Source organism: Amycolatopsis taiwanensis DSM 45107 (assembly GCF_000519205.1).
Taxonomy (GTDB): Bacteria; Actinomycetota; Actinomycetes; order Mycobacteriales; family Pseudonocardiaceae; genus Amycolatopsis_E; species Amycolatopsis_E taiwanensis.
Window position 1 is genome coordinate 158,380 of the sequence record NZ_KI912602.1, and the last position, 56,419, is coordinate 214,798.

General features: G+C 68.5%; 54 protein-coding genes and 1 pseudogene (1 of these 55 cut by a window edge). 34 read left to right on the forward strand and 21 right to left on the reverse strand.

Annotation, left to right across the window (positions count from 1 at the left end; all coding sequences use genetic code 11):
- Positions 1-206: 206 nt before the first annotated feature.
- From A3CU_RS0142255 to A3CU_RS0142280, 6 genes are all read left to right on the forward strand, one after another.
- Entirely contained in the window at positions 207-422 is a 216-nt protein-coding gene (locus A3CU_RS0142255; RefSeq protein WP_027947322.1) for a ribbon-helix-helix domain-containing protein, read from the forward strand.
- On the forward strand, positions 419-826 hold the full coding sequence (locus A3CU_RS0142260; RefSeq protein ID WP_027947323.1) for a PIN domain-containing protein: 408 nt from the start codon (positions 419-421) through the stop codon (positions 824-826). The genes A3CU_RS0142255 and A3CU_RS0142260 overlap by 4 nt, the downstream gene beginning before the upstream one ends.
- Before the next feature lie 286 nt (positions 827-1,112).
- A complete protein-coding gene (locus A3CU_RS0142265) occupies positions 1,113-2,000 on the forward strand; it encodes an aminoglycoside phosphotransferase family protein (protein WP_425388326.1) in 888 nt (295 codons plus the stop codon).
- Between the two features lie 370 nt (positions 2,001-2,370).
- Entirely contained in the window at positions 2,371-3,201 is an 831-nt protein-coding gene (locus A3CU_RS0142270) for an ABC transporter ATP-binding protein (RefSeq protein WP_084144254.1), read from the forward strand.
- The gene (locus tag A3CU_RS0142275; RefSeq protein WP_027947326.1) at positions 3,198-4,049 is read left to right on the forward strand and encodes an ABC transporter permease; all 852 of its coding nucleotides are present in this window, start codon (positions 3,198-3,200) and stop codon (positions 4,047-4,049) included. The genes A3CU_RS0142270 and A3CU_RS0142275 overlap by 4 nt, the downstream gene beginning before the upstream one ends.
- Positions 4,050-4,225: 176 nt before the next feature.
- Positions 4,226-4,459: a helix-turn-helix transcriptional regulator gene (locus A3CU_RS0142280; RefSeq protein WP_027947327.1), complete on the forward strand. Its 234-nt coding sequence runs from the start codon at positions 4,226-4,228 to the stop codon at positions 4,457-4,459.
- An 18-nt stretch (positions 4,460-4,477) separates the two neighbouring features.
- Here the strand turns inward: A3CU_RS0142280 and A3CU_RS0142285 are convergent, their stop codons facing one another.
- Positions 4,478-5,137 (reverse strand): YoaK family protein, encoded by a 660-nt coding sequence (locus tag A3CU_RS0142285; protein WP_211246649.1) that lies wholly within the window; start codon positions 5,135-5,137, stop codon positions 4,478-4,480.
- A gap of 177 nt (positions 5,138-5,314) precedes the next feature.
- Here A3CU_RS0142285 and A3CU_RS0142290 point away from each other — a divergent pair, with 177 nt between their 5' ends.
- The 7 genes from A3CU_RS0142290 to A3CU_RS0142320 all read left to right on the forward strand — a co-directional run bounded on the left by A3CU_RS0142290 (position 5,315) and on the right by A3CU_RS0142320 (position 10,953).
- Positions 5,315-7,648, forward strand: coding sequence for a Tex family protein (locus A3CU_RS0142290; RefSeq protein WP_027947329.1), 2,334 nt, complete (start codon positions 5,315-5,317; stop codon positions 7,646-7,648).
- Between the two features lie 152 nt (positions 7,649-7,800).
- Entirely contained in the window at positions 7,801-8,433 is a 633-nt protein-coding gene (locus A3CU_RS50505) for an NAD(P)H-binding protein (protein WP_052373163.1), read from the forward strand.
- Positions 8,434-8,746: 313 nt separating this feature from the next.
- Positions 8,747-8,977, forward strand: a complete 231-nt coding sequence (locus A3CU_RS0142300; protein ID WP_027947330.1) for a hypothetical protein — start codon at positions 8,747-8,749, stop codon at positions 8,975-8,977.
- Between the two features lie 196 nt (positions 8,978-9,173).
- Complete coding sequence (locus tag A3CU_RS0142305) at positions 9,174-9,359, forward strand: hypothetical protein (protein WP_027947331.1); 186 nt, start codon at positions 9,174-9,176, stop codon at positions 9,357-9,359.
- A gap of 330 nt (positions 9,360-9,689) precedes the next feature.
- A complete protein-coding gene (locus A3CU_RS0142310; protein WP_027947332.1) occupies positions 9,690-9,899 on the forward strand; it encodes a hypothetical protein in 210 nt (69 codons plus the stop codon).
- A gap of 316 nt (positions 9,900-10,215) precedes the next feature.
- Positions 10,216-10,452, forward strand: coding sequence for a hypothetical protein (locus A3CU_RS0142315; protein ID WP_027947333.1), 237 nt, complete (start codon positions 10,216-10,218; stop codon positions 10,450-10,452).
- A 276-nt stretch (positions 10,453-10,728) separates the two neighbouring features.
- Complete coding sequence (locus tag A3CU_RS0142320) at positions 10,729-10,953, forward strand: hypothetical protein (protein ID WP_027947334.1); 225 nt, start codon at positions 10,729-10,731, stop codon at positions 10,951-10,953.
- 177 nt (positions 10,954-11,130) lie between these two features.
- Here the strand turns inward: A3CU_RS0142320 and A3CU_RS0142325 are convergent, their stop codons facing one another.
- The 3 genes from A3CU_RS0142325 to A3CU_RS0142335 all read right to left on the reverse strand — a co-directional run bounded on the left by A3CU_RS0142325 (position 11,131) and on the right by A3CU_RS0142335 (position 14,926).
- On the reverse strand, positions 11,131-12,513 hold the full coding sequence (locus A3CU_RS0142325; RefSeq protein ID WP_052373164.1) for an FAD-binding oxidoreductase: 1,383 nt from the start codon (positions 12,511-12,513) through the stop codon (positions 11,131-11,133).
- Positions 12,514-12,654: 141 nt separating this feature from the next.
- On the reverse strand, positions 12,655-13,644 hold the full coding sequence (locus A3CU_RS49470; RefSeq protein ID WP_052373166.1) for a coiled-coil domain-containing protein: 990 nt from the start codon (positions 13,642-13,644) through the stop codon (positions 12,655-12,657).
- Positions 13,645-13,714: 70 nt separating this feature from the next.
- The gene (locus A3CU_RS0142335; RefSeq protein WP_027947336.1) at positions 13,715-14,926 is read right to left on the reverse strand and encodes an FAD-dependent monooxygenase; all 1,212 of its coding nucleotides are present in this window, start codon (positions 14,924-14,926) and stop codon (positions 13,715-13,717) included.
- A 154-nt stretch (positions 14,927-15,080) separates the two neighbouring features.
- Here A3CU_RS0142335 and A3CU_RS0142340 point away from each other — a divergent pair, with 154 nt between their 5' ends.
- The 3 genes from A3CU_RS0142340 (at position 15,081) to A3CU_RS0142350 (ending at position 18,948) form a co-directional block, all read left to right on the forward strand.
- Positions 15,081-15,965, forward strand: coding sequence for a GntR family transcriptional regulator (locus A3CU_RS0142340; protein WP_027947337.1), 885 nt, complete (start codon positions 15,081-15,083; stop codon positions 15,963-15,965).
- Positions 15,966-16,195: 230 nt separating this feature from the next.
- The gene (locus A3CU_RS49475; protein WP_245617565.1) at positions 16,196-17,917 is read left to right on the forward strand and encodes a serine/threonine-protein kinase; all 1,722 of its coding nucleotides are present in this window, start codon (positions 16,196-16,198) and stop codon (positions 17,915-17,917) included.
- 137 nt (positions 17,918-18,054) lie between these two features.
- Complete coding sequence (locus A3CU_RS0142350; protein ID WP_027947338.1) at positions 18,055-18,948, forward strand: DUF4352 domain-containing protein; 894 nt, start codon at positions 18,055-18,057, stop codon at positions 18,946-18,948.
- A 164-nt stretch (positions 18,949-19,112) separates the two neighbouring features.
- Here the strand turns inward: A3CU_RS0142350 and A3CU_RS0142355 are convergent, their stop codons facing one another.
- The 4 genes from A3CU_RS0142355 to A3CU_RS0142370 form a co-directional block, all read right to left on the reverse strand.
- The gene (locus A3CU_RS0142355) at positions 19,113-20,273 is read right to left on the reverse strand and encodes a THUMP-like domain-containing protein (protein ID WP_027947339.1); all 1,161 of its coding nucleotides are present in this window, start codon (positions 20,271-20,273) and stop codon (positions 19,113-19,115) included.
- A gap of 13 nt (positions 20,274-20,286) precedes the next feature.
- Positions 20,287-21,243 carry a class I SAM-dependent methyltransferase gene (locus tag A3CU_RS0142360; protein WP_027947340.1) on the reverse strand — a complete coding sequence of 319 codons (957 nt, stop codon included), beginning with the start codon at positions 21,241-21,243 and terminating at the stop codon, positions 20,287-20,289.
- Positions 21,240-22,019 carry an enoyl-CoA hydratase/isomerase family protein gene (locus tag A3CU_RS0142365; protein WP_027947341.1) on the reverse strand — a complete coding sequence of 260 codons (780 nt, stop codon included), beginning with the start codon at positions 22,017-22,019 and terminating at the stop codon, positions 21,240-21,242. Before A3CU_RS0142365 ends, A3CU_RS0142360 begins: the two co-directional genes overlap by 4 nt.
- A gap of 133 nt (positions 22,020-22,152) precedes the next feature.
- The gene (locus A3CU_RS0142370; protein ID WP_027947342.1) at positions 22,153-22,956 is read right to left on the reverse strand and encodes an ABC transporter ATP-binding protein; all 804 of its coding nucleotides are present in this window, start codon (positions 22,954-22,956) and stop codon (positions 22,153-22,155) included.
- Between the two features lie 384 nt (positions 22,957-23,340).
- Here A3CU_RS0142370 and A3CU_RS49480 point away from each other — a divergent pair, with 384 nt between their 5' ends.
- Positions 23,341-23,832, forward strand: a complete 492-nt coding sequence (locus A3CU_RS49480) for a hypothetical protein (RefSeq protein ID WP_052373168.1) — start codon at positions 23,341-23,343, stop codon at positions 23,830-23,832.
- Between the two features lie 284 nt (positions 23,833-24,116).
- Here the strand turns inward: A3CU_RS49480 and glgP are convergent, their stop codons facing one another.
- Positions 24,117-26,675 carry an alpha-glucan family phosphorylase gene (gene glgP, locus A3CU_RS0142380; RefSeq protein WP_027947343.1) on the reverse strand — a complete coding sequence of 853 codons (2,559 nt, stop codon included), beginning with the start codon at positions 26,673-26,675 and terminating at the stop codon, positions 24,117-24,119.
- A 173-nt stretch (positions 26,676-26,848) separates the two neighbouring features.
- Here glgP and A3CU_RS0142385 point away from each other — a divergent pair, with 173 nt between their 5' ends.
- A complete protein-coding gene (locus A3CU_RS0142385; RefSeq protein WP_043844459.1) occupies positions 26,849-28,288 on the forward strand; it encodes a neutral zinc metallopeptidase in 1,440 nt (479 codons plus the stop codon).
- Positions 28,289-28,521: 233 nt separating this feature from the next.
- Here the strand turns inward: A3CU_RS0142385 and A3CU_RS0142390 are convergent, their stop codons facing one another.
- Positions 28,522-29,478 carry a tetratricopeptide repeat protein gene (locus tag A3CU_RS0142390; protein ID WP_027947345.1) on the reverse strand — a complete coding sequence of 319 codons (957 nt, stop codon included), beginning with the start codon at positions 29,476-29,478 and terminating at the stop codon, positions 28,522-28,524.
- Between the two features lie 73 nt (positions 29,479-29,551).
- Complete coding sequence (locus A3CU_RS0142400; RefSeq protein ID WP_027947346.1) at positions 29,552-29,854, reverse strand: thiamine-binding protein; 303 nt, start codon at positions 29,852-29,854, stop codon at positions 29,552-29,554.
- A 115-nt stretch (positions 29,855-29,969) separates the two neighbouring features.
- Here A3CU_RS0142400 and A3CU_RS0142405 point away from each other — a divergent pair, with 115 nt between their 5' ends.
- Positions 29,970-30,470, forward strand: a complete 501-nt coding sequence (locus A3CU_RS0142405; protein ID WP_027947347.1) for a MarR family winged helix-turn-helix transcriptional regulator — start codon at positions 29,970-29,972, stop codon at positions 30,468-30,470.
- Positions 30,471-30,709: 239 nt separating this feature from the next.
- Here the strand turns inward: A3CU_RS0142405 and A3CU_RS0142410 are convergent, their stop codons facing one another.
- Both A3CU_RS0142410 and A3CU_RS0142415 read right to left on the reverse strand, forming a co-directional pair.
- Entirely contained in the window at positions 30,710-31,072 is a 363-nt protein-coding gene (locus tag A3CU_RS0142410) for a DUF3817 domain-containing protein (RefSeq protein ID WP_027947348.1), read from the reverse strand.
- A 194-nt stretch (positions 31,073-31,266) separates the two neighbouring features.
- Complete coding sequence (locus A3CU_RS0142415; RefSeq protein WP_084144243.1) at positions 31,267-34,410, reverse strand: GH92 family glycosyl hydrolase; 3,144 nt, start codon at positions 34,408-34,410, stop codon at positions 31,267-31,269.
- Positions 34,411-34,688: 278 nt separating this feature from the next.
- Between A3CU_RS0142415 and A3CU_RS0142420 the strand changes: the two genes are divergently transcribed.
- The 5 genes from A3CU_RS0142420 to A3CU_RS0142440 all read left to right on the forward strand — a co-directional run bounded on the left by A3CU_RS0142420 (position 34,689) and on the right by A3CU_RS0142440 (position 39,852).
- Positions 34,689-35,663 (forward strand): LacI family DNA-binding transcriptional regulator, encoded by a 975-nt coding sequence (locus A3CU_RS0142420; RefSeq protein ID WP_027947350.1) that lies wholly within the window; start codon positions 34,689-34,691, stop codon positions 35,661-35,663.
- On the forward strand, positions 35,660-36,682 hold the full coding sequence (locus A3CU_RS0142425; protein ID WP_027947351.1) for a class I mannose-6-phosphate isomerase: 1,023 nt from the start codon (positions 35,660-35,662) through the stop codon (positions 36,680-36,682). The genes A3CU_RS0142420 and A3CU_RS0142425 overlap by 4 nt, the downstream gene beginning before the upstream one ends.
- Positions 36,683-36,800: 118 nt before the next feature.
- Positions 36,801-37,568: an ATP-binding cassette domain-containing protein gene (locus A3CU_RS0142430; protein WP_027947352.1), complete on the forward strand. Its 768-nt coding sequence runs from the start codon at positions 36,801-36,803 to the stop codon at positions 37,566-37,568.
- Positions 37,569-37,641: 73 nt separating this feature from the next.
- A complete protein-coding gene (locus A3CU_RS0142435; protein ID WP_027947353.1) occupies positions 37,642-38,682 on the forward strand; it encodes an ABC transporter permease in 1,041 nt (346 codons plus the stop codon).
- 186 nt (positions 38,683-38,868) lie between these two features.
- A complete protein-coding gene (locus A3CU_RS0142440; protein WP_027947354.1) occupies positions 38,869-39,852 on the forward strand; it encodes an ABC transporter substrate-binding protein in 984 nt (327 codons plus the stop codon).
- Between the two features lie 224 nt (positions 39,853-40,076).
- Here A3CU_RS0142440 and A3CU_RS0142445 read toward each other — a convergent pair whose 3' ends face one another.
- Genes A3CU_RS0142445 through A3CU_RS0142455 form a run of 3 tightly spaced genes read right to left on the reverse strand, consistent with a single transcriptional unit; the run spans position 40,077 to position 41,784 of the window.
- Complete coding sequence (locus A3CU_RS0142445) at positions 40,077-40,856, reverse strand: isocitrate lyase/PEP mutase family protein (RefSeq protein ID WP_027947355.1); 780 nt, start codon at positions 40,854-40,856, stop codon at positions 40,077-40,079.
- The gene (locus tag A3CU_RS0142450) at positions 40,853-41,326 is read right to left on the reverse strand and encodes a carboxymuconolactone decarboxylase family protein (protein WP_027947356.1); all 474 of its coding nucleotides are present in this window, start codon (positions 41,324-41,326) and stop codon (positions 40,853-40,855) included. Before A3CU_RS0142450 ends, A3CU_RS0142445 begins: the two co-directional genes overlap by 4 nt.
- Positions 41,323-41,784, reverse strand: coding sequence for a carboxymuconolactone decarboxylase family protein (locus tag A3CU_RS0142455; protein ID WP_027947357.1), 462 nt, complete (start codon positions 41,782-41,784; stop codon positions 41,323-41,325). Before A3CU_RS0142455 ends, A3CU_RS0142450 begins: the two co-directional genes overlap by 4 nt.
- A gap of 46 nt (positions 41,785-41,830) precedes the next feature.
- Between A3CU_RS0142455 and pdxR the strand changes: the two genes are divergently transcribed.
- Positions 41,831-43,213 (forward strand): MocR-like pyridoxine biosynthesis transcription factor PdxR, encoded by a 1,383-nt coding sequence (gene pdxR, locus A3CU_RS0142460; RefSeq protein WP_027947358.1) that lies wholly within the window; start codon positions 41,831-41,833, stop codon positions 43,211-43,213.
- Positions 43,214-43,258: 45 nt separating this feature from the next.
- Positions 43,259-43,945, forward strand: a complete 687-nt coding sequence (locus A3CU_RS0142465) for an MBL fold metallo-hydrolase (protein ID WP_027947359.1) — start codon at positions 43,259-43,261, stop codon at positions 43,943-43,945.
- On the opposite strand, the gene meaB is transcribed toward A3CU_RS0142465, so the two are convergent.
- Both meaB and A3CU_RS0142475 read right to left on the reverse strand, forming a co-directional pair.
- Positions 43,946-44,914 carry a methylmalonyl Co-A mutase-associated GTPase MeaB gene (meaB, locus tag A3CU_RS0142470; RefSeq protein WP_043844371.1) on the reverse strand — a complete coding sequence of 323 codons (969 nt, stop codon included), beginning with the start codon at positions 44,912-44,914 and terminating at the stop codon, positions 43,946-43,948. It abuts the gene before it with no gap.
- Between the two features lie 331 nt (positions 44,915-45,245).
- On the reverse strand, positions 45,246-45,665 hold the full coding sequence (locus A3CU_RS0142475; RefSeq protein ID WP_027947361.1) for an MFS transporter: 420 nt from the start codon (positions 45,663-45,665) through the stop codon (positions 45,246-45,248).
- Between A3CU_RS0142475 and A3CU_RS55935 the strand changes: the two are divergent.
- Positions 45,642-45,947 (forward strand): annotated as a pseudogene (locus tag A3CU_RS55935) (MmyB family transcriptional regulator); the annotation flags it as partial. The gene A3CU_RS0142475 and the pseudogene A3CU_RS55935 sit on opposite strands and share 24 nt — an antisense overlap.
- 123 nt (positions 45,948-46,070) lie before the next feature.
- Here the strand turns inward: A3CU_RS55935 and A3CU_RS0142480 are convergent.
- Complete coding sequence (locus A3CU_RS0142480; RefSeq protein WP_027947362.1) at positions 46,071-47,255, reverse strand: acetyl-CoA C-acetyltransferase; 1,185 nt, start codon at positions 47,253-47,255, stop codon at positions 46,071-46,073.
- A gap of 116 nt (positions 47,256-47,371) precedes the next feature.
- Between A3CU_RS0142480 and mce the strand changes: the two genes are divergently transcribed.
- From mce to A3CU_RS0142515, 7 genes are all read left to right on the forward strand, one after another.
- The gene (mce, locus tag A3CU_RS0142485; RefSeq protein ID WP_027947363.1) at positions 47,372-47,809 is read left to right on the forward strand and encodes a methylmalonyl-CoA epimerase; all 438 of its coding nucleotides are present in this window, start codon (positions 47,372-47,374) and stop codon (positions 47,807-47,809) included.
- A gap of 180 nt (positions 47,810-47,989) precedes the next feature.
- On the forward strand, positions 47,990-49,339 hold the full coding sequence (gene ccrA, locus A3CU_RS0142490) for a crotonyl-CoA carboxylase/reductase (protein ID WP_027947364.1): 1,350 nt from the start codon (positions 47,990-47,992) through the stop codon (positions 49,337-49,339).
- 301 nt (positions 49,340-49,640) lie between these two features.
- Positions 49,641-50,708, forward strand: coding sequence for a coiled-coil domain-containing protein (locus A3CU_RS49485; RefSeq protein WP_052373171.1), 1,068 nt, complete (start codon positions 49,641-49,643; stop codon positions 50,706-50,708).
- Positions 50,709-50,937: 229 nt separating this feature from the next.
- Positions 50,938-51,942, forward strand: coding sequence for a hypothetical protein (locus A3CU_RS0142500; protein ID WP_027947365.1), 1,005 nt, complete (start codon positions 50,938-50,940; stop codon positions 51,940-51,942).
- A gap of 1 nt (position 51,943) precedes the next feature.
- Complete coding sequence (locus A3CU_RS0142505; protein WP_027947366.1) at positions 51,944-52,573, forward strand: hypothetical protein; 630 nt, start codon at positions 51,944-51,946, stop codon at positions 52,571-52,573.
- Between the two features lie 79 nt (positions 52,574-52,652).
- The gene (locus A3CU_RS0142510) at positions 52,653-53,339 is read left to right on the forward strand and encodes an HD domain-containing protein (protein ID WP_211246650.1); all 687 of its coding nucleotides are present in this window, start codon (positions 52,653-52,655) and stop codon (positions 53,337-53,339) included.
- A 90-nt stretch (positions 53,340-53,429) separates the two neighbouring features.
- On the forward strand, positions 53,430-53,783 hold the full coding sequence (locus tag A3CU_RS0142515; protein ID WP_156960839.1) for a hypothetical protein: 354 nt from the start codon (positions 53,430-53,432) through the stop codon (positions 53,781-53,783).
- A gap of 968 nt (positions 53,784-54,751) precedes the next feature.
- On the opposite strand, the gene A3CU_RS0142520 is transcribed toward A3CU_RS0142515, so the two are convergent.
- Complete coding sequence (locus tag A3CU_RS0142520) at positions 54,752-55,993, reverse strand: aldehyde dehydrogenase family protein (protein ID WP_027947369.1); 1,242 nt, start codon at positions 55,991-55,993, stop codon at positions 54,752-54,754.
- A 95-nt stretch (positions 55,994-56,088) separates the two neighbouring features.
- Positions 56,089-56,419, reverse strand: partial view of a M50 family metallopeptidase gene (locus tag A3CU_RS0142525; protein ID WP_084144244.1) — the 3' portion only. It continues 392 nt past the right edge of the window; the window shows 331 of its 723 coding nt (coding positions 393-723); its start codon lies beyond the right edge, outside the window; the stop codon is at positions 56,089-56,091.

The window sequence follows — 56,419 nt, forward strand, 5'->3', positions numbered from 1 at the left end:
GCGCGAGTCCCACGTTCCCGACGCGCGAGTCCCACGTTCCCGACGCGCGAGTCCCACGTTCCCGACGCGCGAGTCCCACGTTCCCGTAGACGGGAACGTGGGACTCCGCGGCTAAAAGCCATGGCCGACGATGTAGCAAGCCTGCTACATCCCAGTACCATCCCAACGCGGCCATGCGCTGGCACCAGCGGTGGTACCATACGTTGATGGAGAAGACGACGATTTACCTGCCAGAAGATCTCAAGGCAGCGGTCAAGCGCGCTTCCCAGCAACGCGGGATCTCTGAGGCCGAGGTCATCCGAGAATCCATCCGGGCGGCGGTCGGTAAGGTCCGGCCACAGCCCCGGGGAGGCCTCTTCACCGGTACGGAACCGATCGCCCGGCACGCCGACGAACTCCTGGTCGGCTTCGGTGACCGGTGATCGTCGATACGAGCGCCCTACTAGCTTTTTTCGACCGCGCCGAACCCGACCACGAGCCCGTTTCCGAGGCCGTGGAGCAGACGAATGAGCCGCTCGTCGTCTCGCCGTTCGTCATCGCAGAACTCGACTATCTGGTCGCCACCCGCGTCGGGGTTGATGCCGAACTCGCCGTCCTGCGTGAAATGGCAGGCGGCGCATGGGAACTTCCCTTCTTCGGTCCACCCGAACTGGAACAGGCTGCCAGGATCGTGGAAAAGTATCGCGATCAAAACATTGGCGTAGCAGACGCGTCGAATGTGGTGCTCGCCGATCGTTACCACACCAGAACCATTCTGACCTTGGATCGCCGGCACTTCGACGTGTTGCAACCGGTCGGCGGCGGGCGGTTCGCAGTACTGCCGTGAACCCGCTGATCCGAAATCGTAGGTGAAGGAAGTAGCACCCGGCGAAACGGAACGGCATCGGATTCGTGGTGGTCGGTTGTGGTCAGGCGGCGATTCGAGGGCGACGCGGTAGCCCGGTGGTGCGAGTCGGCGGGTGTGGTTGTGTTTCTTGCGGTCGGTGGAGCCTGGGTGACGGGCGGGACGGGATGGTGTGTCGGCTGACAAAGGTTTGGCCGGTACCTTCGGATTTCTGAGAAATGATTTGACGTACCGGATGAACGGGTGATCCTCTGCGTGGGTGGTCAAGATGCACGCAGACGAAGCGGACATCAACTCGGATCTCCTGCGCCGGTTGCTGCGTGGCCAGTTCCCTCAGTGGGCGGACTTACCGATCGAGCGCCTCGCCTCCGGCGGGACCGTCAACGCCGTCTACCGACTCGGGGACACGTTGACGGTCCGGCTTCCCCTCACCTCGGCAGGCGCCCGCGCTCTGGGACCCGAGTGTCGGTGGCTCCCGAAACTCGCACCCGCACTGCCCGTCACGATCCCCACCGTGGTCGCCACCGGCGACCCTGCCGAGGGATACCCCTGGGCGTGGGCAGTGCACGAGTGGATCGACGGCGACACTCCGGTGGAAGGCCGCCTCGCGCGGCCGGATCAGTTGGCCAACGACCTGGCGGAGTTCGTCACGGCGATGCGTAAGGTCGGCCTGGACGGTGGCCCGAGCGCCTACCGCGGCGCCCCGCTGGACACCGTCGACCGGTATACCCGAACCGCAATCGAAGACCTGCGCCACACCGACGAGCCGTTTGATGCCGACGCGGCCACCGCGGCCTGGGAAGAAGCACTTGCCGCCCCAGCCTGGTCCTCGACCCCCTGCTGGGTTCACGCCGATCTGATGCCCAGCAACCTGCTCATCACCAAAAACAGGCTGACCGGAGTCCTCGACTTCGCCACCGTCGGGGTCGGCGACCCCGCCTGCGACCTCATCCCCGCCTGGAACCTGCTGCCGCCCGCTGCCCGAGAGATTTTCCACGACGCCGTGGACGTCGACGACGCCACCTGGATGCGTGGGCGCGGCTGGGCACTGTCGATGGCCGTCATCCAACTCCCGTACTACCGGACCACCAATCCGATCATCTCCGCCAATGCCCGCCACACCATCGACGAAATCCTCACCGCTCAAGACCGCTGATCCCACGCTCCAGTAGCGCATGTCCCGCCTTCCGATAGACCGGAACGTGGGACTCACACGACGGGAACGTGGAACTCACACGACCGGAACGCGGGACACGCGCGACCGGAACGCGGGACACGCGCGACCGGAACGCGGGACACGCGCGACCGGAACGCGGGACACGCGCGACCGGAACGGGGGACACGCGCGACGGGAACGTGGGACTCGCGTGGCGAGAGGCCGTGGCCGAAGATGTAGTAGGTCTGCTACATTCCATCGCAGGATCTCTACATTGGGGAGAAGGCCTATGACAACGCTGACCGGACCGCGGGGAGTGGCTCGGCAGGGGGAGCCGGTCGACGCCGTACTCGACGTACGGGACCTGCGCATGCGTTATGGCAGCAACGACGTGCTGGCCGGCGTCACGTTCACGGCCGGCCGCGGAGAGGTGCTGGCGCTGCTGGGGCCGAACGGGGCGGGCAAGACGACCACGATCGAAATCCTGGAAGGGTTCCGGATGCGTTCCGCCGGACAGGTGAGCGTGCTCGGCACCGACCCGGCGCGCGGCGACGAGGCGTGGCGGGCCAGGCTCGGCGTGGTCCTGCAGTCCTGGCGCGACCACGCGAAATGGCGCGTTGCGGAACTGATCGAGCATATCGGCACCTACTACCGGGACTACCGCGAGCCGTGGGACACCGGCGAGCTCATCGCGGCGGTCGGGCTGACCGAGCACGCGCGCAAGCGGGTCGGGCGGCTCTCCGGCGGGCAGCGGCGGCGGCTCGACGTGGCGATCGGCATCGTCGGGCGGCCCGACCTGCTCTTCCTCGACGAGCCGACCGTCGGGTTCGACCCGGAGGCGCGCCGCGAGTTCCACGACCTCGTACACCGGCTGTCCGACGACGAGGACACCACGATCCTGCTCACCACCCACGACCTCGACGAGGCCGAGAAGCTCAGCGACCGCATCCTCATCCTGGCCGGCGGCTCGATCATCGCCGACGGTTCTCCCGACCAGCTGTCGCGGGAAATGGCCAGCGAAGCGGAGGTCAAATGGACCCGCGACGGCCAGCGGTTCATCCACACCACGACCGAGGCGACCAAGTTCGTGCACGACCTGTTCCGCCAGTACGGCGACGAGATCGCCGATCTGGAGGTACGCCGCGGCGGCTTGGAGGACACGTACATGGCGCTGGTGCGCCGTTTCGAGGAGGCCCGATGAGCACCCTGCTGAACGTCGGCAAGGCCGGCCTGGCCCGCGGCCGGATCGAGTTGCGGCAGACCTTCACCAACGCGCAGGACCTGTGGGCGTACCTGTTCCCGGCCATAATCCTCACCGTCGTGATGGTGTTCATGCGGAACGCGACCGTGCCGGGGATGAACTTCTCGCTCAGCTCACGGACCTTGCCGAGTGTGCTGGGCATGAACATCGCCTTCGCCGGGCTGGTGAACGTGATGCAGACGTTGACCTCCGAGCGTGAGGACGGGACGCTGCTGAGGGCGAAGGCGATCCCGAACGGGATGGTCGGCTACCTCGTCGGGAAGATCGTGCAGGTTTCGGGGATGTCGCTGATCAGCTGCGCGCTGGTGCTGATTCCGGGGCTGTTCGTGACGAAGGAGCTCGATCTGGGCCCGGGCGCCTGGCTGACCCTGATCTGGGTGATCCTGCTCGGATTCCTGGCGACCATGCCGATCGGCGCGATCGCCGGTGCGCTGATCTCCAACCCCCGCGCGATCGGGTTGATCATGATGCCGGTCATGGGACTGGTCGCGATCTCGGGGATCTTCTACCCGAGCAGTGCCCTGCCGTCCTGGCTGCAGGTGATCGGGCAGGTGTTCCCGATCTACTGGCTCGGCCTGGGCATGCGGTCGGCGCTGCTGCCGGACGCCATGGCCGCGGCGGAGTTCGGGAATTCCTGGCGGCAGTTGGAGACGGTGGCGGTGCTGGGCATCTGGGCGGTCATCGGCCTGGCGGTGGCACCGATGCTGTTGCGTAGGATGGCCCGGCGCGAGTCCGGCTCGGCGGTGGCCGCGCGCCGCGAGAAGGCGATACAGCGAGTGCCGCGATGAGCGGCCCGGTGTCGGCAGGCGCTCCGTCACAATCAAGAGGGTCTCGGGGCTTGCCCCAAGTCGGGACGTGGGGGCCGAGCCTCCACCTGAAAGGGGGTCCGGGGGCTTGCCCCAGTCGGGGGCGTGGGGGCGGAGCCTCCACATAGCACGGTTGCGCGCAGACTCGCGGAGGGGCAGTGAGCGAAACGATCTACAACCGCATCGCGATGCTGCGGGCCGAACGCGGAATCTCGCGCCGACAGCTCGCCGAGGCGCTCGGGGTGCACTACCAGACCATCGGGTATCTGGAACGCGGTGAGTACAGCCCGAGCCTGCACCTCGCCTTGCGGATAGCGCAGTACTTCGAGGTCAACGTGGAGGTGGTCTTTTCCACCGCCCCCTTCCCGCGCCTGGGAGAACGCTCGGCTTAGGGGTATCTGGACCAGTCTTCAAGACCGGTGTACGAGCCATTCGCCGCCGCGACGGGTCAACAGGTACGCGATGGCGCCGACCGCCGCGAGCAGCAGCACCGCGAGGCCGAGGGTGTAGGCCAGTCCGGTGTAGGTGACGAGCACGCCGCCGATGAGCGCACCCACGAACAGCGCCGCGACCGAGGTGGCCCGCCGCCCGGCCCGGCCCTGGCCACCGAGAAGGGGCTCGCTCAGCAGGCCGGTCAGCGTCGAGGTGATCACCGTCGTGTTCAGATCGGGCACGGCGAGCCGGCGCACCAGCGCGTTCTGCAGGCCCATGGCGAGTCCCAACGGAACAATCGGGGCGTACACATTGGACAAATAGAGGACGAGGACCAGAGCCACCGCGGCGAGCGTGCCCTCGATGGCCGCGCCCAGCGTGAGCAACCGGCCGCGGTCGCCCCGCAGCCACCGGCCGAGGATTGCGCCCACGGCGAAGGACACGAGCCCGATCAGTGGACTCAATACCGGCAACGCCGCCGCGCCGCCGAGGGCGAACCCGAGCAGCACCACGTTCCCGGTCTGGTTGGCGACGAACACGGTGCCCAGCCCGAGGAAGCTCGTCGCGTCCACCAGGCCCGTGACGAGCGTCAGCACCACCAGCAGGTGCGGCAGTGGCCCGTGGCGTCTCTGGTTCACGACCTCCCAGCATAGAAGCAGAGCGTGACCTCGCGAGATGCCTTACGCGATTGTCGAATGTGGACGAAGCGGACCAGACCGCCCAGAACAGGCGACCAGTCGTTCCCGGACCCCTTTTGGTTACTCACCCCGTTCACATGGAGAATGCACAGGCGGACCTTGAGCAGGGAGTGATCAGTGACAGGCGTTCAGCCGATCGAGCGAAGGATCGCCGAGGAACTCGGCGTACGCGAGGGGCAGGTCAAGGCGGCCGTGGACCTCCTCGACGGCGGGTCGACGGTTCCCTTCATCGCGCGCTACCGCAAAGAAGTCACCGGCATGCTCGACGACGCGCAGTTGCGCACGCTCGAGGATCGCCTGCGCTACTTGCGCGAACTCGACGAACGCCGCGGGGCGATCCTCGAGTCGATCTCCGGCCAGGGCAAGCTCACCGATGAGCTGAAGGCCCAGATCATGGCGGCGGAGACCAAGTCCCGCCTGGAAGACATCTACCTGCCTTACAAGCCGAAGCGCCGCACCAAGGCGCAGATCGCGCGCGAAGCGGGTCTGGAGCCGCTCGCCGACGGCCTGCTCGGCGATCCGGGCACCGAACCGCTGGCCGCCGCGGCGGTGTTCGTCGATCCGGAGAAGGGCGTGGCCGACGCGCAGGCCGCGCTCGACGGAGCGCGGGCCATTCTCGTCGAGCGCTTCGGTGAGGACGCCGACCTGATCGGCGAGCTGCGCGAGAAGATGTGGTCACAGGGCCGCCTGAGCTCGAAGGTCCGCAGCGGCAAGGAGACCGAGGGCGCGAAGTTCGCCGACTACTTCGACTTCTCCGAGCCGTTGACGAAGATGCCCTCGCACCGGGTGCTCGCGTTGTTCCGTGGTGAGAAGGAGGAAGTCCTCGACCTCACCATCGAGGCGGAGGAGCCCGGTGACGAGCCCCGCGTCGGCCCCGGCGAGTACGAGCAGCGGATCGCGCAGCAGTTCGGCATCGCCGACCAGGGCCGCCCGGCCGACAAGTGGCTGCTCGACACGGTCCGCTGGGCCTGGCGCACCAAGATCCTGCTGCACCTGGGCATCGACCTGCGGTTGCGGCTGCGGCAGGCGGCCGAGGACGACGCGGTGGCCGTGTTCGCCGCCAACCTGCGTGACCTGCTGCTGGCCGCCCCCGCCGGCACCCGCGCCACGATGGGGCTCGACCCGGGTTACCGCACCGGCGTCAAGGTCGCCGTGGTGGACGCGACCGGCAAGGTGGTGGCCACGCACACGATCTACCCGCACCAGCCGCAGAACCGCTGGGACGCCTCGATCGCCGAGCTCGCGAAGCTGGCCGCCGAGCATCGGGTCGAGCTGATCGCGATCGGCAACGGCACCGCGTCCCGCGAGACCGACAAGCTGGCCGTCGAACTGATCAAGAAGCATCCCGAGCTGAAGCTGACCAAGGCGATGGTGTCCGAGGCCGGGGCGTCGGTGTATTCGGCTTCGGCCTTCGCCTCCCAGGAGCTGCCCGAACTGGACGTGTCGCTGCGCGGTGCGGTGTCGATCGCCCGCCGGCTGCAGGACCCGCTGGCGGAACTGGTGAAGATCGACCCGAAGTCGATCGGGGTCGGGCAGTACCAGCACGACGTGTCCGAGGTGTCACTGTCCCGCTCGCTCGACGCCGTGGTCGAGGACTGTGTGAACGCCGTCGGGGTCGACGTCAACACCGCGTCCGCCCCGCTGCTGACCCGGGTTTCCGGCATCACCGCCGGGCTGGCGGAGAACATCGTCAGCCACCGCGACCAGCACGGCCCGTTCTCCTCCCGCGAGGTCCTCAAGCAGGTGCCCCGTCTCGGCCCGAAGGCGTTCGAACAGTGCGCGGGCTTCTTGCGTATTCGTGGCGGGGACGACCCGCTCGACTCCTCCAGCGTGCACCCCGAGGCATATCCGGTGGTGCGGCGCATCTCCTCGGCCACGGGCAAGGACCTGCGCGAGCTGATCGGCAACTCCCCCGTGCTCAAGACCGTCCGGCCGCAGGAGTTCGTGGACGACACCTTCGGTCTGCCTACGGTCACCGACATCCTTGCCGAGTTGGAGAAGCCGGGCCGTGACCCACGCCCGGCGTTCAAGACCGCGACCTTCGCCGAAGGGGTCGAGAAGCTCGCGGACCTGAAGCCGGGGATGCGGCTGGAGGGCGTGGTCACCAACGTCGCCGCGTTCGGCGCGTTCGTCGATGTCGGCGTGCACCAGGACGGGCTCGTGCACGTTTCGGCGATGTCGAAGAACTTCGTCAAGGACCCGCGTGACGTGGTCAAGCCGGGCGACATCGTCAAGGTCAAGGTGCTCGAGGTGGACATCCCGCGCAAACGGATCTCGCTGACGCTGCGCCTGGACGACGAGGCCACCCCCGGCAAGCCACCAGCCTCCTCCGGCGGGGGACGCCAGCAGGGCCAGCGCAAGGGCGGTGGCCAGGGACGCCGGCGCGACTCCGCCTCCACTGGTGGCGGCGCACTCGCCGACGCCCTGCGGCGCGCGGGTTACGGTCGCTGAAGCGCCCGGAGTGGACAGGTGAGCCCGGTGGCGTGGCGGAAGTGGTACGGCCCATCATCGCCGGGGTGCTACCGCCGGTCTTCCGGCGGCCAGTTTGACCATGATCGGGGTCGGAGGCCATCCTGGTTTCCATCAGTCGCGGGGAGGAATCGATGAGTACCTTCGTCGTGGTCGGCGGTGCCGGTCGGACCGGTCGCCGGATCACCGATCGGCTCGCCAAGGGCGGCCACCGCGTCATCGTGGCCAGCCGCCGCCCCGAGGGTGACGAGACCGCCGAACTCGATCTGGCCGGCAGCGTGGATGCGGCCGTGTTCACCGGTGCGGACGGCATCGTGGTCGCCATCGAGCCGCCCCGGGACCCGGCCGAAGCCGAAACGGTGATGCACCACGGCATCGCCCGGATCGCGGCCATCGCGGCCCGGGAGGACATCCCGGTGGTGCTCGTTTCGCAGATCTACCTGACCCGCCCGGCGGAGCATCCGGAAATGGCCGAGCGCATCGAGGCTCGTGCCCGCGGCGAGCAGGCGTTGCGGGCCAGCGGCGCGCAGTACACGATCGTCCGGCCGAGCTGGTTGCACGACCTGCCCGCCGACGGCGTGCGGGTCGAGCAGGGCGACACCGGGGAGGGCCGGATCAGCCGTGACGCGGTCGCCGACGCGGTGGTGGCCGCGCTGTTCGATCCGTCGGCCTCGGGTAAGACCTTCGAGCTCTACGACGACGCCGAGTCGACCGAGCCGGACTGGTCGACCTTGTTCGCGGCGCTGTCCCCCGACCCCGAGGCCTGACCACCACGCGGCGCGCGCCAGCTTGCGCGCCTTGTCCTGATCAGACGTTTCGCCCCTGGTCCGGCGACCGAAAGATCGCCGGACCAAGATCCGCCCACCCTCATGTCCGGCGTAGACAAATTCGCCGCCGGAGTACGGCGACGTAATTGCGATTGTGCCGTCGGAAGCGTCTCAAAAACGTCTAATATCGGTTCGGGTGACAGCTGATCAGAAATGCGCCCGAGTGATGCCTTCGTGACGCCAACTGCCGACCATGTTCACGTCCGGACAACGGTATCTGGACGCGAACCGAGCAAACCTTACGGAGGTTCGTATGAACCGTGCGCTTGCGGATCTGAGTGCCCAGGAAACCGACCTGCTGCCGGCGCGTCTCACGCTGGGCGGCTTTTTCCCGGGTTGGGGCGACATGACCAATGTCTTCGCGAACAATTTTGCAGTCGGGTCGGCTCAGCCGGACTGGGACGGCTTGGGTGATTGGGACACCGGGTCAGCCGCGAGCGCCGTCGCCGTCCAGAGAATCAACGTGGTGGGCCCAGTCCGCTGATAACCGATATCGCTTGCGGGCAGCGTTCAGTTTCCCGCAAGCGGCTCCGTCTATTTGGCCCGCATCCATCTCTGCCTGACTGTAGGACTTTTTCCTACGCTTTACGTGATGCGTGTGTGACGCGACGTTCCGATGATGTTTCAGGTCCGGACAACCATATCCGAACCCAAACCGAGAAAACCTTACGGAGATTCATATGAACCACATTCTCGCGGAGTTGGCGACCCAAGACGCCGACCTGCTGCCGACGCGTCTTACCCTGGGCACTTTCGACGGCGGCGTTTTCCCCGGGTTCGGTGAAATGATCAATGTCCACGCAACGAACCTTGCCATCGGGACGGCCGGGCCGGCCATCGCCATCCAGAACATCAACGTGGGCTAGGCTTTTGTTCCATTCCGTCCGTTCCGGTAACTGGCAGCCGTTCGCGGGCAGCGTTGGGCTGGCCGCGAACGGCTGCGCCACCTTTCACCAGGTTGACCGGCTTTGCCTCATCGTAGGCCGGTGACCTGCTCGTTCCGAAACTCGCTCGCGGGCAGGGTTCGACTGCCCACGAGCGGCTGCTGTACGCCCTAAAACTTCCAATATCGTGTCGAGCGACCAGCAACCGGAAAATGCGACCGAGTGATGCCTTCGTAACGCAGGCTGTCGACCATTGACTTAGCACCCGGATAACAGTATCCAGATTGACGAAAAAGACTTACGGAGATTCATATGGACCGCACCCTCGCCGATCTGGCGGCCCAGGAAGCCGAACTGCTGCCGACGCGTATTACGCTGTGGAGTTACGGGAATCAGCCCTATTACGGCCCGTTCGGTGTCGTTCTCTTTCCCCTTCCCCACTGCAGCAATGTCCACACGCTTGACCTTGGGATCGGGTCGGGCGGGCCGGAGCCTGCCATCCAGAGCATCCACGTGCGCTGACAATTTCCGCTGCAGTCACCCACACCCGCGCGGGCAGTCCTCGGCTGCCCGCGCGCCGCTGTCTGCGCGAGCCGCGCCGCGCCGAGCCCGGTGAGCCTGGCGCTGTTCGAGGGTCTGCCCTGCGCCGGTCACGGTCGGTGACCGGGTGCGCGCCGAGTGAGCCGAGTCAGATATGCGTCTCAGAACAGCGGACCTTGTTCGCTAGTGGAAGCGGTCGGACTACGTCAGCGTGATGATTTTGTGACGCAACGTGCCGACCATGCTGTACGGCCGGATAACAATATCCGGTAACCGGACAAATCCTTACGGAGGTTCAATGAACCACGCCCTCGCGGAGCTGACGGCCCAGGAAGCCGACCTGCTGCCGGCGCGCCTTACGCTGTGCCCTTTCATGCGTCCGATGGACACTTTTTTGACCCAGCCCGTCACTGAAACGAGCACTGAAACGAGCGCTGAAACGAGTACAAGTACTGTCGACGCAACCAACCTTGCGATGGGGAACGGGGCCGCCGCCACTCAGACCATCGACGTGCAGCAACTTCCAATGCGATAACCCGAGCGCGCTCGCGGGCAGCGCCTGCGCTGCCCGCGAGCGGGGACGCACCGTCCGAACCCACAACGAAATTGATGGTCGAATCGGCCGGGCGTGCCGTTACCATGCAGAATATCAACCTGCGCTGACAATTTCCACCGCGGTAACCCGCATTCGCTCGCTGGCGGCATTCACCTGCTACGCTCGCGTGACGCACTGGTGACGCGGCCTGCGGACCATCTTTGACGCCCGGATAACGATATCCGGGGTAAACGAACAAAACCTTATGGAGCTCATATGGACCACGTCCTCGCGGACCTGGCGATCCAGGAAGCCGACCTGCTGCCGGCGCGCCTTACGCTGGCCACTATCAATGACAGCTTTTTCTCCGAGCTTAATAACATGGTCAATGTCCACGCGACCAACATGGCGATCGGGCAGACCCAGCAGCCTAGCGGATTCCCGTTGGAATTCGAGCATCCCGGGCAGACAATCGCGGTGCAGAATATCAGGGTGCACTAACAGTTTCCACTGCGGTAACCCGAACCCGCTCGCGGGCAGCCCTCAACTGTCCGCGAGCGGCCGCGCACCGCCCGAACCCGGAACTCACCCGCTCCAAGCCAGAAGTCGCGCGCTCTAACCCGGAACTCACCCGCTCCAAGCCGGAAGTCATCCGCCCGAAGCCGGAACTCACGCGCCCTAACCCGGGACACGCCCGGGCGCGGACCGGATCACCTTGCCGGGGTTGAGGATTCCTCGGGGGTCGAATGCCTGCTTCACCGCCTGGTGCACGGACACCCCGACCTCGCCCAGTTCGGTCTCCAGCCAGGACCGTTTGAGCGTGCCGACGCCGTGCTCCCCGCTGATCGTTCCACCCAGCCGTAGCCCGAGCGCCATGACCGCGCTGAACGCGGCCTGCCCACGCCGGACCGAGTCCGGATCAGCGGCGTCGAAGACGACGTTGGGATGGATGTTGCCGTCGCCGGCATGCCCGCAACACGGGATCAGCACTTCGTGTTCGGCCGCGATCGCCGCGATGCCCTCGATGAGTTCGGCAAGGCGCGAGCGCGGCACGCACACGTCGTCGACGAGCCGGGAGCCGAGCCGTTCCATCGCGACACCGACCAGGCGCCGGGCCTCGATCAGCAGGTCGGCCTCGGCCTGGTCGGAGGCGACGATGACCTCCGTCGCGCCGCACTCGCGCGCGGCGTCGGCAAACGCTTGCAGGTCCTCAGGCGCGGCCGCGCCACGGTCCGACTGGGCGATCAGCACGGCCCCGACGTCCTCCGGGAAGCCCAGGTCACGATAGGCGGAAACGGCATCCACGCTGGGTTTGTCCATGAATTCCAGCACCGAGGGCCGGCGCCCGCCACGCAGGTACTCGGTGACCGCCGTGCATGCCGCCGCGGACGTGGTGAAGAAGGCGATGGCGGTCAGCGGCTTCTCGGCGAGTGGACGCAGCGCGACGGTCACTTCGGTGATCACCCCGAGCGTGCCCTCCGAGCCGGTGAACAAGCGCGCCAGGTCGTAGCCCGCGACGCCCTTGACCGTGCGGTGGCCGGTGCGCAGCACCCGCCCGTCGGCGAGCACGACTTCGAGCGCGCGCACGAAATCGCTGGTGACCCCGTACTTCACGCAGCACAGCCCGCCCGCGTTGGTGGCCACGTTTCCGCCGATGGTCGACGACTCCCACGACCCGGGGTCGGGCGGGTAGAACAGGCCCTGGTCGGCCACGGCCCGGGACAGCACCGAGTTGATCACGCCGGGTTGCACGGTGGCGGTCTGGTTGATCTCGTCGACGTCGAGGATCTGGTCCATCCGCTCCAGTGAGAGCAGGATCGCGCCGTCGACCGCGTTCGCGCCACCGGCCAGGCCGGTGCGCGCACCCTGCGGTACCACCGGAATCCGGTGCTCGTGAGCGAACCGGAGCACCTTCACGACATCGTCGGTGTGCCGGGGCCGGGCGAGCGCGGCGGGCTTTCCGGCCTCGCAGAAGCCCGCCTGGTCGTACCGGTACGCCGCCAGGACGTCCGGCTCGGTCGTGATGAACTCCCCGTCGAGCTCGTCGATCTTTGACTCCACGACCTCACCGTAGCCGAGCAGCAGGGCGAAAAGCCCTGCACGTGGGCGGGGAAACAGGCCGCGCCGTGATCAACCGGCAGCCGAGGAGCGGATACCCGGACACGTTCTGAACACACTGCCGCTACGGCGGCGCCGGACTTGCTAGCCGGCGACGGGTTCGCTACTCGTCTCTCGCCCGTTTCCCGACGTGCCGGCCTCGGATACGTTCTCGTTGCGCGGTTCCGGGACCTGGAAGGGTTCGGACAGCAGCGGGGCCGCCTCGCTCAGCAGTTTGAAGGTGGCCTGCAACCCCTCGGCGGTGCGCCGTCGCAGCTCGTCCATGACGTCGGCCTTGGCCTGTGCCTCATCCATCAACTGCTTCGCCGCGTCGGTCGCTTCCGCGATCAGCCGGTCGGCCTCCTGCTTGGCGTGGCGCTCGCGCTCGGCGATGTCCTGGAGTGCCTTGGCCCGGCGGGCGGCCATGACCTGGGCGAAGTCGTTCTCGATCTGCTCGCGCCGGCGGGCCGCCTGCTCCTCCTGCTTGCGGCGGTTCTGCGCGGCCTGCTTGGCCATCACGTCGACCTCGGCGCGAGTGCGAGCCATCAGCTGGTCGTGCTCGGCGGCCAGCTCCCGGCGCCGCTCGTCCAGCTCGGTGACCATCCGCTCGTGCCGTTCCCGCAGGCGGCGGCCCGCCTGCTCGGCCGCGGCCCAGCTGCGCTCGGCGGCGGCCCTGGCCCGCTCGGTGATCTCGGCGGCCTCGTCCTCGGCGAGTTCGACCATCCGGAGCAGCCGCTCGCTCAGCCCGTCCGGCTCGATCGGAGTGCGGGAGACGCGGTCGACCTTCTCGCGCAGCCGGTCGTTCTCGCTGCGCAGTTCCTCCAACTGGCGGGCGAGGTCCTCGGCGTTGGCGGCGGCGGCGTCCCGATCGGAGATCAGCAGGCGCAGCTCGGACTCGATGCCGAGCACGTACTCGCGAACCTGGCGGGTGTCGTAGCCGCGCCAGGCCCGGTCGAAGTCGGTCCGGAGCGGAACGAGGTCTTCACGAGCATCCACCGCCACCATCCTCAGCACCTCCGTATGGTTTCCGGCGGCCTGCGCATCAACCGGAGCACCGGCGGGCCCCGGCACCCGGCCGTCACCCGACTCGCGCATGCGCCTCTCCACGAGACAGTCCTATGTGGACCTTCTTGCGAAAGTCCGCTCACGGCAAGCATCCTCTACTTCACCGCTCGCCGTCTACCAGCATCGCCTGTTGCACGTAATTTCTCAGTGTGACATTGCTGGCGGCGTCCTGCAGTCCACCTGTCAGCATCCCCCGCCACGGCCCGGCGAGCATCACCCTCGTCAGGCCATTCCCGAGCCGGATCCCCATTACGGACTTCGGCAGGAACCCCCGGGTGCCGAACGGCATCGGTTTCTGGTTGCGGTTCACATAATCCCGCAGCACCGTCTCGTAACCGGCGAACGCCCGGCGATGATCACCGTCCGCGATGGCCAGTTCACCCGCGAGCACATAGGCGGCGACTATCGCCATGCTCGTTCCCATGCCGACGGAACCGCCGAAGACGGAGTCGCCGAGCAGCACCACCCGCCCCCGCGTCCAGCCCGGTACCCGCACCATGCCGCCGCGGTCGAAGAAGAAGTCCGGGGTGGACCACATGGCGTCGAGCATCCGGGGCACCTCCCAGCCTTCGCCCGCGAAGGTGTCGGCGACGAAACGCTTCTGCCATCCGATGTCATGGCGGTCGTAGTCCACGCGCGGCCCGCCGAAGAACAGCATTCCCCGCGCGTCACCCTCTCGTACCGGGTACAGACCCGCCCGCTTGCGTCCGGGCATGACGTACATGCGCTGCCAGCCATCGCCGTAGGGCACGCCGGGTACCGGGAAGATGACCTTGTACATGCCGTCGTCGCGGACGAACTCGTCTTCCGGGCCGAACGCCAGCCGCCGCACCCGCGAGTGCACGCCGTCGGCGCCCACCACCAGGTCGAACCGGCGGGACGTGCCGCTTTCGAAACGGACCTCGACACCGTCGTCGTGCTGGGTCAGTTCGGCGATGGAGTCGCCCCACAGGTACTCGACGCCGTCGCTCGCGGCCTCGTAGAGGAGGCGTGCCAGATCTCCGCGCAGGATCTCGAGCTCGGCGATGATGCCGCCCGAGTCCCCGGACAGTTCCTGGCCCCAGCTGTACAGGCGACGGTTCGACTCGTCCACGCCCGCCAGGCCCACCACGCCGGTGTGCCGCACGCGGACGGCGTCGGCCAGGCCCATCCACTCGATCACGTCACGGGCCGATCCCCGCAGGTCGACGGCCTGACCGCCGGGCCGGAGCGCGGGCGCGCGCTCCACGACGGTCGGGGTGAATCCGTAGCGCCGAAGCCAGTACGCGAGAGCCGGTCCGGCGATGCCGGCACCGGAGATCAAAATGTCCATGCTGCTTCCTCCACGAGGGCGCGCTCCCCGGCCACCCTGCTTGCCGCGACTCGATACAACAACTGTCACGCGTACAACGTACATACACTGAAATAGCAGGTAAAGTTTCCTAGTGCACTGGCTAAGTGCACTAGAGCGCTGGAGAGGACGGGCAATGGAACACCCCTACGCCGCGATCGTGACGGAGATCCGGCGGCGCATCACCTCGGGCGAACTGCGGCCCGGCGACCGCGTACCGTCGACCCGGCAGATCACCCGGGACTGGGGTGTGGCGATGGCGACCGCCACCAAGGTCCTCACCACGCTGCGACAGCAGGGCCTGGTCGAGTCGGTGCGGGGCGTGGGAACCGTGGTCGCCGCGAGCGTGCCCGCGGGGAAACGCCGCGAGCCGCAGGGTGAACTGACCCGCGAGCGGATAGCGCGGGCCGCCATCGAGATCGCCGACGTCGAAGGACTGGACGCGGTGTCGATGCGCCGGATCGCCACCGAACTCGGCACCGCGACCATGTCGCTCTACCGGCATGTGCCGGGCAAGGACGACCTCGTGGTGCTCATGGCGGACACCGCGCTGAGCGAGGAACTCCTGCCGGAAGATCCGCCGTCCGGCTGGCGGGCACAGCTCGAACTCTCGTCACGGTTGCAGTGGCGGCTCTACCGCAAGCACCCCTGGGCCGCCGGGGTCGTGTCCCTGACCCGGCCGCAGCGGCTGAGCAAGGCCGTTGCCCACACCGAATGGTCGCTGCGCGCGCTGGCCGGGCTCGAACCTCGGCTGCGGATCGTGGCCTACCTCGCGGTGTTCGGCTTCGTCCGGGGCATGGCGGAAAACCTCGAAGCCGAGGCCGCGGCCCAGCGAGACACCGGGCTGTCGCCCGACGAATGGATCCGGTCCCAGGAACAGTGGATGCGGTCCATCGTGGACAGCGGCGACTTCCCCGCCCTGGTCGAGGCCTTCGACCACGACGTCGACGTCGACCTCGACACGCTTTTCGAATTCGGACTGGGCCGTCTGCTGGACGGCCTTGCCGTGCTGCTGGACTAGAGCGAGTCTCAAAGTCCGTGTTTCCGCCCGAGGTGACCACGGGCGCGCGCCGGAGGCCTCGGATTCGGGGAGGCAGGCCGCCAACCCGAAGAAAGCAAGGGCCACGCGGGAGTCACGGTCTGGCTACCCAAATCCGATCGCGGTTAGAAAACACTGCCCAACGCGGTTCGCCGGACGATGGTTCGGACAGCCCGGTGACCGCGGAGTTGATCAACACGTAACCTTGACGGGTGACCGGGGAAAGAGCTGCCGACGAAACACCGGAAGACCGCGAGACGCCCGCTCCGGACGAGCAGTCGAACGCGCCTGCCGAAAAAAAACCGTTCCAGGACAGCACTTCGGCGACCGATGCCGACCCGGCGACGCCGGAAACCAGTGAACCGGTAACAAATGTGCCCGCGGACAACGATGCAGTGACCGACGGCGCCGCAACGGACACATCACCGGTCGAGCCGTCGCTTACCGACGAGTCAATCGCCGAGAAGGAGCCCCCTGCAAATGCTGCCGCGACGGAGCCATCGGTGACCGCGCCACCGGCCACGGACGCTCCGGCACCCACCACCGAGCAGGACCGGCTGATCGCCGACCGGTACCGGATCGTGCGACGGATCGGCGCCGGCGCGATGGGCGTGGTGTACCTCGGACACGACCAGGTGCTGGACCGAACCGTTGCGCTGAAAGAACTCCTGCTGTCGCCCACGTTCAGCAAGGACGAGGCCGAGCACGCGCGGAAACGCTCGTTCCGTGAGGCCCGCCTCTCCGCCCGGCTGCAACACCGGCACGCCATTACGGTCTTCAACGTCGTCGAGGACGACGGCAAACCCGTGCTGGTGATGGAATATCTCGCCTCGAAGAGCCTCGCCGAGACGCTGGCCGAGCAGCGCAGCCTGCCGCCGGAGCAGGTCGCGCGAATCGGCGCGGAAGCCGCCTCCGCCCTCGCCGCGGCGCACGAGGCCGGCATCGTGCACCGCGACGTGAAACCGGGCAACATCCTGATCGGTGAGAACGGGTGCACGAAGATCACCGACTTCGGGATTTCCCGCGCGACCGACGACGGAACCCTCACCGGCAGTGGCCACTTCGCCGGCACTCCCGCGTTCCTGGCCCCCGAGGCCGCCCGCGGCGAACAGCCGAGCCAGGCCGCCGACGTCTTCTCTCTCGGCGCCACCTTGTACACGGCGGTCGAAGGCCGTTTCCCTTATGGGCAAATCGAAAACCAGATGGCCCTGCTGTACGCGGCGGCCGCGGGCCGGTACACGCCACCGAGCCAGGCCGGGCCGCTGACCGGTGTGCTGACCCGCATGATGGCCCTCGACCCTGCCGAGCGGCCGACCATGGCCGAAGCCGCGCGCGAACTGGCCGGCGTGCTGACCCCGGAACCGCCACCGCGGCGGTCGCGGCGGAAGCTGTTCGCCGGACTCTCGCTGGTCGTCGTGGTCGCGGCCGCCGTGACGGCGGCGCTGATCCTGCTGCCGGGCACGAAGAATCAGAACGCCGCTCCCCCGGCGGACTCCCCGTCCATGACCGCGACGGCGCCGCCCAGCGAACTCAGCGTCTCGCCATCCGCCCCACCGACGTCCACCCACACGACAGTCACGACCACGACCGTCACCACGGCTCCCCCGGCCAGTTCATCGGCAGGCTCGCTCGTCGACGCGGTGGCCGAGTACTACCCGCTGCTGAACGGCAACCTGGACGCCGCCTGGGCCAGGCTCGGCCCCGACCTGCAAAAAGTCGGCAGGAGCGGGTACGCGAGATACTGGAGTGACAAGACCGCCGTGGCAGTGGTCGGCACGCCCGAGCAGATCGGGCAGAACACCGTCAAGGTGACCATCCAGTACAACTGGAACGGCTCGCGCGTGCAGGAGACCCACACCCTCGGCATGATCGTCGTCGACGGGAAGCCGCTGATCAACACAGACCCGGGCGTGCCGCACACCACAGTCGGCTGAGAGCCGGCGGCAGTGATCGTGTTCGTTCCGTGTGGTGGTCGTCCCTACCATGCCGGTCTGGCTCACTCGAAGCCGGCATTTCGACCTAATGTGAACGGAATCACGTCTTGCGTATTGTTGTTGGCATTGCATCACTCGTGACGGTCGCGGCACTGACCGCGGGTTGCGGCGGGTCGAGCAGCGGCGGTAGCGACGCCGGCGGCCCCGCGCGGCAGCTCAACCAGTCACTCACGCTCGACCAGGGCGAGGGAACGGCACTCGTCACGCTCGTCTCGGTCACCGAGTCCTACAAGGGCGACGGGGTCACCGCGAAAAGCGGAAACTTCGTCGGCGCCCAGCTGAAAATCGAAGGCAAGTCCGGGACTTTCAACGCTAACCCGTTGTACGTGTTGCTGAAGAAGGCGAACGGCGAAACTGTCAAATATGACGCCTTGGCCGTGCCGTCGGCCGAGAAGTTCGCCTCGGGGAGTGGCCCCGACGAAATCTCCGCGGGCCAGACCATGCAGGGGACCCTGGCCTTCGATGCCCCCTACGAACCTCAGTCGTCGATCGTGGTCACCGACACACTGAGCCGGGTTCTCGGTGTTTGGCCCCTTTCCGGCGACAAGCCGACCCAGGGTGACGGCAGCGACAAGCGGGAGATCAACCAGACGAAGACGAGCAAGCAGAGCGACGCCTCCGCTGATGTCACCCTCGTCTCGGTCAGCGAGTCCACGGGCAGCCTCGACGAAGTTACCAAGCCGGAGAGCGGTCACCTCGTCATCGCCGAGCTGACCTTCAAGGGAAACAGCGGCGAATACCACGTCAGCTCCCTCTACGTGAAGCTGAAGAAGCCGGACGGCACGATGATCGACGAGACTGACGGCAACGGATCCTATGGAGTGGCCAAGGCGGAGGAGCTCCCTCTCGACGATCTGGCGGCCGGCAAGACCGTGACCGGAAAGGTCGCGTTCGACGCACCGCTCGAGCCGGGCAGCCACATCGTGATCACCGACACGTCCGACAACGTCACCGCGGACTTCTCGCTGTAGCACGCCCCCGCCCGGCGAGTCCCACCTTCCCGTCGTGTGAGTCCCACGTTCCCGTTCGCCGGAACGTGGGACTCGCGCTACCGGAACGTGGGACACGCGCGACGGGAGTGTGGGACTCGCGGTTTGGTGTTGGCACGGGCGCATGAGCTGCACCGGGGGACCCTTCACCCGGTGCGTTCGGCTAGGCAGAGGAAGGCGTGCGGGGACCGGCCGATGCGGGTCAGCACGACGGTGGCCTCGGACGGGCCGCGTGGCTTGAGGCGGCGCCGCAACGCGTCCGGATCGACGTCCAGACCGCGCACCAGGATCTCCAGGCGCCCGACCTCGTGCCGCCGCAGCAGCGCACGCAGCGACTTTTCCTGGTACGAACCGTGTTCGAGGACCCGGAACGCGCGAATTCCCGGCGGCGGCCGGTCCCCGGTGAGGTAGGCGATCCGCTCGTCGAGCTGCCACAGGCCGTGGCGCGCGCCGTAGTGCCGGACCAGCCCGGCCCGCACGACGGCGCCGTCCGGGTCGATGATCCACTCGCCGGGCCCGGCCACGCCGGCGTCGTCCGGCTCCCGCTCCGTGATCGTCCACTGTTTACCGTCGGCGCGCAGGACGGTCGCCCGGCGTGCGGCGGTCGCCACCGAACCGGCCCACAGGCATGCCTCACGCACCTGGCCGTCCAGCGACACCACCTCGACCTCGCCGGCCCAGCCGAGCGCGGTGTAGTCGATGCCGGGCGCGCACTTGATCGCAAGATCCCGGCCCGCGTACACGCCGGCCAGGTCGTCCAACGGCGGCTGGTAGTCCTCCGGCCGCCACCTGCGGCGGCCCCCGGCGTCCCGCCTGGCCGGGTCCGCGATCACCACCGTGTCCCGGGTGACCGGCCGTAACGCGTCCGCCCGCACCAGCGCCACACCCGGGCAGTTGTGCCGCGCCATGGCCAGGCGCACCTCGTCGAGGTCGGAGCCGACGCACCGGCGCGCCACCCGGGCGAGTTCGGCCAGGTCCGCACCGATCGAGCACGTCACGTCGTGCACGTCCCGCCCGGCCAGCCGCTGCGCCCGGTGCCGTGCCACCAGCGACGGGCTCGCCTGCTGGAGCGCGTCACCGGTGAGCAGCCACCGCTGGGCGCCATCCAGTTTGGACCCCGACCTGCGGCGCAACAGCACGGTTTCCAGCACCGCCGACGACTTCTCGCCGACCAGCCGGCGTGCGGCCGCGACGTCGGCGACGCGGGTGGCGTCGGTCAGCGGTAGCGTGGCGCATTCGGCCAGCGCTTGCTCACCTTCGGCCGAACGTAGGAAGGCGACGTCAGCAAGCGCGAACGGATAGGACATCGTTCAAAACGCGTCAGCGTTTCTGACCCGTGATCATGACGTTGTAGAACAGCTCGCGGGGTAGCACCCGAGACAGCAGCTTCTTGTCCAACGCGGACAGACGCAACCACAGGTGGTACGCGAACAGCCGCCAGCGCAGCGTCAGCTTCTCCTGCGGCACCGCGGCCTCGAAGGTGCGGATCGGCCAGCCGGCCAGCGCCGCGGCGAACTCCTCGGTGACCGCACGCACGCCGATCGCGCCCGCTCCCTGCGCCATCCGCTCCAGTTCGGCGGGGTCGAAGGTGTGCAGGTCGACCACGGCCTCCAGCGCCGCCGCCCGCGACGACGAGTCGAGTTCCGCCTGTGGGCGTCGCCACGACGACAACGGCGGTAGCCGGGTGATGTTCGTGGTCAGCCACCAGGTGAGCTGGCCGAGCCGGCGCGCGTACCAGTCGCCGATCTTGGTGGGCTCGCCCGCGAACACGAACCGCCCTCCGGGCTTGAGCACCCGCAGCACCTCGGCGAAGGCCGCCCGCACGTCCGGGATGTGGTGCAGCACCGCGTGGCCGACGACCAGGTCGAAACTGTTGTCCGGGTAGGGAATGCGCTCCGCGTCGGCCACCCGGCCGTCCACGTCCAGCCCCAGCGCCGCCGCGTTGCGCAGCGCCACCTTGACCATCCCCGGAGACAGATCGGTGACCGAACCCTTCTTGATCACCCCGCCCTGCATGAGGTTGAGCAGGAAGAACCCGGTGCCAGAACCCAGTTCCATGGCCGTCGGGTAGGGCTGGCCCGCTTCCCCCGCGACCGCGTTGAACACGCCGGTGGCGTAGGAGATGCAGCGCTCGTCGTAGGAGATCGACCACTTCTCGTCGTAGGTGTCGGCCTCCCAGTCGTGATAGAGCACGTTGGCCAGCTTCGGGTCGGCGTAGGCCGCCTCGACCTCGGCCTCGGTCGCGTGTGGGTTCGGCGCGGGATCGGTCACCGTCATTTCCCTTCGAAGGTGGCCTTGCCCGGCCCGTTCTCGACGAAGGACCGCATGCCGTTCTTCTGGTCTTCGGTGGCCCACAGCGCGGTGAACAGGTGGGTCTCCAGAGCGAGCCCGCTGGCCAGGTCGACGTCCAGCCCACCGTCGATCGCAGCCTTGGCATTGGCCAGCGCGACCGCCGGGCCGCCGGCGAACTGGGCGGCCCAGGCCAGCGCGGTGGAGTACACGTCGTCCGGCGCGACGACCTGGTCCACGATGCCCAGAGAAAGCGCTTCCTCGGCCTTGGCGAACCGGCCCGTGAAAACGAGGTCCTTCGCCTTGCTCGGCCCGATCAGCCGGGCGAGGCGCTGCGTGCCCCCGGCACCCGGGATGATGCCCAGCAGGATCTCCGGCTGGCCCACCTTGACGTTGTCGCCGGCCACCCGCCGGTCGGCCGCGAGCGCGAGTTCGAGCCCGCCGCCCAGCGCGTAACCGGTGATCGCGGCGACCGTCGGCTTCGGGATCGCCGCCACGGCGGCCACCGTGGCCTGCAGACGCGTGCCGAAGGTGCGCATCTCCACGTAGGTACGGGTGGACATCTCCTTGACGTCCGCGCCACCGCAGAAGGTCTTCTCGCCGCCGTAGAGGATCACCGCGCGCACGTCGGCCCGCTCGGCGGCCTCACTTGCGGCCTCGGCCAACTCCGCGGTGACCTGGCCGTTGATCGCGTTGACCGGCGGCCGGTCCAGCCGGATGGTGCCCACCCCGCCGTCGACCTCGAGCCGTACGAACTCGCCCACGTTCTCCTCCTTACCGACCGGTAGCTCGTCGCAACCCTACTCTGTGTTATTCACCACGCGCGATCGACGAACGCGGACCGTTGAATGGCCGTCACCGTTCCCCGGGCCCCTGACCCGGCTACCGGCCGAGGAGTCATCGGCGGCGGGCGAAGAACCGGTAACCGGACCGTTCCAGCAGCAGATCCTGGTCGAAGGTCTTGGACAGGTTCTCGGCGGTGATCACGTCGTCGACCAGGCCGGCCGCGACCGGCCGGCCCTCCCGCAGCAGCAGGGCGTGCGTGAAGCCCGGCGGAATCTCCTCCACGTGGTGGGTCACCAGCACGATCGCGGGCGCGTCGGGGTCGGCCGCCAGCGCGGACAGCCTGGCGACCAGGTCCTCCCGGCCGCCCAGGTCCAGACCGGCGGCCGGCTCGTCGAGCAGCAGCAGCTCCGGGTCGGTCATCAGCGCGCGGGCGATCAGGACCCGCTTGCGCTCCCCTTCGGACAGCGTGCCGAAGGTGCGCTCCGCCAACTGCTCCACGCCCATCGCGCCGAGCAGTTCCATGGCCCGGTCGATGTCGATCTTGTCGTATTCCTCGCGCCAGCGGCCCACCACCGCGTACCCGGCGCTGACCACGACGTCGCGCACCAACTCGTCGCCAGGCACACGCGCGGCGAACGCGCCGCTGGAGAAGCCGATCCTGGGCCGCAGCTCAAAGATGTTGACCTTGCCCAGCCGCTCGTCCAGGAGGTCCACCGTCCCGCTGGTGGGAAACAGTTCCGCTGCGGCCAGCCGGAGCAGGGTCGTCTTGCCGGCGCCGTTGGGCCCGAGCACCACCCACCGCTCGTCCAGCTCGACATTCCAGTCCACGTCGGCGAGCAACTCGTTGCGGCCGCGGCGGACCGTAACACCCGACATCCGCACCACGAGGTCGTCAAGGTCAGTCACGGCACCCATTGTGGCCAGCGGCCCGGGTCCGTGTCGCGCCGCCCCCGCGGCGACATGCGTCACGTCTTCGGCGCGAGTCCCCCTTTCCCGTCGCGCGAGTCCCCCTTTCCCGTCGCGCGAGTCCCACCTTCCCGACGCGCGAGTCCCACCTTCCCGACGCGCGAGTCCCACCTTCCCGACGCGCGAGTCCCACCTTCCCGACGCGCGAGTCCCACGTTCGGCGTCTACCGCAGTGTCGGACTCGCGCCAGTCCAGCCTGCCGGTCGAGGGGCCCCGAGTTCGGTCGCTGCGATACTCCCGTAGTGCCCGGAGCGCTCGCCCGGTGCTCCGAGCGTTCCGCCGCTAGGCTGGGAGGAGTAGCAGAACACGAGATGATCTACTCGGGAGTTCGCTATGCGGTGGAAGACCAAGGTGCGTGACCTACCCGGCCGAATCGCGGTCGGCGCCTTCATCCTCAATTCGGGGTTGGACAAGCGCGACGCCGACGCCGCGCGCCAGCTGCACGGTTTTGCCAGCGGCACATACCCATTTCTTGGCAAGATCGATGCAAAGACGTTCGCCAAGTCGCTGTCCGCGAGCGAGATCGCCCTCGGGACGACGTTGTTGGTTCCGGTCGTACCCACTGTCGTCGCGGGGGCCTGCCTGACGGTGTTCGCCTGCGGGTTGGTCGGGCTTTACCTGCGCACTCCGGGCATGCGCCAGTCGGGCAGCCTACGCCCCACCGAACAGGGCGTCCCGCTGGCCAAGGACTTCTGGCTGCTCGGGGTGGGTCTCGGCTACGTCCTCGATGGGCTCACCTCCGACCACGAGGAGGCTCGAAGCACCTTCAACACCAGGCGCCGAAGGAGGGCCCTGTGCCGCGCCGCCATGCGATTCATGGCGTGACCGTGGTATTCACCACGTTTGACCGTTGAGCCACCCACGGGCCTCGCCGCGCGCTTGCGAACCCGTGGTCGTCTGGTTTCCGCCGAGAGGCCGCCGGGCGGCGGCTCTTGCCCCAGCCCGGCCGCAGTGTGGAACTCGCGCTACAGGAGCGCGGGTCCCACACTCGGTACGGGAGCGTGGGACTCGCGCTACGGGAACGGGGGACTCGCGCTACGGGAACGGGGGACTCGCGCTACGGGAACGGGGGACTCGCGCTACGGGAATGGGGGACTCGCGACGAGGCGTCAGGGGTGCACGACACGGGCCAACTCGGCCGGCGTGGCCAGCAGCGGGTGACGCGGCAGGACCCGGACGGTGTAGCCGAGGGAACCCGCGTGCGGCAGCCGCAGTGACGCGCCGAACTCGCCGTCGCCCGTGCAGGACATCGTCACCGACATCGGGTCGTCCAGGTCGTCGGTGTCCCCGACCCGGCCGACCACCGCCTGAATCTCCACATCGGATGGTCGCAGCCCGGCCAGGTCGATCCGCGCCCGCACCCGGACCTCGTTGCCCACCACGAGCGCGTGCGGGGGCTCGACGGTCAGTTCGGAGTCCAGGACCCGCACCCTGGTCCACACCATGTCGATCCGCTTGCGGTACTCGGCCAGGGACTTCGCCCCCGCATACCCGTCCCGGGAGGCCGCGGCCACCATGCGTGCCGCCGGCTGGTAGCAGGTCTCGACGTACTCGCGCACCATCCGCGACGCCTGCACGCGCGGGCCGAGCGTGTCCAGCGTGTGCCACACCCGCGACATCCAGCCGCGGGGCACTCCGCCGGCGTCACGGTCGTAGAACAGCGGTACGACCTGCTGCGCCAGCAGGTCGTACAGCGCGGCCGCCTCCAGTTCGTCACGGCGCAGCGGGTCTGTGACGCCGTCCGCGGTCGGAATCGCCCAGCCGTTGCTGCCGTCGTAGCACTCGTCCCACCAACCGTCCCGAATGGACAGATTGAGCCCGCCGTTGAGCGCGGACTTCATGCCCGACGTGCCGCAGGCCTCCAGCGGGCGGGTCGGGTTGTTCAGCCACACGTCGCAGCCGCGGTACAGGTAGCGGGCCATCGACATGTCGTAGTCGGGCAGGAACACGATCCGCCGCCGCACCGCCGGATCGTCCACGAACCGGACGATCTGCTGGATCAGCGCCTTGCCGCCTTCGTCCGCGGGATGCGACTTGCCGGCCACCACGATCTGGATGGGCCGCCGCTCGTCCAGCAGCAACTCCCGCAACCGGGCCGGGTCGCGCAGCATCAGCGTCAGCCGCTTGTACGTCGGAACCCGGCGGGCGAACCCGACGGTCAGCACGTCCGGATCGAAAACCCCGTCCACCCAGCTCAGCTCGAGGGCCGAGGCGCCGCGCTGCAACCACGCGTCCCGCACGCGGCGGCGCACCTCGGCGACGAGCTTCTGCCGCAGGTCGCGCCGCAGCGCCCACAACTGCTCGTCGGTGACCCCCTGGCGGCTCGGCACCATGCTGCTGTCGTCGTTCGCGGTCCACGCCGCGCCCTTGACGTGGTTTCGGGCCAGCAGGGCGGTCAGTTCACGCGCCACCCAGGTCGGCCCGTGCACCCCGTTGGTCACCGACGTGATCGGCACCTCGGCCTCGTCGAAACCGGGCCACAGGCGGGAAAACATGCGCCGCGTGACGCGCCCGTGCAGCGCGGACACGCCGTTGGCGCGTTGCGCCAGCCGCAGGCCCATGTGCGCCATGTTGAACATGCCCGGGTTGTCCTCGGCGCCGAGGGCGAGAATCCGGTTCACCTCGAGCCCGGGCAACAGCCGCTGGTCGAAGAAGTAGTGCCGGACCAGATCAACCGGAAACCGGTCTATCCCGGCCGAAACCGGCGTGTGCGTGGTGAACACGGTGCCCGCCCGCACCGCGGAGAGCACCTCGTCGAAGCCGAGACCGTTCTCGCCGATGATCTCCCGCGCGCGTTCCAGGCCAAGGAAGCCCGCGTGCCCTTCGTTGGTGTGGAACACCTCCGGCTGCGGGTGGCCGGTCAGCTCGCAGTAGCGCCGCACCGCCCGCATCCCCCCGATTCCGGCGAGGATCTCCTGGCGGATGCGGTGATCGGCATCGCCGCCGTAAAGCCGGTCGGTGACCCGCCGCAGGTCGTCGTCGTTGGCGTCGAGGTCGGTGTCCAGCAAGAGCAACGGCACCCGCCCGACCTGGGCCTGCCAGATCTGCGCCAGCAGTTCGCGACCGCCGGGCATGGCCACGCTCACCAGCACCGGCTCGCCGTCGGGGCCGGTGAGCAACTCCAGCGGGAGCGCGCTCGGGTCGATCACCGGGTAGTGCTCGACCTGCCAGCCGTCCAGCGACAGCGACTGGCGGAAATAGCCCGACCGGTACAGCGGCCCAACGCCGATCACCGGCACCCCGAGATCCGACGCGGCCTTCAGGTGGTCGCCGGCGAGTACGCCGAGCCCGCCCGAGTAGTTCGGCAACGCCTCGTGCACGCCGAACTCCAGCGAGAAGTAGCCGATCGCGGCAGGTGCCTCGGCGGCCGAGGCCCGCCGCTGGTACCAGCGTTCCTCGGTCAGGTACCGGTCGAGGTCCTCGGTCGCCGCGCGGGCCCTGGCGAGGAACTCCTCGTCGGCCGCCAACTGCGCCAGCCGGCCGGGGTCCACCGCGAGCAGCATCCGCAACGGGTCGCGGACACGCCGGAACAGCTCGTCGTCCATCGAGGCGAACAGGTCTCGCGTCGGCGGATGCCACGTCCAGCGAAGGTTGGTGGCCAGCGCGCGAAGCCCGGCAAGCGGCTCCGGCAGACTCGCGCGCACCGTGAACCGGCGGATTGCTCTCATGCGGATCGACGATAGTCCGCCGCCACGCGCGGTGATCTCCTGCTCGCCATCGCGGTCGGTCCAGCTGTCCGCCAGGACACACTTCGCGCGACAGTTGGGAATTCAGGCCCGTGTCCACAGGCGAATCGGTAAGGTTTCCCCAAACCGGTGACGTGATCAGGCTTGGGGTGCAGATGAGGCAAGGGGGAAGCCGGCCGGTGGTCGCGGCGGTCGTGGCCGCGCTGGCGCTGGTTCTGTCGGCATGTAACGGTGGCGGTCCCTCCGCAACCGCGGCGGACAGCGTCGCCGGACTGCCGGTCACCCACTTCAAGAGCGGCCTCAAGCCGAACGCGCCGACGCCCGACCTGAATGTGCACAACGTCAGTGGCGACGAGTCCGACCAGGTGGCGACCGCGACCATCGCCGACGTCGAGAGCTACTGGAGCGGGCGCATGCCCACCGACTTCGGCATGGACTTCGAGCCGGTGACGAAACTGCTTTCGTACGACTCGAACGGCCCGAACCAGACCAACGGGTGCGGGGACACCGAGGGCGACATCAACGCCTTCTACTGCAGCCGCGACGACTCGGTGAGCTGGGACCGCGGCGTGCTGCTGCCGAACATGCTCCAGCAGTTCGGGCAACTGTCGGTGGTCATGGTGCTGGCACACGAATTCGGGCACGCGGTGCAGTACCGGCTGAAAGACAAGGCCGGGATCGACAAGAGCACCCCCACGATCGTCAAAGAGCAGCAGGCGGACTGTTTCGCCGGCGGCTACTTCCGCTGGGTCGTCGAGGGCAAGAGCACCTATTTCAACGTCTCCACCTCGGACGGGCTCAACGCCGCGCTGTCATCGCTGTTCCTGGTGCGGGACAGCGCCGGCACCTCCGCCACCGACACCCAGGCGCACGGTACCGCCTTCGACCGGATCTTCGCCTTCCAACTGGGCTTCGAGACGGGGCCGAAGCAGTGCGCCGCGCTGGACCTGGACTCCATCAAGCCCAGGCTGGTGGAGCAGCCCTTCCGCCCGGGCACCGACAAGAAGCAGCAGGGTGACATAGCGATCGACGAAACGGCCATCAGCGCACTCCAGAGCAGCCTCAACGACGCGTTCAAGGGTGCGAACGTGGCCGAGCCGCAGATCATCGCCGACGGCGGGGCCTGCCCCGGCGGCGGCCCGTCCACGCCGCCCGCCTCCTACTGCCCGAGCTCCAACACCGTGACCATCGACCTGGACGCGCTGGCCGAACTCGGCAAACCGGTCGACCAGGACGCCGAGTTCTCAGGGGACAACACGGGCGGCCACGGCGACTTCGCGTCGTTCGCCGAAATCGCGTCCCGGTACGCGCTCGGCGTCCAGAAGGGAGTCGGCGCTTCGATCGACACCCCCGGCGCGGGGCTGCGCACGGCCTGCCTGGTCGGTGCCTGGGCGGCGGTCGCCGCGCTGCCCGGCCAGAAGCTGAGGCTCTCCGCCGGTGACCTGGACGAGGCGATCTCGGACCTGCTCCGCCCCGACGGGCTGGTCGCCGCCGACGTCAACGGCAACCGGACAGCCTCCGGGTTCAACCGGGTAGAGGCGATGCGCACCGGCTACCTGCAGGGCTCCCCGATCTGCAGCCGGCAGTACAACTGACGCCAGCGCCCGCCCGTGGAGATCACGAAGTGGTCGCCTCGCGCCTGTCCGCTGCCCATGAGTGACCCGTTCATGCCAAGTTTCGACAGTAACGGGTCACTCATCCGCCCTTGGGGTGGCGGGGCTGTGAAAGCTGTCCTAGCCGCTGCGACGACGGACGCGCGGCGGTGGTTCGCGTGGATCCGCCGCCGCCCTACTCAGTCGGCGCCGAGCATGCTCGCCGGGGACGAAACCTAGAACAGGGCGCTGGCCAGGTCGCGGCGCGCCTTGGCGACGCGCTCGTCGGCCGGGTCGAACAGCTCGAACAGGCCCACCAGGTGGACGCGTGCCCGGTTACGGTCCTCACCGGCGGTGCGGCGCACGGCCGCCAGCAACCGGGCGAAGGCGTCCTCGACCTTGTTCTCCGCCAGTTCAAAGTCCGCGGCCGCGAACTGAGCGTCCAGGTCGGCAGGATCGGCGTCGGCCCGCGCCACCGCGTCCGGCTCGGCGGTGGCGGCCCGGGCACTGAACCGCACCTGCGCCAGCGCCGCCTTGGCCTGCTCGTTGGCCGGTTCCACATCGAGAATTCGCTGGTAGGCCGCCTCGGCCTCGGCGAAGTCGCCGCGCTCGAAGGCCGCCTCAGCCTCGGTGAAGCGCGGGTCCTCGGGCTCCTCGACCGGCTCCTGCTCCGGCATGCCGGGCAGCTTGTCCTTCAACACATCGAGCAGCGAACCGAGCCACTTCTTGATCTCCGGTTCGGGCAGCGCGCCGGAGAAGGCGTCGACCGGCTGGCCGCCGGCGATCGCGACGACCGTCGGGATCCCCTGGACGCCGAACAGCTGCGCGATGCGCGGGTTGGCGTCCACGTCGATCTTGGCCAGTACCCAGGCGCCGTTCGACTGGCCGGCCAGCCGTTCCAGCACCGGGCTGAGCTGCTTGCACGGCCCGCACCAGTCCGCCCACAGGTCGACGACCACGAGTTGCCGCAGGGAACGATCGATGACCTCCGCCTGGAAGGTCGCCTCGGTGACGTCGATGACGCCGCCCTGACTGACGTCGCCCTGACCACCGGCTTCACCGGTCGAAGCGGGCTGGGACGGTTGCTGCCGCGCCGCGTCCGCGCGTGCCTTCAGCGCGGACAGGTCGACCGCGCCGGACAGCGCGGCGGACATGGCGGCTGACTTCGCTGCTGATCCGCGTGGGTTTGTCACCCTTCCATCCTGGCACGACCACCCAGGGCGCTGCCGCCGTACCCGTGCCACTTTTCCGATGGGTCCGGCTGCGTCAGTCCTGCGCCAGCCGCTTCTCCACTCGCTGGACCTTCTCGTCGAGCTGACCGGAGTCGTAGCCGGGGCGAATATCCGCCTTGAGCACCAGGCTGACCCGCGGCGCACCTTCGCCCGCGGCCTCGACCGCACGCTTGACGACGTCCATCACCTCGTCCCAGGAACCCTCGATGTTGGTGAACATCGCGTTGGTCGAGTTGGGCAGCCCGGAGTCCCGCACCACTCGCACCGCCCGCGCCACCGCCTCGCTGACGCCGCCCTCCGGATCGCCCGCCGGGCTCACGCTGAACGCCACGATCATTTCTGTAGAACCTCCTCGGGTAAACGATCACCGCCCGCGGGAACCCACCGGCTCTCCGGCGGCTCCCAGGCACACCCTGCCAGCTCACCGGTACCCGCTGGTAGCTTCCAGGACCATGAACCGCCCGTTACCGTTCGACCCGATCGCACGCGCGGCCGAACTGTGGGAGGAGCGGGTCGGCCCCTCCGGCACCATGGCCGCGGTGACCGGTCTCATGCGCGTCCAGCAGGTCATCCAGTCCGCCGTGGACGGCGCGCTGAAACCGCACGGGCTGACCTTCGCCCGCTACGAGGCGCTGGTGCTGTTGTCCTTCGCACGGCGGTCGAGCCTGCCGATGCGGGTGATGGGCGAACGCCTCCAGCTGCATCCCACGAGTGTCACCAACATCGTGGACCGGCTGGAGAAGGACGGGCTCGTGCGCCGGCTGCCGCATCCGACCGACCGGCGGACCACGCTCGTCGAGATCACCGACGAGGGCCGGGCCCGGCATGCGGTCGCCACCAAGGCGGTCACGGCGATCGACTTCGGCCTGGTCGGGCTCACCGCCAAGCAGATCGAGCAGCTCACCGATCTCCTCACCAAGGTGCGCAAGGCGACCGGCGACTTCGTCGACTAGCGCCGAACCCGGAACTCACCCTCCCCAACCCAGAACTCACCCTCCCGAACCCGGAACTCGCCCTCCCGAACCGGGAATTCAGCTTCCCCAGCCGGGGACACACCATGAGCGCCGGGCCCGGAACGGCGTGTCCCCGGCCCAAAAGGGTGAGTTCCCGGTTCGGGCGCGCGTGTCCCCGGTCCAGGACGGTGAGTTCCCGGTTCGGGCGCGCGTGTGCCCGGTTTGGGAAGGGGTGTCGGTCAGGCGGAGACGGGGCGGGGGGCGAACAAGCCCGTGCCACCGTTGAGGAGGCGCTCCGGGCCGTCGAGCTTTCCGGTGCGCAGCGCCCACTTCTCGAACCACCAGGTGAACAGCGGCGGAACGGCGGCCAGCAAAGCCAGCAGCAGCGTCTTGCGCTTCCAGCCCAGCGGCTTGAACACGGCCAGGGTGGTCAGCAGGTAGATGACGAAGATCACGCCGTGCACCATGCCGAGCACTGGAACACCGCCCTCGTGTGCGGTGTGCACGACGTACTTGAGGAACATCCCGATCAGCAAAGCCGCCCAGGAGAACGCCTCGGCGACTGCGGCCACGCGAAAAAATCCAGCGGCCTTGAGGGACACGACTTTCCTCCCGGGGAAGTTACATACAGAAAAGAGTCCGGCAGCGCTCGACCACGCTGTCGGACTCGGTAACACCAGTGTGAGGCGTGACGGTCCTCACCGGAACATCGGGGGCCGTGATCATTGTCACGATCCCTACAGTTCTGAAGGGATTGCCCGGCGGCGCAGGCGGCGGAACCGGAGCGCACACCGGGCTAAGGCCCGATCGCGATGCCGAACACGTGCAGCTCTCCACCGGTCACCGCGGTGGGAAGGGTGATGCTCGCGACCTGCTTGCCGGCGTCCAAAGTGATCGGTGCGGTGGCGAAGACGTAGGTCTTGGTCTGATGTGGACTGCCGCCGACACTGTTGCGATAAAGCGTCGTGATCGCCGTGCGGTTACCGAAAGCGGGTTGCGCGGCGCCGGCTCCGAGCGTCCAGTCGGAAAAGCCGATCTCCGCGGTGCTGGTCGTGCCGTCGGTGTAGGTGATGGTCACCGGGCCCGAAGCGTTGCCGTTGGCCGCCGCGCCCAGGAAGGCCAGCCGCCCCTCACCTCCATGCCCCCGACTGGGAACCTTCACGGTCTGTCCACGCGCCAGTACGTTGTCCGGCTCGCCGGCCGGGTGGCCGGGCCAGGAATAGGAAAGGCCGTCGACGGTCACCGTGCCGCCGGACCGCAGGCCGGCCGCGGCGAGCGCGTCCGCGGAGTAGCTGTGACCGTGGCCGTCGAAGTCGGCCGCGGCCGGCTTGGCGTCCGCCGAGATGCCGGTGTTGTCGAACGCGGCCAGCAGGCTGCCCGGTTGTGCGACGAGAACGCCGATGGTGGCCCCGGTGTCCGCCCCGCCGGGCGAGCCGAACGTGACCGGCACCCGGTAGCGGCCCTCCGCCGTCCCGGGTGCCACGCTCACCGTCAGCCGGGCGCCCGCCGTCCTTCCGGCGGGCACGGCGAGGTCGCCCGAGGACGGGGTCACCCTGATCCCGGCCGGCGGGGAAGCGCTCCAGCGCCACCTTTGAGCCACCCCGGAGAGGTCCTGCACGCTGAGGTCCACGACGCCGCCGGAGCCCGCCGGGACGATCACCCGGGCCGGGTCGGCGAAGGGCACGCCCGGTGTCTCGCCATCGCGGAACGACGGCGGCGCGTCGCCGGGGCCGGTGCCCCACCTGGTGTCTGGAGTGCCGGACAGCGTGTAGTCGAGCGTGCCGCCGCTGCTGACGAAGTCCTCCGGCAGCCAGGTCCGGGTGGTGGCGACCCCGTTGACCTTCAAGCCGGTCACGTACGGGCCGTCGCCGGTGCCGGTGATCGTGATCGTCCTGCCCGCCCCGGTGGTGACCACGGCCCTGTCGAACAGCGGCGAGCCGAGCACCAGTTCGGCGCGTCCCGGGATCTCCGGGTACATACCGAGGGCGGACCACACGTACCACGACGACATCGCGCCGAGGTCGTCGTTGCCGGCCAGACCTTCCGGATTGGGGTTGAACAGCTCGTTCTGCGCCCGCCGCACGACCGCCTGGGTCTTCGCCGGCGCGCCCGCGAAGTCGTACAACCACGGCGTCTCGAAGGTCGGCTCGTTGCCCAGGAACGCGTAGGGCTCCCGCGTCCCCGCGTTGAGGTGCGTGAAGAAGGTGTCCAGCCGGGAGGTCACGGCCCGCTCGCCGCCGAACGCCGTGATCAGGCCCGCCATGTTGTAGGGCACCATCCAGCTGTACTGCGCGCCATTGCCCTCGACCCAGCCCGACGGGCTCGCCGGATCGTAGGCATCGGCGAACGAACCGTCCGGGTTGCGCGGCTGGAGGTAGCCGCTCACCGGGTTGTACAGGTTCTGCCAGAACTGTGCGCGCCGCATGAACTCCTGGTAGTTCGCCCGGTCGCCGAGCCGCCCGGCCAGTTGCGCGATCGAGAAGTCGGCGCTGGTGTACTCCAGCGTGTCCGCGCCCGCGCCCGGTACGTACCCGAGCCGGAGGTAGTCGGCGAGGCCGGGCCGTTCGACGTATCCCTGGCTTTCCGTCTCGGTGGCACCTTTGAGCATCAGCAGCAGCGCCTTTTCGGCGTCGAAGTCCTTGGCGCCGAAGGCATACGCCGTGGACACGATGATGTGGTACGGATCGCCGTTCATCACGCCGGTGTAGTCGTTGGCCACCGTCCAGCGGTCCCAGGCCCCGCCCTGCTCGGCGTAGGCGATCATGGACCGCGCGATGTCCGAGGCCTCCCGCGGTGCCAGCAGGGCGAGCAACTGGATCTCCGACCGGTAGATGTCCCAGCCGGAGAAGTTGGTGTACATCGCGTGCCCGGCCTCGGCGGTGTGCACGCGCCCGTCGAAACCGACGTACGTGCCGTCAGCGTCGGAAAAAACGTTCGGCTGGATGAAGGCGTGGTACAGCGCGGTGTAGAACGTGGTCAGCCGGGCGTCCGTGCCGCCCTCGACGCGGATCCGGTTCAGCCGGTCGTTCCACGATCTCCTTGCCGCGGCAGCGATCTCGTTGAACGAGCGGTCCGCGCCCTCGGCCCGCAGGTTCGCCTTCGCGCCGTCGACGGAAACAAAGGACAGTCCTACCCGGACATTCACGGTCGTCCCGGTGACGTTGGGAAAGGTGACCCAGGCACCGGTTTTCGACCCGCTCACGGTCTTGGCGGCCAGGGCGCCGTCGCTCCAGGTGCCCGCCGCGGCGAACGGCGTGTCGAACTGCGCGTAGAAGTAGACGCGATAGTGGGAATCGGTTCCGCAGAACCGGCCGCTGGACGCCCAGCCGCTGATGGTGTCGGTGCCGATGTCGACCTGCGCGTCGTCGGTGCCCATCACGGAGCCGCCCGCGTTGATCAGCAGGGTCGACGTCGTCCCGGCCGGGTAGGTGAAGCGGCCGGCGCCGGTTCGCTGCGTCGCGCTGAGTTCGACCTTGACGCCGCTGTCCAGGGTGACCTGGTAGCGGCCCGCCGTGGCCTGCTCGTTGGCGTGCGAGAAGGGCAGGTGGTAGCGGGCCGGGTCGATCGCGGGCGACGAGGTCACCTCGCCTGCGAAGGGGATGAACGGCAGGTCCTGGTAGGTGTCGCACCCCGCCCCGGACAGGTGCGTGAGGCTGAATCCCTTGAGCTGGTCGTCGTCGTAGAAGTAGCCGCCGTGCTGCGCCTTGACCGTGTCCGGGCTCCACTGGACCATGCCGAACGGCACGACCGCGCCCGGGAACGTGTTGCCGGCGCCGCCGCCGGTCTTGAAGTCTTCGCCGCCCGGCCGGGTTCCGACGAACGGGTTGACCCATTTCGCCAAGTCCGCGTCGGGCGCCGCGCTCGCTTGAATACCCGGCATGACAACCGAGGTAACCACGAGCCCCGCGGCGAGCGCCAGGGCTGTCCACGACAGCTTCATCTCGCCTCCCGTCGCTGCCGTCACCGGGCGCACGCCTTGTTCAAGAAAGAGGGTCATTCAAAAGTCCGGTCAGCGCCACTTTGGTCGGCAGCCGACAAACCCGTCAACGAACACGACGGGGCAGGCCGCACTTTCGTCCGGCAGATACTCCGACCGGATGACCACCTCCGTGTCCTGGCTCCTCGAGACGTTGACAAGCGGCCCGGCGTGGTGTGCAATCCGCCACGATGACAACGTTGTCGGGAGGCGTCCACCGGACGCCGGGACGCCGGGCCACGATGAGCGACGTCGCCCGTCTCGCCGGCGTGAGCATCAAGACCGTGTCGCGCGTGGTCAACGACGAGCCGGCGGTCCATCCGAAGACCGCGGAACGGGTGCTGGCCGCCATCGAACAGCTCGGCTTCCGCCGTAACCTCGGCGCGCGCAACCTCCGCCGGGGCTCCACCGGCACGATCGGCCTGATCGTCGAGGACGTCGGGAACCCGTTCTACTCCGAGCTGAACCGGGCAGTCGAGCGGATCGCCACCGCGCACGACCGGCACGTCCTCACCGGTTCCTGCGGCGAAGACACCGAACGCGAACGCGAACTGGTGTACGAGTTCAGCTCCCGGCGCGTGGACGGGATGCTCGTGGTGCCGGCCGGTGATCGGCACGGGTACCTCCTGCCGGAGATGCGTGCGGGCACGCCGATGGTGTTCGTGGACCGCCCGCCCGGCGATATCGTGGCGGACACGGTCCTGGTCGACAACTTCGGCGGCACCGTCCAAGCGGTGCGGCACCTGGCCCGGCACGGCCACCGCCGGATCGCGTTCCTCGGCGACCGGCCGGACGTCTTCACCGCCACCGAGCGGCTGCGCGGATTCCGCGAGGGCTGTCTGCAGGCGGGCCTGCGCTACGACGAGCGGCTGGCCGTGCTGCGCACGCCTACGCTGGAAAGCGTGACGGACGTGGTGAACCGTCTGCTGCGCGGGCCCAAGCGCGCCACCGCCGTCATCGCCGGCAACAACCGGGTCGCGGTGCACCTGCTGCGCGCGCTGGCGCACGTCACGCCCCGGCCGGCCGTCGTCGGCTTCGACGACTTCGAACTCGCCGACCTGCTGAACGTCACGGTGATCGCCCACGACGTCGGCCGGTTGGGCGAAGCCGCGGCCGAACTCCTGTTCGGCCGGATCCACGGTGACGATTCTGCGCCGAGAAAGGTGGTCTTGCCCGTGCACCTGACACCTCGTGGCTCCGGAGAGGTAGCGCCGTGACGGAATCAGCGAAGTGGCCCATCAAGCTGCCGGCCAACCAGCCGCGGCAATTTTATCGTGGCGGCAGTGCCATCGCGGCGCTGCGCGGCGCGTCCACCGCGGACGGGTTCGGCCCGGAGGACTGGGTCGCCTCCACCACCACCCTGCACGGCCAGCCGGAGAACGGCCTCACCCAGCTGCCCGACGGCCGGTGGCTGCGCGATGCGGTCACCGCCGACCCGCGGGCCTGGCTCGGGCCCCGGCACGTGGCCGCCTTCGCCGACTCGACCGCACTGCTGGTCAAGCTGCTCGACGCCGGCCAGCGCCTGCCGGTGCACTTCCATCCGTCGGACTCCTTCGCCGGCAAGCATTTCGACTCGCACTTCGGCAAGACCGAGGCGTGGATCGTGGTCGGGACCTCCGGCGACGATCCGCGGGTCTATCCCGGGTTCCAGGAGCCGGTCGGCGCCGCGACGGTCCGGGAATGGGTCCACGACCAGGACAGCGACGCCATGCTCGGTGCGTTGAACAGCGTCGGGGTCCGTCCGGGCGACACCGTCTACATTCCGGCGGGCCTGCCCCACGCGATCGGGGAAGGCGTCTTCGTCGTCGAACTGCAGCAGCCGACGGACTTCTCGCTCACCCTGGAATGGCGGGACTTCCTGCCCGCGCCGGAAAAGGGCCATCTTGGCATCGGCTTCGAAACGGCGATCGAGGCGCTCGACACCTCCGCCTGCGATCCGCGGACCATCATCAAGCACACCGCCGAATTGGCCGAGCCCCGGGTAGACCTGCTGGTGCCGGGTTCCGCGCCCTTCTTCCGCGCCGACCGGCTCCGCCCTTCGCCCGCACTCACACTGGACGCCTCCTTCGCCGTGCTCGTCGTGCTCGACGGCCAGGGCACGCTGCGCACCGAGCACGGCGGCGAAGCCGAGCTTGCCAAGGGCGACACCTACGTCGTGCCGTACGCCGCGGGTGAAGCCGAGGTGTCCGGTGAGACCACGGTGATCCGGTGCCGGCCACCTGAGGCTCAGCGATGAGTGGCCCTCTCTCAAGCCGCGGCGATCAGGGTGCCCTGGTCGGGAACGTAACTCGACTCTGGATGGAGCGCGCCCTCGACACGATCGCGGTCGCGCGTAAGCCCGCGGAGGAACAGCCATGAGCGATACCGTGCTGTTGGATGCTCAGCAGATCGTCAAACACTACGGTTCGGTCGAGGCGCTGCGCGGCGCGTCGTTCCAGGCCAGGGCCGGCGAGGTCACCGCGCTGATCGGCGACAACGGCGCCGGAAAGTCCACTTTGGTCAAGTGCCTGTCCGGCGCCGAGCGGCCCTCGGCGGGGCGGATCCTGTTGGCGGGCAAGGAAGTCCATCTCGACTCGCCGACCACGGCGCGGCGGCTTGGCATCGAGACCGTCTACCAGGACCTGGCGGTGGCGCCCGAACTCGATCCGGCCGCGAACCTGTTCCTGGGCCGGGAAGTCCACCGGCGCGGCATCCTGGGCAAGCTCGGCATGCTCGACAAGGCGGAGATGCGCCGGCGCGCGGTCGAGGAGTTCAGACGGCTCGGGGTCACCTTGCAGAGCACGGATGTGCCGATCGGGTCGCTGTCCGGGGGACAGCGGCAGAGCGTGGCCGTGGCGCGGTCGGTGGTGTGGGCGAGCAAGGTGGTGTTCATGGACGAGCCCACCGCGGCGCTCGGCGTGGTGCAGCGCGAGCGGGTTCTCGACGTGATCCGGCGGGTCCGCGACGAGGGCATCGCGGTGGTGCTGATCAGCCACAACATGCCCGAGGTGCTGTCGGTGGCGGACCGGATCGAGGTGCTGCGCCTGGGCACCAGGGTCGCCCGGTTCGTCGCCGCGGACACCCGCCTCGAGGATCTCGTCGCCGCGATGACGGGCGCGCTGACCCAGGAGGAGGCGGCATGAGCGACGGTTTTCCGCTTCTTCCGCTCAGGCAAGCCGGCCGGGTGCGGGTGCCCCGCAGGACACAGGAGGCGGCATGAGTGTGCCGGTCAAGACCGAGTCCACTGTGGATGGTGGCTTCGGGAGGCGTACGCTCGGGCAGCGACTGGTCGGCGCGAACACGTTCTGGATCGCGCTGGTGCTCGTCGCGCTGATCGCGGTGTTCACCGTGCTCGCACCCGGGACGTTCGCGACCCTGTTCACCCTGCAGACGCTGCTCATCGAGACGTCGGTGCTGCTGGTGCTGTCGGTGGGGATGACCTTCGTGATCATCACCGCCGGGATCGACCTGTCGGTCGGCTCGGTGCTGATCTTCGCCGGCATGATGTGCGGCAAGACGATGGAGTGGCTTTCCGGCGGCGACGCGGGCGCGGCGGGCTGGGGCGTGATCGCGATCGGGCTGGCCGCCGCCGTCGTGTCGGGCACGATCTGGGGGCTGATCAACGGTTTTCTCATCGCCGTGGCGAAGATCCCGCCGCTGATCGTCACGCTCGGCACGATGGGCGCGGCGCTCGGCGCGGCGTACCTGCTCAACGGCGGGTCGGACGTGCGTAGTGTGCCGACCGCGCTGAACAAGACGCTGGGCTACGGCACGTCGTTCGGTGGCGTGCCGAACCTGGTGATCGTGGCCGTGGTGATCACGCTGATCGGCGCCTGGCTGTTGCACACCACCCGGTTCGGCCGCTACACCTACGCGGTCGGGTCGAGCGCGGAGGCGGCGCGGCGGGCCGGCATCGGGGTGACCGCCCATCTGCTGAAGGTGTACCTGCTGACCGGTTTCCTCGCCGGGATCGCGGGTTTCATGTCGCTGGCCTACTACGCGTCGACCACCATCACCGCGCACACCACCGACAACCTCAACGCGATCGCGGCGACGGTGATGGGCGGCACGAGCCTCTTCGGCGGGATCGGCACGGTGCTCGGCACGGTGATCGGCGTATTCATCCCGGCCGTGCTCAAGAAGGGGTTCAACATAATTCAGGTTCCGGACTTCTGGCAGATGATCGCGGTCGGTGCGGTGCTGATCGCCGCGGTCTGGTTCGATCAGCGCCGGCGCCGGGCCCGCAATTCCCGTTGAGTGGCAAGACGGCTCTCATGAAGAAGTGGCTCGTCAACGCGAGTTCGGCGCCTGTGGCGACGGACCACGAGGCTGCACGTGAGCGGGGGGTGGGGCGCCGCCGTGGTTGACGTGCAGCCGACAACGGGGGTCACGGCCTGGCTACCCGCCCACGTTCTTTGAACAACTGAGTAGAGGAGAGTTCGAATGAGGAAGTACCTCGCCGCCGGCGCCGTGGCCGCGGCCGCGGTGTTGCTCGCCGCCTGTGGTTCCGGACAGGTCGGCCAGTCGGGACGCAACGGCTCCGCCCCGCCGGCCAACAAGAACCTGGTGCTGATCCCGGGGGTGCAGGCCGAGCCGTTCTACATCTCGATGCAGTGCGGCGCGCAAGCGGAAGCGCAGAAGCTGGGGTACACATTGGACACCTCGGCGCCGCAGAAGTTCGACGCCGCGCTGCAGACGGAAAAGGTCAACGCACTCGGCTCGAACCCACCGGCCGCGCTGCTCATCGCGCCGACCGACGACACCGCGATGCTCGCGCCGATCCAGCAGGTCGCCAACCGGGGCACCAAGATCGTCCAGGTGGACACCTCGCTCAAGGACTCCAGCCTGGCCGTCTCGTCGATCTCCTCAGACAACACCCAGGGTGGCCAGCTCGGGGCCGACACGCTGGCGCAGTTGGTCGGTGACCGGCCGGGTTCGGTACTGGTGCTGGACACCATCGCCGGCACCTCGACCACCGCCGCCCGCGCGGCCGGCTTCACCGAACAGCTGAAGAAGTACCCGAACCTGAAGGCCCTCGAAGTCCAGTTCACCCAGAACGAGCCGGAGCAAGCGGCGGCGAAGGTGACCGCGGCGCTGGCGGCCACCCCGGACCTGATCGGGATCTTCGCCACCAACCTCAACACCGGCGAGGGCGCCGCGACGGGCCTGCGCAACGCGGGCAAGATCGGCCAGGTGAACCTGATCGGCTTCGACGCGAGTCCGGCCGAGGTGACCGGCCTGCGCAACGGCGAATACCAGGCGTTGATCGCGCAGGACCCGGCCGAGATCGGCAAGCAGGGCGTCGACCAGGCCGTCGCCGCTTTGGAGGGCAAGCCGGTCACCCCGAAGATCACGGCCGGCCTGCACTCCATCACCAAGTCGGACCTGGACGCCAGCTCGCAGTACTTCTACAAGCAGTCCTGCTAGGCGCGAGTCCCCCACTCCCGTCGCGCGAGTCCCACACTCCCGCAACGCGAGTCCCACGCTCCGGTCGACCGGAACGCGGGACACACACGACGGGAACGTGGGACACGCACGACCGGAAGGTGGGACACGCGCGACCGGAAGGTGGGACACGCGCGACCGGAAGGTGGGACACGCGCGACCGGAAGGTGGGACACGCGCGACGGGAACGTGGGACACGCGGCAGTTCAGGAGATCTCGGCCAGGTAGCCCTCGAAGAAGGCGCGGGTGGCCCGCCAGGCGCCCGCGCCGAGGGACACCCGGGCGGCGCCCAGCCCGGCCAGTTCCCGGATCGAGCCGCCCGGCAGCGGGTTCGCGTTGACCGCGGCCGGGCTGACCGCCTTGACGAACTCGGCGAGCACACCCGCGTCACGCAGGAGGATCGGGTACACGCAGTCCGCGCCCGCGGCCAGGTACGCCTTGGCGCGCTCGATCGCCTCCGGCAGCACGGCGCGGGCATCCTCGGCGCCGAGGAAGACGTCGACCCGGGCGTTGACCACCAGGTCCGCCCCGGCAGCCGCGCGTACCGCGGCGAGCCGTTCGGCCTGCTCGGCGAGTGGGCGCAGCGTTGTCTGGGGGTGCGACCCCCGGGCCCCGCCTGGGGGCAAGCCCCCAGGCCCCCTCCCGTCGGCCGAATGGTCGGTGTCCTCCAGGTTGCAGCCGACGGCGCCGGTTTCGAGCAGCCGGGTCACCAGTTCCGCGGCGGGCAGCCCGTAACCGGACTCCGCGTCGACGGTCACCGGCACCGAGACGGCACGGGCGATGCGCGCCGCGGCCGCGAACATCTCCGCGACCGGGGCGCGCTCCCCGTCCGGGTAACCGAGCGCGGCGGCCACGGCCACCGAACTCGTTGCCACGACGGGGAATCCGGCCGTCTCCACCGCCCGCGCGGTGTCGGCGTCCCAGGCGTTCGGCAGGACGAGCGGGTCACCCGGCACATGCAGGGCACGCAGTTGGGCGGCCGTCACTTCGGGTCCGCCGGGAGCGGCTTGTGGCTGGTCACACCAAGCCGGTTGAAGGCGTTGATGACCGTGGCCGCCCACGCCACAGCCACGTACTGCTCCTCCGTGAACACCTTCGTCGCCTGCTGGTAGACCTCGTCCGGCACATCCTGCGTGTGCGAGAGCCTCGTCATCGCCTCGGTCAGCTCCAGCGCCGCGCGCTCCTGCTCGCTGAAGAGATCGGTCTCTCGCCACGCGCTGAGCAAGTAGAGCCGCCGCTCGCTCTCCCCCAGTTTCCGCGCGTCACGCGAGTGTTGGTCCACGCAGTACGCGCAGCCGTTGAGCTGGGAGGCACGGATCTTGACGAGCTCGATCAGCCGCTGGTCGAGCCCAGCGTCGGCGGCGGCCTTCTCGACGGTCTGGTGCAGGGCGACAATGTTGCGGGCGGCAGCCGGTAGCGCGGCAGTCAGCTGAATTCGCTTGCTCATGGTGCTCATTTCAAGGTCGGAACGGGGGTACGGCTCGTCACGTTGAGGCGGTTGAACGCGTTCATCACGGTGGCCGCCCAGACGATGACGCCGTACTGCTGCTCGGTGAACACGCGGATGGCCTCGTCGTACACGTCGTCGGGCACGTCCTGGGTCGTCGCGATACCGGTGATGGCCTCGGCCAGCGCGAGCGCGGCGCGCTCCTGCTCGCTGTAGTCGGGCGATTCGCGCCACACGGGCAGCAGATAGATCCGGCGATCGGTCTCGCCGAGCTGCCGCGCTTCGCGCACATGCATGTCCAGGCAGAACGCGCACCCGTTGATCTGCGAGACACGGTTCTTGACAAGTTCGATCAGCAGCGGATCCAAACCCGCGTCAGCGGCTGCCTTCTGGACCGAGTGGTGCAACTCGACGAGACGTTTGTGCTGCTCCGGCATTACCGTGCCGAGTCGGATTCGCTTACTCACGAGATCCACTCTAGTGTCAACTGGCGCACGTGTATGGTCCAGTTTTATGGCGGAATCGTGGTCCAGTTTCGATCTTCATCTCGACTGGCGACCCGGCGACGGCCGGCGCGCGCTCGCCGACGCCCTGCGCCGCGCGATCCGCGATGGCCGGCTGCCACCCGGCAGCACCGTCCCGTCCACCCGCGTGCTGGCCAAGGACCTCGGCATGGCACGGGGAACGGTCACCCGGATCTACGCCGACCTGACCGCCGAGGGCTACCTGTACACCAGCCAGGGCGCGCCGACGAAGGTGACCACGCGGGGTGGGCCCGCCCTCGCCCCACCGAAGGACGACGTCCGCCCGCGCGCCGCACCATGGGTGCCGGACGTGCGCTGGGATTTTTACCCCGGCCGGCCTGATCTTTCGTCCTTTCCGCGCACCGCCTGGCTTTCCGCGTCGCGGCGAGTGCTCCACGAGGCACCCGCCAGCGTCTTCGACTACAGCGACGCGTACGGCCCGATCGTGTTGCGCCGTGCGCTGGCGCACTACCTCGCGCGTAGCCGGGGAGTGGTGGCCGACCCCGAGCGGATCGTGGTGTGCGGCGGGTTCAAGCATGCGCTCACCACGCTCGGCCGAGTGCTCGCCGACCGCGGCGAGATCGCCTTCGAAGACCCTTCCCTGCCCGAGTTCCGGGCCGCGGCCACCCACGGTGGAGCCCGCGTCACCGGGGTGCCGGTGGACGAGCACGGTATTCGCGTGTCCGAATTGGACAGCCCGGTGGTGGTGGTCACCCCGGCGCACCAGTACCCGTTGGGCGTCACCCTCGCGCCACAGCGGCGCACTGCGCTCGCGCGCTGGGCGAGCGAGACCGGCGGGCTGGTGATCGAAGACGACTACGACGGCGAGTTCCGGTTCGATCGCGAGCCGGTCGGTGCCCTGCAGGCTCTCGCCCCGGAACGGATCATCTACGCCGGGACCGTGAGCAAGACGCTTTCCCCGGCGCTCGGCATCGGCTGGCTGGTGCTGCCGCGCGCACTGGTCGAGCCGGTGCGGGCCGCCTTGTCCGAAAGTGGCTGGCGCACGCCGATGCTCGATCACCTCATCCTCGCCGACCTGCTCACCTCGGGCGTATACGAGCGCCATGTGCGCCAGCGCCGGGCCGCCTACCGGAAGCGCCGTGACCGGTTGCTGGCGGCGTTGCCCGCCGGGTTCACCCCGGGGGGTATTTCGGCGGGTCTCCACGTCGTGCTGGGCTTCACCGGGGTCGGCGAGGCCGAGGCGATCGCCACGATCCTGCGGCACTCCGTGGCGGTGGACGGCCTCGGGCGGCACTGGCTGGGCGAGCACCGGCGGCCGGGCCTCGTCGTCGGCTACGCCACCCCGGCCGAGCACGCGTTCGGCCCGGCCCTCGACGCCCTGGTCACCGCCCTGCGGGAGATTTCGCCCTGAGTTGATCCACTCGCCAGTGCGCGCTGATGTCCTTACCTTGACTTCATGGAACTTTCGCCGAACCTGCACCGGCTGCGGGTCGAGGGCTTTCAGCTGTACCTGTGGCACGACGCGGACCGGCTCACCCTGATCGACGCGGGCCCACCCGGCAGCGCCGCCGCGATCGCCGAAGCGATTCGCGGTCTCGGCTTCTCACTGGACAAGGTCACCAGCATCGTGCTCACGCATTTCCATATCGATCACGCCGGTTCCGCGGCCGAGTTGCGCGAGTTGAGCGGCGCCGAGGTACTCGCGCACGCGGGCGATGTTCCTTTTCTGCAGGGAAAAGCACCGCCGCGGCCGGTGCTGGAGGACTGGGAACGGCCCCTCTTCGAACAGGTCACGGCCGAGTCCCCCGACATCGCACCGCCATGGCCCACGCCGGTCGATCGAGCGCTGACCGGCGGCGAAGTGCTCGATTTCGGTGACGGGGCAAGGGTTCTCTCCGTGCCCGGGCACACCGACGGCAGCATCGCCGTACACCTGCCCAAGCACCGTGCGCTGTTCACCGGCGACACGATCGCGAACGTGAACCGGGTCATGCTCGGCACGTTCAACCTCGACAAGGGCAAAACCATCGAATCGATGCGCTCGCTCGCGGAGTTGGAGGTCGACCTGGCCTGCTTCGGCCACGGCGATCCGATCGTTTCCGGCGCGGGCGAACGCCTGCGGGAAGCCGCCGCGACGCTCTGATCACCTGCCGCGCAAGGATTCCAGCAGCACGTCGGCGGCGGCGTAGGGGTCGAGCACGCGGTTGACGACCTGGTCGGCGAGCGCGCTCAGGCCATCGCCGGGCAGGTCGGCGAGTTCTGACCGGACGCGGCGCACCGCGATCGCCTCCACCTCGCTTGCGGCCCGGGCGACGCGGCGGCGAGCCAGCTCACCGTGCGCGATCAGCCAGTCGTGGTGTGCGGTGAGGGCGTTGACCAGATCCTCGGCGCCCTCGCCCTGCGTAGCCACCGTGCGCAGGACCGGCTGGCGCCACCGTTCGCCCTGGTTTTCCCGGCGGACAAAGGAAATCAGCTGCTTGAGGTCCCGGACCAAGGTGTCCGCACCGTCGCGGTCGGCCTTGTTCACCACGAACACGTCGGCGATCTCCAGCACCCCGGCCTTGGCGGCCTGGACGCCGTCGCCCATGCCCGGCGCGAGCAGCACCACGGTGGTGTCGGCGAGCCCCACAATGTCTACTTCGGACTGTCCAACCCCGACGGTTTCAATGAGGACGACGTCGAAGCCGGCGGCGTCGAGCACGCGCACCGCCTGTGGGGTGGCCCAGGCGAGCCCGCCGAGGTGCCCCCGGGTGGCCATGGAACGGATGAACACGCCGGGGTCGCCGGTGTGCTCGGTCATGCGGATGCGGTCGCCGAGCAGCGCCCCGCCGGAGAACGGGGACGTCGGGTCGATGGCGAGCACGCCGACGCGGCTGCCGGCCTTGCGCAACGCGGTCAGCAGCATCGACGTCGAAGTCGACTTGCCGACCCCGGGTGCCCCGGTCAGGCCGATGATCCGGGCGCGGCCGGTGTGGGGGGTCAGCGCCGCCGCGATCTCGCGCAGTTGCGGGTGTGCGTCCTCGACGAGCGAGATCAGCTTCGCGACCGCGCGTGCCTGCCCGGCCCGCGCGCGCTCGACCAGCTCCGCGACCTGCACCGGCGCCCGCACCATGCCGCCATCTTGCCAGCCCACCGCTCCTTCCCCCGCCTCCAGCACCCGTGCCCCCGCCCCAGCCGGGTGTGTCCCCGCCCCAGGCACGCGAGTTCCCGCTTCAGGCCGTCGTGTCCCCGGCTCAGACACACGAGTTCCCGGTTCAAGCCCGCGTGTCCCCGGCTCAGGCACGCGAATTGCCGGTTCAGGCATGCGTGTTCCGGGTTCAGGCGTGCGTGTCCCCGATTCAAGCCCGCGTGTCCCCGGCTCAGGCACGCGAATTGCCGGTTCAGGCATGCGTGTTCCGGGTTCAGGCGTGCGTGTCCCCGATTCGGGCACGCGTGTTCCGGGTTCAGGCCGCCGTGTCCCTGATGGTCTCGGCCGTCTGGCGACGGAGGAAGACCACGGCGAGCACGGCACCGGCGAGGCAGACGATTCCGGCAGTGAGCGTCGCCGCGTGCAGTCCACCGAGGGTGGCGAGCGCCGGACTTGTCGTCGTCGAAAGCGCGTTGGTGCGTGCGGTGACGATGGCCGCCAGGCCCGCGGTTCCGATGGCGCCGAGGAACTGCGGCAGCTGTGACAGACCGCCCGCGACGCCTTGTTCGTCGTCCCGCAGCCCGGACGTCATCGTGGTGATGAACGAGACCACGGTCAACACGTGCCCGAAGCCTATGACACCGGATGCCAGCAGCAGGAGTAGCAGACCGCCGTCCTCGGGCAGCAGAACCATCGCGCCGGTGCCGAGTCCCTGCATGGTCAGGCCGGCGGCCATGACCCTCACTGGCGTGGCAAGGCCCGCGACACGGTCGCCGACCTACGCATGACCGCCGCTCGCTACCCGGACGACCCCGAGCTGACCGAGCTCGTCGGTGAACTTACCTTGAACAGCAAGGAGTTCGCGTCATTGTGGGCGGCCCATCCCGTCCAGAAATGCATCCCACCCAGCCGCGCCTTCCACCATCCACTGGTGGGCGCCATGACGCTGAACAACGAGGTCATGGAGCTGGCTCAAGACGAGGGTCAGCGCATGGCGCTGTTCGCCGCCGCCCGGGCTCCTCCTCCGCGGCGGCGCTACGGCTCCTCGCGGACCTCAGCGCCGCACCGGCGCGAGACCGGACCCAAGTCCCGGCGTCCGACTGAAGAGCAGGCCGCGGACGCTCTGCCATGGGGCCCCGAACTAAGCGGGGACCCTAAGCAGGAGGGCGTCGCCCTGACCGCCGCCACCGCACAAGGCGGCGGCACCGAGACCGCCACCCCGTCGGCGCAGCTCGTGGATCAGGTGCACCGCGAGCCGCGCGCCGGACGCGCCGATCGGGTGGCCGAGCGCGATCGCGCCGCCGTTGACGTTGACCTTGTCCGGGGCGAGCCCGAGCTTCTCGGTGGACACCAGCCCGACCGCGGCGAAGGCTTCGTTGATCTCCACCAGGTCCAGCGCGCTCACGTCGAGCTTCGCCTTCGCCAGCGCCGCCTTGATCGCGTTCGACGGCTGCTCGTGCAGGCTCGCATCCGGACCGGCGACCACGCCGTGGGCGCCGATCTCCGCCAGCGGGGTGATGCCCAGCTCTTCGGCCTTGGCGCGGCTCGCCACGACGACCGCCGCCGCCCCGTCGGAGATCTGCGACGCCGACCCCGCGGTGATGGTGCCGTCCGCGGCGAACGCCGGCCGCAGCTTGGCCAGGCCCTCGACCGTGGTGTCCGCGCGGACGCCCTCGTCGGTGTCGAACATGACCGGGTCACCCTTGCGCTGCGGGACGGGCACTCCAACGATCTCTTCGGCGAACACGCCCGCCGCGATGGCGGCCGCGGCCCGCTGGTGGGACCGGGCGGAGAACTCGTCCTGCTGCTCGCGCGTCACGCCGTGGCGCGAGTTGTGCTTCTCGGTCGACGCCCCCATCGCCACCTGGTCGAAGGCGCAGAACAACCCGTCGTAGGCCATGTGGTCGACGAGCGCCGCATCACCGTATTTGAACCCGGCGCGCGACTTCGGCAGCAGGTGCGGAGCCTGCGTCATGGACTCCTGCCCGCCCGCGACCACCAGGTCGAACTCGCCAGCGCGGATCAGCTGGTCGGCGAGCGCGATCGCGTCCAGCCCGGACAGGCACACCTTGTTGACGGTGAGCGCGGGAACGGTCATCGGGACGCCCGCGGCCACCGCCGCCTGCCGGGCGGGGATCTGGCCGGCACCGGCGGTGAGCACCTGGCCCATGATCGTGTACTGCACGGCTTCGGGGGAAACACCCGCTCGTTCCAGCGCGGCCTTGATGGCGATGCCGCCCAGTTGCGCGCCGGAGAAGTCCTTCAGCGAACCGAGCAGACGTCCGATCGGGGTCCGAGCGGCACCCAGGATGACGGAACCGGACATGGCGACCCTCCAACCAGACGACAGCGCTGCATGTCGACCATACCCGGCATTACTCGCCGGTTCAGGTGTGAGACCGGTCATTACCGCGGTTACGGTTCGATGCTTATTCTCGGTTCATGCACGAGGCGCTGAAGCCGTTCATCACCACGATCGACCATGTCGGGGTCGCCGTCGCCGATCTCGACGAGGCGATCGACTTCTACGAACGGACCTTCGGCCTCGAGGTCAGCCATACCGAGGTCAACGACGAACAAGGCGTACACGAAGCCATGCTGCACGCGCCCGGTGACGAGTCGGGGCCGGCCATCCAACTGCTCGCGCCGCTGCGTCCGGACTCCACCATCGCGAAGTTCCTGGAGACCAGGGGCGCGGGGCTGCAGCAGCTGGCCTACCGCGTGACCGACATCGAGACGGCCTCCGCGGTGTTGCGGGAAAAGGGCCTTCGCCTGCTCTACGACCAGCCCAAGCGGGGCACCGCGAACAGCCGGGTCAACTTCGTTCACCCTAAGGACGCCGGCGGCGTCCTGGTCGAACTGGTCGAGCCGGCCAGCTGACGCCGAGCTCAGCCCTTCCGATGAGTCACGGACCGTGACTTGTTGATCGGCCGGCCGCTCAAGCAGCCCTGAGTCCAGAGCGAGAACATTTCGGACACTGGCTGGCGAAGGAGGTTACCCGCCAGTAATATCGGAGTTTTCCCGGAGTTTTCGATGGCCATCTCAGGGAAGGCCGGCGTCATGAGTCAACTCAAAGAGATCCAGGAAGCAATCGTCTCCGGCGACCTCGGCGCCATCGCCTCGATCGAGGTTCCCCAGTCCTACCGGGGCATGACCGTGCACGCCGACGAGGTCGCCATGTTCGAGGGCCTGTCCAGCCGCGACAAGGACCCGCGCCGGTCACTGCACCTCGATGAGGTCCCCACCCCCGAGCTCGGCCCCGGCGAGGCGCTGGTCGCGGTGATGGCGTCGGCGATCAACTACAACACCGTCTGGACCTCGATCTTCGAGCCGCTGCCGACGTTCAAGTTCCTGCGCCGCTACGGCAAGCTGTCGCCGCTGGCCAAGCGGCACGACCTGCCCTACCACGTGGTGGGCTCCGACGCGGCCGGGGTCGTGCTGCGCACCGGGCCCGGCGTGCACAGCTGGAAACCCGGTGACGAGGTGGTCGCGCACTGCCTCAACGTCGAGCTCGAAGCCCCGGACGGCCACAACGACACGATGCTCGACACCGAGCAGCGGATCTGGGGATTCGAGACCAACTTCGGCGGGCTCGCCGAGATCGCGCTGGTCAAGGCGAACCAGCTGATGCCAAAGCCGGCCCACCTGACCTGGGAAGAGGCGGCCTGCCCCGGACTGGTCAACTCGACGGCCTACCGGCAGCTCGTCTCCCGCAACGGCGCCGACATGAAGCAGGGCGACATCGTGCTGATCTGGGGCGCTTCCGGCGGTCTCGGCTCCTACGCCACGCAGTACGCGCTGAACGGCGGCGCGATACCGGTGTGCGTCGTGTCCAGCCCGCGGAAGGCCGAGCTGTGCCGGAAGCTCGGCGCCGAACTGGTGATCGACCGCTCCGCGGAAACGGGTGAGGGCTACCGGTTCTGGTCCGGCGAGCACACGCAGGATCCCGGCGAATGGCAGCGTTTCGGCGCCAAAATTCGCGAACTGACCGGCGGCGAGGATCCGGACATCGTGTTCGAGCACCCCGGTCGCGAAACATTCGGCGCTTCCGTCTACGCCGCGCGGCGCGGTGGCACGATCGTCACCTGCGCTTCCACATCGGGTTATCTACACCAATTCGACAACCGGTACCTCTGGATGAATCTCAAGCGCATCATCGGCTCGCACTTCGCCAACTACCGGGAATCGTGGGAGGCCAACCGGTTGATCGCGAAAGGGTTGATCCACCCGACCCTGTCCAGGATCTATCCCCTGGAGGAAACCGGACAGGCGGCGTTGGACGTGCATCACAACCGCCACCAGGGCAAGGTCGGCGTGTTGTGCCTGGCGCCCGAAGAGGGCCTCGGTGTCCGCGATGAACGGTTACGCGCACGGCACCTCGACCGGATCAACGCCTTCCGGGGGGCGTAAGCAGCAGCTTTACGCGAGCCGTGGCAGTACTACCACGCGCGCCCCTCTTGTCCCGCTATCGGGGCAGCGGAGCGCCTCGGTCGAGGGCGTGACTCGATCTCGGATGGAGCGCCCCGTCGACACGATCGCGGTCGCGCGCGAACTCGCGTAGAAACTGGCGTAGCGGCTTGGCGTCAAGATCGTGATCTCGCGCGCAAAAACTTGCGATGGAACTGGTATGGCGCAATTGCCTGCCCGCCGTTCGGTGTAGACCTCGGGGCCGGACCACACGAGGATCGAAACACTCTCTAGGCTCGTATGCATGAGCCTTGGCGACGAACGGGAACTGGTACCGCTGGGAGCCGGCTTCGATCTGGCGAAGCGCGGTTATGACCGGCACCAGGTCGACGAGCACCTGGAACGCCTCGACGGTGATCTGAAGATGCTGGCCGCCGACCGCGACGCCGCCATCACGCAGGCGGGCGACCTCGCCCGGCAACTCGAGCAGGCGCGCGGCGAGATCGACAACCTGCGCGGCCAGGTGGAGCGCCTTGGCCAGCCACCGACGACCGTCGAAGGCCTGTCCGAGCGCCTCCAGCGCATGCTTCGCCTGGCCCAGGAGGAGGCCGCGGACACGAAGGCCCGCGCGGAGGCCGAGGCCGGGCACATCCGGGCGAAGGCCGAAGCCGACGCGAGCGCGATGCGGGCCCGCTACGAGCAGCTCCTGTCCGAACTCGACACCCGGCGCAAGGAGATGGAAGCCGAGCACCGCGAGGTGCTGGCGAAGGCGCGCGCGGAAGCCGAAGGGATCCTCGACAAGGCCAAGGCGGAACGCGACCGGCTTGACACGGACGCCGAGCAGCGCCGGGCACAGGTCGAGGAGGACTTCGAGATCGCCATGGCCGCGCGCCGGAACGAGGCGATGCGCGCGCTGGCCGAGCAGGAGGCGACCAGCAAGGCCGAGGCCGAACGCCGGGTCCGCGAGGCCACCGAGGAGGCGGCCGCGATCCGTGCCAAGGTCGCCGCCGAGGAGAAGGCAGCCAAGGACGACATCGCCCGGCGGCGGCGCGAGTCCGTCGAGGATGCCAACCGCCGCCGGCAGGAATCCATCACCGAGGCGAACGCGCGCCTGGCCGAGGCGTCCGACGAGGCGAACCGGCGGGTCCGCGAGGCCACCGAGGAGTCCACCAAGCGGATCAACCAGGCCGCCGAGAAGGTGGAGGCGCTGCGCGAGCTGCGGGCCGGCATCGCCAAGCAGGTCAAGGCGGCCCGTGCGGTACTCAGCGAGGCCCACGAGGTCCTCGGCGAACCCGAGCCCCAGGCGCCCGAGGCCACGGAGGGGGCGAGCGCCGGCACGGACGGCCCCACGGCCAAGGCGGCCGGCGAGTAGGGCCGGGCTCCCACCCCGCCGGGCCACCTACCTGCTTCAGCCGGGCCAAGGAGTGTCCGCGGCTGCGGCCGTCTGCGGCATGGCGCGCTGACCAGGAGCGATGAGCCAGAGAGATCGCCCGTTCTTCCTATTTTGCGCGGGCAGGCGCAGGCGTAGGGTAACCGTGCGCGCGCGGACCAGTACCTGTTGAAGTGCTCATCGCCCAGGCCAGTGGCAAGGAGATGGGGTCATGTCCGCGGAGGCACGCCCACCGCGTCACAACCCGCTACAGGAGATCTTCTGGACGCGAACCGGACTCCTGCTGCTGGTTCTCGTCGTGCTCTCGGGTGTATGCCTGACCATCTCGGGCGCGATGCCGCTCGGCATGGGACGAAACCTGGTCAACGCCGCCGGTACCGGCACGTTGGTGTCGGCGATCGTCGGCTTCGGCCAGACGCTGATCACCGCGACCGCCGCCCAGCGCGCGCTGGTTTCACCCGTGATCGAGGAAAGCCGGCGAACGTTGCGCGAACTGGCCGCCGAATACCGCTCGATGAACAAGGAGTTCTTTCCCACGCACGTCTTCGAGGCGACCGTCCAGCCGGACCCCGCGCTCAACCGCCTGATGATGCGGGATCTCCACGCCACCCGGCAGTACTTCTTCCGCGGGTTTTCCGCCCGTTACGCCGCCGCGCGACTGCTGCTTTCGCAGGCGGAATGGGAACTTCGGGTGATCATCGCCGATCCGCGCGACGCCACCACGCTCAGCGGGCGCGCCCGATACCTGTTGCGCCACGAGGGCGCGGCCGCCGATGCCGACCGGATCCAGCGCGAACTTTCCCACGAGGTGTCGATGGGGTTGATCGGGTTGTACCTGGCGCGCAGCCGGTCCACCCGGATCGACGTGACGGTGATCGCCGATCCGCCACTGGACCGGCTCGAAATGTTCGACGACAGCGTCTGGATCCACCTCTACAGCGACGTCAGCAGCGTGAGCACGTTGTACCCGCGCACCTTGCGGTTCTCCGAGGGCTCGTTCCTCTACAACATGGAACGCGTGGAATTCCTGCGCGTGTGCCAGTCCCGTTCGGCCCGCCATTTCCAACTGGCCCCGGACACCACTCGGCAGGAGTTCATGGCGCTGTACCAGAAGGTCACCGGGCGCCCGCTGACCGAGGAAGCGTTCCGTGAACTGGAAACCGAGTTCCACGTCTTCCAGCACAATTTCTCGATCGCCGCATCCCTGGAGAACTGAAATGCTCACCGAAACGTCCTCATTGAGCGGCTTGATCGTGTCGCTCCGCGAACTCGACCGGCCGCTCATGGCCCACTGGGCCGCGGTGCACGAGACGTTCCTGCACTGGGTCGAACGACCCGACTTCCGGACGCACCTGCGGAACTACGTGCTCGGCCTGCCCGCCGCCGAGGTGGCCGGCCGGGCGCGGGAGACGACCACGCACTTCGCCTGGTGCCTGCTCGACGATCCGAGCGCGGACTTTTCCCTCTGGCTGCACGAATACAAACCGCAACGCGACTGGCGGCTCGGCTACGCGGATTCCGTGCACAACCACCGCTATCACTTCTCCAGCACGATGGTGCACGGCAGCTATCTCCAGGAACACTACGACGCGACGGTGGACCCCGAGTCGGGATTGATCACCTCGGTCGCGGTGCGCAGCTGCGCCCGGTGCACCACCGGTTCGTCGGGGACGATGCTGGCGGCCGACTTCCACCGCATCGTGAGTGCCGAGGACGACACGATGACCTTCCTGGTGAAATCACGCCCGGTAACCGCTTCGAGCCTCTCCTACGATATCGAAAGTGGGGTCGCGCACCGTCACGTGCCCGTTGAGAACCGATTGGGGGGATTGTCGGCCCGGATCTGACTCCTTCGGCCGGAATCAGGACGTTTCGGCGGTTACGATCAACCCACCCGACTAGGACCAGCCGGGATGGGAGAGATCGATGCACGCCCAAAACATCGTCGCCGCGCGCGCGCTTTCAGAAACGATCATCACAACACTGGAAAAGAACGTCCACAAACTGTGCCTGCGCTATGCCGAACGGCTGCCCTTCCACGGGTGGCATCACGTCTGTTTCGTCCGTGCCAAGGCGGCCGATTTCGCCCGCCTCAACGGCGCCAACGTCCACGTCGTGGAAGCCTCCGCACTCGTGCACGACGTCAACTACCTGATCCGGCGAAATTCCCCCGCCGCGGCCGGGCGTGACCTGCGCCTGGACCTGTTGCTGGAGTCCGGTGTCCCGTCGGAGACCGCCGAGTGGATCGACCGGATCGTGGACGAGGCCGAGATGGCCACCCGTGGACCGGACATCTCGCTGGAGGCGCAGGCCCTCAGCGACGCGGACACCCTGTTCAAGGCCCTGCCGATCACGCCAGTGATGCTGGCGCACCGCTACCTCGCGGAGAACGACATCACCCTGCGGGAACTGGCCAACAAGATCGTCGGTGAGCAACGCGGCGTGCACGATGGCGGGTACTACTTCTACAACCCGGCAGCCGCGGAAACCTACTCCCGCTGGGCACTGGCCAACCTGGAACTGTGGCAGTGCATCCGCGAGGCCGTCGACGACCCCGCCGTGGAAGACCTGCTCGACGCCATCGGCGTCCAAGAGCTCGACTCGACCGGTTAGGTCGGGCAGCCACACGGCACGCCACGGACGCCATAAAATCGGCATATCGTGCACTACAAGATAATTGACACATAATGAGCTGACGAGATGATGAACAATAGTCGCGACCAGAATATCTCACCCAATCCGGCCGCGGACCCGACACGGCAATGGCACGATGAGCCCGGTGAAACCGAGTCCTGGTTCAACGCCTACTGCATCGTGACACACCTGCCGCCACAGGACTTGCGACTGGTGGAAACGCTCGTGGCCGACGGAGAACACTCCGTTGGCGAGGAGGTCGCCGAGACGATGAAAAAATGCAACACATGGGCGCGCGCCCTGGGGCACATTCCCCCCATCGTCGTTTCCGGTGAACACTGGGTCTTCGCACCGGGGGCACGGGAACTCTTTCGGCGGGCCATCGCCGAGCGGAATCGACAACGAGCCAAACGGGCCGAATAAGCAGGATACTGATTTTCTGCCGCCTGCGCGAATCGTGAACGCGGCTGACGCGCAGGACGTCTTCGATGCCCCCGCCGTCACCGGGGCGTAGATCGGCCGTTTCCACGAGCCGACCGGCAGCATTGTTTCAAAGACCCACCTTGGCGGGGCGCCAAACGGCAACTTAGGGACGAAGGTCCCAAGCGGACAGGGGCGTATGTCGGTTACGTCAGGGACGCATGCGAGGTTGTGCCCCAACGCAGGCGACACCTAGGCTCGACCAGGTCAGCTTTCCAGCAAATTTCTACCTTCCCGAGCTTGAACTTTCCCAAAGTTAACCGGAAAGGAGGTTGCTGAAATATGCAGCACATATGGAGAAAGTCGACGGGAAACAAGATATTCGCGGGAATCTTCGCTATATTGGCGTCCTTGCTCGTCACGCCGCTGTCGGCGCCGACAGCGGCGGCTCAAGGCGTGTCGGAATGGTGCTCGACGGAGCAGATGGTCGGCACGGTCAAGTCGGTTGTATGCGTCGCTGTCGACACGTCACTGCCCGATACAGCAAATCGAGCGTACGTCCGGGCGGCTTACCAAAACCTGGACACGGTCCCTCACCGGGTCAGTGTCAGCAAGAGCGGCATAGTCCAGGGACAATATTTCCCCGCAGGGCAATGCATAGGTGTTCTCCTTCAGCCGAACCAGGCCCTCCGGTGCCCGGGCGATACCCTTTTCAGGGCGTCCCCCAGTGGGGCCTCGATTCAGGGAGCGGGAAATTTCCAGGTTGATGGCACCGGACGCACCATCATGACACCTGTCGAAAGTATACCGTGATACGGAAGGAGCCAAGGCTTTCCGACATCACGTTCGACTCGGTCGAACAAGAAGCCCCGGTCACGAAACCCTGGTGACCGGGGCTTCCCTACGAAGACGCAGAACGCCGGCGTAGTTCCCGGATAACCGTCCTGGAACTCCGATTCGTGTTTCCCGGGTCAGTCGCGGTCGGGCAGGACGGCGTACTGGCGGATGTAGAGGTCGGTGTAGGTGACCGGGCCACGGGGGCCGGGGACCTTGTCCAGGTTGATCCCGGTCTCGGGCACCGCGAGCAGCTTGAAGCCGTCCAGCAGGCGGGTCGGCGCGTTCCAGAACACGCCGGTGCCGGTGTAGCCGTCGAAGAACGCCTCCGCCGCCTTGGCATCCTCGGTGGCGATGCCCGCGGCGAGACCGGAAGTCTGCTCGTTGGCGATGCGCACCGCTTCCTCGATTCCGCTCACGGGCGCCACGGTCACGGTGGCCTCGCGCTCGGAGTCCAGCGCCCACTCGTAGCCGATCGCGTGCTGGTGCGGCGGCAACGACGGCGTGACGGAACGCTCCGCGAGGGCCTCGGAGATCACCGGCCACAACCGGTCGTGCACCGCTGAATGGATCAGCAGCAGGTTCAGCCGGTTGCACACGCCGAGCCGGTCCAGGCTGTTGGTGACCAGCGAGCGCACGACCTCGGCGTCGGCGGACTCGTCCACATACAGCACTCCGCCGCCATCGGCGTGGGCCAGGGTGCGGACGCCGTGGGTCGCGGCCTCGGTCGCCAGCGAACGGGTGCTGTCCCCGCTCCCGCGCAGGATCACCAGCGGCACCAGCTCCGGCAGCCGCACCAGTGCGGCCGCGGCCTCGCGCTCGACCCGGGGCACGAGCTGGATCGCGCCGGCGTCGATCCGGGCGTCGGCCAGCGCGGGCGCGATCACGGTGTCGAGCAGCCGCTGTGCCGAGCCGAGCGCGGCCGAACCGGTGCGCAGCACCCCGGCGTTGCGGGACTTCACCAGCTGGGAGGCCACGTCCACGGTGACATTGGGCCGGGCCTCGTAGTTCGCGCCGATCACCCCGACCGGCCGCCGCCGCTCGACCAGCCGCAGCCCGCCATCCAGAGTGGACAGTGGGATCGCGCGTTGCGGGTGCGGCGCACCGGCCAGCAGCCGCAACTGCTCGGCCATCCCGGTCAGTCGCTCACCGGTGATGGTCAGCCGGTCCAGCAGACCCGCGCTCATGCCCTCCGCGCGTGCCCGCTCGACGTCGGCGCGGTTCGCGTCCAGCACCGCTTCCCGCCCGTCGAGCAGGCGTTCCGCCATCGCGCTCAGCGCGCCGTCGACGGCCTCGTCGGGCGCGGCGGCCAACGACGGCGCCGCTCGCTTCGCCGCTCGCGCGCATTCCTCGACCGCCTTGGCCACCTCGTCGGACACCGCTGTTCCCTTCTGCTCCCCCGCGACCCACGCGAGGACGGACGACTTGCCACGGCCTGGAGATCCGTGAGTGTCCAGTGTGCCTCACCCGCAGGTCAGGGCTGCAGCGCGGGCTCCAGCAGCCAGGCGCCGCCGACCACCAGGCAGCTCAGGCCGATCACCACCATGATCAGCACCCACAGAGCCGCCGGCAGCCCGGTCAACCGCGCCAGCTGGTCCGCGTCGGAGTCCCGGGCGAAACCGCGGCGGCGCTTGGACTGCAGTTCGATCAACGGCCGGATCCCGCTGAACAACAGGAACCAGGTGATCAGGTAGACGAACCACGCCTGCACCTCGGGACCGGCCACCAGCGCGACGAGCGCGAGTCCGGCCGCGGTGAGCACCACGGAGAGCACACCGTACGCGTTGCGCACCATCACGAGAACG

Bases quoted from the DNA above. Each gene is read 5' to 3' on its own strand.
- A3CU_RS0142400 (WP_027947346.1), bottom strand. From the start codon at position 29,854: ATGATCGTGGCGTTCAGCGTGAGCCCGGCGGGCGATCCGGAGGGCGGC.
- A3CU_RS0142435 (WP_027947353.1), top strand. From the start codon at position 37,642: ATGAGTGTGCCGGTCAAGACCGAGTCCACTGTGGATGGTGGCTTCGGG.
- A3CU_RS0142500 (WP_027947365.1), top strand. From the start codon at position 50,938: ATGTCCGCGGAGGCACGCCCACCGCGTCACAACCCGCTACAGGAGATC.
- meaB (WP_043844371.1), bottom strand. From the start codon at position 44,914: ATGGTGCGGGCGCCGGTGCAGGTCGCGGAGCTGGTCGAGCGCGCGCGG.
- A3CU_RS0142315 (WP_027947333.1), top strand. From the start codon at position 10,216: ATGAACCACGCCCTCGCGGAGCTGACGGCCCAGGAAGCCGACCTGCTG.
- A3CU_RS0142440 (WP_027947354.1), top strand. From the start codon at position 38,869: ATGAGGAAGTACCTCGCCGCCGGCGCCGTGGCCGCGGCCGCGGTGTTG.
- A3CU_RS49480 (WP_052373168.1), top strand. From the start codon at position 23,341: ATGCGGTGGAAGACCAAGGTGCGTGACCTACCCGGCCGAATCGCGGTC.
- A3CU_RS0142420 (WP_027947350.1), top strand. From the start codon at position 34,689: ATGAGCGACGTCGCCCGTCTCGCCGGCGTGAGCATCAAGACCGTGTCG.
- A3CU_RS0142415 (WP_084144243.1), bottom strand. From the start codon at position 34,410: ATGAAGCTGTCGTGGACAGCCCTGGCGCTCGCCGCGGGGCTCGTGGTT.
- A3CU_RS0142450 (WP_027947356.1), bottom strand. From the start codon at position 41,326: ATGAGCACCATGAGCAAGCGAATTCAGCTGACTGCCGCGCTACCGGCT.
- A3CU_RS0142480 (WP_027947362.1), bottom strand. From the start codon at position 47,255: ATGTCCGGTTCCGTCATCCTGGGTGCCGCTCGGACCCCGATCGGACGT.
- glgP (WP_027947343.1), bottom strand. From the start codon at position 26,675: ATGAGAGCAATCCGCCGGTTCACGGTGCGCGCGAGTCTGCCGGAGCCG.
- A3CU_RS0142310 (WP_027947332.1), top strand. From the start codon at position 9,690: ATGGACCGCACCCTCGCCGATCTGGCGGCCCAGGAAGCCGAACTGCTG.
- A3CU_RS0142475 (WP_027947361.1), bottom strand. From the start codon at position 45,665: ATGGCCGCCGGCCTGACCATGCAGGGACTCGGCACCGGCGCGATGGTT.
- A3CU_RS0142335 (WP_027947336.1), bottom strand. From the start codon at position 14,926: ATGGACATTTTGATCTCCGGTGCCGGCATCGCCGGACCGGCTCTCGCG.
- A3CU_RS0142430 (WP_027947352.1), top strand. From the start codon at position 36,801: ATGAGCGATACCGTGCTGTTGGATGCTCAGCAGATCGTCAAACACTAC.
- A3CU_RS50505 (WP_052373163.1), top strand. From the start codon at position 7,801: ATGAGTACCTTCGTCGTGGTCGGCGGTGCCGGTCGGACCGGTCGCCGG.
- pdxR (WP_027947358.1), top strand. From the start codon at position 41,831: ATGGCGGAATCGTGGTCCAGTTTCGATCTTCATCTCGACTGGCGACCC.
- A3CU_RS0142370 (WP_027947342.1), bottom strand. From the start codon at position 22,956: ATGGGTGCCGTGACTGACCTTGACGACCTCGTGGTGCGGATGTCGGGT.
- A3CU_RS0142255 (WP_027947322.1), top strand. From the start codon at position 207: ATGGAGAAGACGACGATTTACCTGCCAGAAGATCTCAAGGCAGCGGTC.
- A3CU_RS49485 (WP_052373171.1), top strand. From the start codon at position 49,641: ATGAGCCTTGGCGACGAACGGGAACTGGTACCGCTGGGAGCCGGCTTC.
- A3CU_RS0142465 (WP_027947359.1), top strand. From the start codon at position 43,259: ATGGAACTTTCGCCGAACCTGCACCGGCTGCGGGTCGAGGGCTTTCAG.
- A3CU_RS0142340 (WP_027947337.1), top strand. From the start codon at position 15,081: ATGGAACACCCCTACGCCGCGATCGTGACGGAGATCCGGCGGCGCATC.
- A3CU_RS0142320 (WP_027947334.1), top strand. From the start codon at position 10,729: ATGGACCACGTCCTCGCGGACCTGGCGATCCAGGAAGCCGACCTGCTG.
- A3CU_RS0142275 (WP_027947326.1), top strand. From the start codon at position 3,198: ATGAGCACCCTGCTGAACGTCGGCAAGGCCGGCCTGGCCCGCGGCCGG.
- A3CU_RS0142505 (WP_027947366.1), top strand. From the start codon at position 51,944: ATGCTCACCGAAACGTCCTCATTGAGCGGCTTGATCGTGTCGCTCCGC.
- ccrA (WP_027947364.1), top strand. From the start codon at position 47,990: ATGAGTCAACTCAAAGAGATCCAGGAAGCAATCGTCTCCGGCGACCTC.
- A3CU_RS0142515 (WP_156960839.1), top strand. From the start codon at position 53,430: ATGAACAATAGTCGCGACCAGAATATCTCACCCAATCCGGCCGCGGAC.
- A3CU_RS0142265 (WP_425388326.1), top strand. From the start codon at position 1,113: ATGCACGCAGACGAAGCGGACATCAACTCGGATCTCCTGCGCCGGTTG.
- A3CU_RS0142385 (WP_043844459.1), top strand. From the start codon at position 26,849: ATGAGGCAAGGGGGAAGCCGGCCGGTGGTCGCGGCGGTCGTGGCCGCG.
- A3CU_RS0142355 (WP_027947339.1), bottom strand. From the start codon at position 20,273: ATGTCCTATCCGTTCGCGCTTGCTGACGTCGCCTTCCTACGTTCGGCC.
- A3CU_RS0142510 (WP_211246650.1), top strand. From the start codon at position 52,653: ATGCACGCCCAAAACATCGTCGCCGCGCGCGCGCTTTCAGAAACGATC.
- A3CU_RS49470 (WP_052373166.1), bottom strand. From the start codon at position 13,644: ATGCGCGAGTCGGGTGACGGCCGGGTGCCGGGGCCCGCCGGTGCTCCG.
- A3CU_RS0142300 (WP_027947330.1), top strand. From the start codon at position 8,747: ATGAACCGTGCGCTTGCGGATCTGAGTGCCCAGGAAACCGACCTGCTG.
- mce (WP_027947363.1), top strand. From the start codon at position 47,372: ATGCACGAGGCGCTGAAGCCGTTCATCACCACGATCGACCATGTCGGG.
- A3CU_RS0142360 (WP_027947340.1), bottom strand. From the start codon at position 21,243: ATGACGGTGACCGATCCCGCGCCGAACCCACACGCGACCGAGGCCGAG.
- A3CU_RS0142305 (WP_027947331.1), top strand. From the start codon at position 9,174: ATGAACCACATTCTCGCGGAGTTGGCGACCCAAGACGCCGACCTGCTG.
- A3CU_RS0142405 (WP_027947347.1), top strand. From the start codon at position 29,970: ATGAACCGCCCGTTACCGTTCGACCCGATCGCACGCGCGGCCGAACTG.
- A3CU_RS0142270 (WP_084144254.1), top strand. From the start codon at position 2,371: ATGCGTTATGGCAGCAACGACGTGCTGGCCGGCGTCACGTTCACGGCC.